The organism is Saccharopolyspora antiqui (genome assembly GCF_052246905.1).
Taxonomy (GTDB): domain Bacteria; phylum Actinomycetota; class Actinomycetes; order Mycobacteriales; family Pseudonocardiaceae; genus Saccharopolyspora.
This window is the reverse complement of record NZ_JBQQBO010000004.1, coordinates 1-54,786: the sequence shown is the minus strand read 5'-3', so window position 1 is coordinate 54,786 and position 54,786 is coordinate 1. Positions and strand designations below refer to the sequence as shown.

Genomic DNA, 54,786 nt, shown 5'->3' with positions numbered 1-54,786 from the left:
AGACGTCGATGACGCGGCAGGTGCCTAGCTTTCGGGCACGGCCATCTCGCCCAGCAGTGACCAGTCCTGCTGCGGCACCGTCGTGTTGACGATCTGAGGGGTCGCGGCCAGGTGCGGTGGCAACGTCTGCTGCGCCGCCTTGAAGTGCTCGGACCCGACGTGCGCGGCACCGGCCTCGTCATCGGCGAACGCCTCGACCAGGACGTACTCGGTCGGGTCGTCGACGCTGCGGGACCAGTCGAACCACAGGCAACCCGGCTCGGCGCGGGTCGCCTGGGTGAACTCGCGGGTGATCTCCGGCCACTGGTCGGCATCGTCGGGACGGACACGGAACTTGGCCGTGATGAAGATCATCGCGGACACTCCAATCTGAAGCGAGGACACAGTCTTTCCCAAGAACGCCCACGATCCTAAAAGCCCACCCCGGCCCCGTCCCACCGCGGCCCGAGCACCGCTCGCGTTCTCCGCCCAGCAGCGGGGTGAAGGGCACCTTTCGCCAACATACTTGGGAAAAGGTGCCCTTCACCCCCCACCCGATCGACGCACACCCCTCGCGGGGTGAGGGGCGCTGGTTACCTGGATGAGGCATGGGTGAAGGGCACCTTCGACCGACTATGCCGGTCAAAGGTGCCCTTCACTCCTTCTTCAGTCCAGGTTGAGGTGTTGGGTGTAGTGGGTACGGAGGTGTTCGGTTCGGGCTGTGGGCCAGGGGCAGCGGATGTCGTCGTGCAGTGCGGCGAACAGGAGTTCCAAGTGGGTTTGCCAGGCTGCCAGCAGGGTTGCTCGGGTGGGGGCCTGGGCTGTGGGGACGGTGTGGGTCAGGGTCAGGCGGGTGCCGATGGGGTGTTGGTCGCGGAGTTGGAAGCGCACGAGTCCGGCGGGCTGCCAGGCGTATTCCAGGACGTTCGGTGCTTCGACAGTGGTGAGCGCGCCGGTTTCGCCGTAGCCGTGGGTGGTTTGCAGCGGCGGTTGGCCGCCGGGTGCGGGGTCGGCGCCGTCGGTGAGCAGTGCCCAGACCTGCGCGGGGGGTTGGACGAGGTCGCGTTCGAAGCGGATCGTCCAGCCGTCCTCGGTGGTGTGCAGCTGGCCTTCGGCGAGGCCGAGCTGCTCGATGTAGGCCTCGGCGCGTTCGAACCAGGTCTGCATCGAGAACTCCGCGGTGGTGCCCGCCAGGCGCGCGGTCAGGCCGTCCAGGCAGCCGTCCCAGCCCGCGGCGTGGCGGGCGGTCGACGGGCGGTCGCTGTCGGGGCCGCGCAGGGTGTGGGTGAACACCAGCAGGCAGCCCTCGGGACGCGGGAGCAGTTCGCAGCGGATGACGTCCTCGCTCCAGCGGAAGGCGAAGACCTTCGGCGGGTCGATCTCCAGGATCTCGCCTTCGTCGCTGTCCTCGGTGCCTTCGAAGGTGAAGCGCATCGGTGCGCCGATGGCGGGTTGGTCGAAGTCGATGCGGGCCGGGAACCAGTGGCCCAGTTCGGCGGGGTCGGTGATGGCCCGCCACACCTTCTCCGGTGGGTGGTGCAGCAGGCGTTGCAGGCGCAGCACGGGGCGGTCGCCGATCATGGTGACGGTGGTGTTCACGGCTGTGGGTCCTCCGGGTCGGGCATGGTGTCGAGGTGGCGTTGCAGGGCGTCGAGCCGGTCCTGCCACATCCGGCGGTAGGGCGCTAGCCAGGCGTCGATCTCGGCCAGCGGCTCCGGGCGCAGCCGGTACCAACGGCGTTGGGCGTCCTGGCGGACGTCGACCAGGCCGGCTTCGCGCAGCACCTTGAGGTGTTTGGACACCGTGGGCTGGCTCAGCGGCAGCCGGTCGACGAGGTCGCCGACCGCTCGTTCCCCGGTGCGCAGCAGGTCGAGGATGTCGCGGCGATGTGGTTCGGCGAGGACTTCAAAGGTACTTGCCACACCATCAATATAGCTGGGCGGAAATATAATGCCTAGGTGGTCGCGCCCAGCACGGCCTGGGTCTGCGTGGTGTGGCCGACGCGGCGCCTGGCGCCGTCGAGCAGCTCGGTCTGCACGGCGATGCTGGTGCGGCCCACGTGCAGCGGGCGGCTGACCGCGCGCAGCGTCCCCTCGCGCACCGCGCGGAAGAAGTTCGTCTTCGACTCGATCGTGGCGGTATGCGCGCCCTCGGGCAGGTTGAGCACCGCGCAGACCGCGCCGATCGAGTCGGCCAGCGCCATCACCGCACCACCGTGCAGCACTCCCCCGGCCGTGCAGTGCCGTGGTGCCCAGTCCAGCTGCCCGCGGACCTCCTCGGCGCTGGCGGCCTCGATCCGCACACCCAGCGACACCGCGAAGGGCATCAGGGCGAGCAGCCGCTCGTGGTCGACGGCGGTCACGAGGCCGCCTCGTCGAGGATCCGCACCGCGGCGGCGACGAGCTCGGCGTTGTCGGCGGCGACCTGCCCGTCCGGCAGCAGCAGCGTGTCCTCCAGGCCGATGCGGGTGGCGAGCCCGCGGCGGGCGGCCACGGTCAGCACCGGCCACGCCCCGGCCGCCTCGCCGTGCAGCAGGATCGGCGTCGTCGCCGGGCGCAGCCGTTCCAGCAGCGCCTCAGCGGTGGTGGCCGCCCCGCGCGGAGACCGGTCGGTGACCTCGGCGAGCACCCGCAGCACCCGGTCGCGGTGCGGGGAACGCAGGAACTGGCGGTCGCCGTCGGTGCCGGAGCAGATGCCCGCCTCGACGCCGACACCGCGTTCCAGCAGCACGGCCGCGACGGCGTCGGCACCGGGTTCGTGCCAGTTCACCGAGGCGTGATCGGGCAGCACCGTCCACGCCCGGATGATCCGGGCCCGATCGGCTGGATCCGGGACGGTCCACGCGCCGGTGGTGACCCCGACCAGGACGCCGGGTGCGGCCGCCCGCACCGCGCGCAACGCCGCCGCGACCACGTGCGGATCGAGGCTGTCGGCACCATCGGGGGACTTGGGGTGCAGGTGGATGTCGGTGGCACCGGCGGCGACGCTGTCGGCGGCGGCCTTGGCCAGCTCCTCCGGACGCACGGGCAGGTGGAAGTGCTCGCGCGTGGATCGGGCGCCGTTGAGGCAGGCCTGCAGCATGTGCCGATTCTCCCCCGATTCAGCGCACCTGCGGAAGCTGGCGACCCCGTTTCGTGATCATCACCCGGGGATCAGGCGACGTCAGCGCCTGACGTATTAGCGTGATGGGGTGGCGTTGAGCAACCGGATCCTGCGCGGTGTGGCCAGCGGCGAGATCAGCCTGGCGTTCCTGCGGTGGCCCAGCCCGCAGGCCAGCGCCGGAACGCAACTGCGCACCGCGGTCGGACTGATCGGCATCGGCGAGGTCACCGCGGTCGATCCGCGGCAGATCACCGACGCCGACGCGCACCGCGCCGGATTCACCTCCGCCGCCGGGCTGCGGTCCTCCCTGGACAAACACGGCACCGGCGCGGTCTACCGGCTCGCACTGCGCTACGACGGCCCCGCCCCGATGCCGCCGCAGGAACCCGTGGTGCTGGGCAGCCGGGAGCGGGCGACGATCGACCGGCGGCTGGCGCAACTGGACGTCTCCGCCCCGCGCGGGCCGTGGACCAGGCAGGTTCTGGAGGCGCTGCGGCAGCGCCCCGGGGCGCGCGTCGCCGAGTTGGCCGCCGACCAAGGACGCCCGGTGTCGCGGTACAAATCCGACGTGTGGCGGCTGCGGGAACTCGGTCTCGTCGAGCCGCTGGACACCGGATTCCAGCTCTCCTCGCGCGGACGGTCCTATCTCGACAGTCCTGACTGAACGGAGCACGTGTGTCCATCCACGAGGTGCACCACGCCCACCTCAGCGGCCAGCAGCCCGCGGACCTCACCGCCGACGATGCCGAATCCGCGCTCTACCTCGCGATCTGGGCGCACAGCAGCGGCGACGACACCACCGCGCACCACGCGGCCCGCCAGGCCCGCGACCACGACCCGAAAAGCGAACTGGCCCGGCTGCTGACCACGATCACCAAAGGCGGCGACGCGAGCGGCGTCTACGACTCCCCCGCCGCGTTCCGGGCCTTCATCCGCGGCGGCGGCAACATCGACCTGTACGAGTCGACTTCGGCGGCGTTGCGGGAGATCTACCGGCGGCACCAGCCGCAGCGGGTGCTCGACATCGGCACCGGGGACGGATTGGCGCTGCTGCCCGCGCTCGTCGAACACCGGCCCGTGGTCGGTGTCGTCGAGCCCAGCGCGGCACTGCTGGCCGAGACCACCGCGGAGCTGACCCGTCACGGCATCGTCCACCACGCCTGGCCGCAGACCGCGCAGGACTTCACCGCCACCCACACCCAGCACTGGGACCTCATCCAGTCCAGCTTCGCCCTGCAATCCCTGCCGCCGCACGAGAAAACCCAGGTGCTGCACTGGATCGCCGCGCACACCGGCCGGTTCGCGCTGGTGGAATTCGACGTCCCCGAACTCGCCTCGGTGTGGGAGCCCGCCTGGTTCCGCGACTGCCTGGCACGGGTGGAGCGCGGGCTGCGCGAGTACGACACCGATCGCGATCTCGTCGGCGCCGGATTCATCCTGCCGGTGATCCTCGGCAAGTTCGGCACCGCCGCGCGCACCAACTACGAACTGTCCGTCGAGCATTGGGAAACGCTGCTGCGCCAGGCCGGTTTCACCGGAATCACCACCCGGCGGCTGGCCGACTACTGGTGGCGTCCGGCGCACCTGGTCGAGGCGATCACGACCTCCGGCTGACCCCGCCGCAACCGGTGGCCGGGTCAGTAGCGGGTGCCCATCGCCGAGCGCACTTCGTCGAGGGTGGTCTCGGCGAGGGCGTTGGCGCGCTCATTGCCTTCGCGCAGGATGCCGCGCAGGTAGCCGGGATCGGCGGCGAGGGCGGCGCGGCGCGTCCGCAGCGGCGCCAGGAAGTCGTTGACCGCGTCGGTGACCGTGCGTTTGAGCGCCGCGGCTCCCCCCGAACCGATGGTCTCGGCGACCTCGTGCGGATCCCGCCCGGTGCACAGCGCCGCCATCAGCACCAGGCTGGCGACTTCCGGGCGGGCCTCGGGGGCGTAGCTGATGTGCCGCTGCGAATCGGTTTTCGCGCCGCGGATCAGCCGCGCGGTCTCATCCGCGGTGGCCGACAGGCTGATCGCGTTGCCCCGGCTCTTGCTCATCTTCGATCCGTCGGTGCCCAGCAGCAGCGGCGCCGGTGACAGCAGCGCGTCGGGCTCGGGCAGCAGCGCGCCGTAGCGGTCGTTGAACCGGCGCGCGATCGTGCGGGTCAGCTCCAGGTGCGGCAGCTGGTCCTGGCCGATGGGCACCAGATTCGCCTTGCAGAACAGGATGTCGGCGGCCTGGTGGGCGGGGTAGGTGAACATCAGGCCGCTGACCGCCGCCTGCCGCGAATGCGCGATCTCGTCCTTGACCGTCGGGTTTCGGGACAGCTCCGAGACCGACACCAGACTCAGGAACGGCAGCAGCAGCTGGTTGAGCGCCGCCACCGCGCTGTGGGTGAAGATGGTGGCGCGCTGCGGGTCGATGCCGACGGCGAGGTAGTCCAGCACCAGGTCGCGCACGTGCACGTCGAGCCGGTCGGCGACATCGCGGTCGGTGAGCACCTGGTAGTCGGCGATGATCACCAGCAGCTCCACGCCGAGGCGCTGCAACCGGACTCGGTTGTGCAGGGTGCCGAAGTAGTGGCCCAGGTGCAGCGCCCCGGTCGGGCGATCACCGGTGAGCACCCGGAACCGCGCCGGGCGCAGCCGGATCAGCTCCTCCAGTTCGGCGCTGCGGCGCACGGCGGCGGAGGTTTCGATCGTGGCGGTCATGGTTCTCCTTGTCCGAGGCTGGGGGCCGACGCGGTGGCGGCCCGCCAGGACGTGCGGAGAACACGAAAAAGGGCCGTCCATCCGAACGGCCCGATGCGTGCGTGCTGGTGCGGCCGCTCCTAACCGGAGCGCCACCAGGCACGGCACGAACTCTGCGTCACAGCCCCATCCTAACCCGATCCGGCGGCGAGCCCGCCGCGATATGACCGATGCCATGCCGTCGCGTCCGCACCCGAGGCGCCCGCTGTCTTGGCGCGTTCACGACAACGCCAGGGTCATCGTGGTGTCGGTGACGGAGAACCCGAGACGTTCGTAGAGGTCTCGCGCCGGGTTGCCGACGGTGACGGCCAACCCCACCTCGGGCCAGCCCCGCGCGCTCAACCACGCCAACGCCCGCCGCAGCAGCAACCCGCCCAGCCCGGCGAATTCGGCGGCCTGGCGGCGGAAAACATCACCCACCCACGGGGTGCCGCCGCGGTCGTTGACCACCAGCCCGGCCACCACCCGGTCCTCGGCGTCGACCACCAGCGCGCTGCACGCCAGCACCGGCCCCAGCACCCGGCCGGACAGCAGCGGCTGCAGCAGTTCGGTCAGCACCTGCTGTGCATCGCCGGAGACCTGGTCGGGATGCTCCGGTGGGAACGCCTCCCGCCACGCGGGCAGCAGCTGCGCGGCAGGACGATCGCAGGCCACCACCCGCAGCGGCTCGGCCGGGACCAGCCGCGCCCACTCGCGCGGCGGCGCGTCGGAACGCAAGTCTCGCCGCATCGCGTGCGCGTGCCGCCGCAACCGCGCCCCCGCCCGCAGCAGCACCGCGCCCTCGGCTTCGGTGACCAACACGTGCCACCCCGGCAGCTCCGCGCGCAGCAGCTCCAGCGCGTCGGGCCCGTCCACGGCCAGGACCTGGGCGGTGCGCGGCACCCCCGTGACCGGTGCGTAGGACACCGTGGTGCTCTCGCGCGAGAGCACCACGACCCCGTCAGGGCGGTTGACCTGCAGCATTCGACAAGCTCTACACCCAAACCCCGTATCGGGCAACCGAATTCACGACGCCCGGGCCGGTCGGCCAGAGATCTTGCGCAGCAGCGGTACCGGGATCCTCCGATGTGCCCGGATTTCCTCGCCCCGGCGAGTACAGTGCCGGACCACACGCCAGGCCCGACTGCCGTGGCTGCTGTTCGCCCCGACCTCCGGCGCACTGGTGATCGTCGGTTTCCTCGCCACCCCGCAGACCGGGCACATCACCGGCCAAATCCGGCACGTCGTCGGCGCCCACCTCGGTCGGTGAACACTACGGACGATCTTCGGCACCCAGCCGCTCGCCCAGATCGCTGAGCAGGACCCGCAACAACCCCGCCAACTGCTCCCGCTGCTGGGCATCCAGCGAACTCAGCAACGTCTCCTCGTGCCGCAGCAGGTCGTCCACCCGCTGCTCGATCAACCGGTGCCCGGCGTCGGTGAGCTCCACCAGCACCGATCGACCGTCCGCGCCGCCCTTGCCGCGGCGCACCAGACCACGCTGCTCCGCCCGCGCCACCCGCTGCGAAATAGCGCCCGCGCTCACCAACGACTGCCGCGCGATCTCCCCGGCCGCCAACCGGTACGGCGGCCCTGAGCGCCGCAACGTGCTCAACAGGTCGCGGGTCGCCGCATCCAACCCGATGCGCGCATCGGTGCGGCGGCGCTCGTCCTCCAACAGCTTCGCGATCCGCCAGATCCGGGTGATCACCCCGATCGACGCCACCGGCGTCCCCGGGCGCTCCCGCTGCCACGCCCGCTGGATCCGGTCGACCCCGTCCTCACGCTGCGACATGACCGCACAGCCTAGCCCCGCGGCGCGGGTGAACACCGGTCGCGGAAAACGCGTTGACAGCCGCCGCGCGGCTGCCGCTAGGATCGGCGGCACTATGAAGAACTGACGTCGAGCCAGGCCCGCGCCCGAGGCTTCCGCGACCCCATTTCCCGGTCCGCGTCGAACCACGCCCGGCGGGCAACGCATCGAACCACCGGTGTGTGACGCTTCGTGTCTTTCGTTCTGCTTGCACGTGATCTCGTCAAGTCCTATGCGGACCGCGTCGTCCTCGACGGGGTGTCGTTGACCGCTTCACCGGGCCAGCGCATCGGCCTGGTCGGTGAGAACGGCGTCGGCAAATCCACTCTGCTGCGCGTGCTCGCCGGTGCCGAAGCACCCGATGTCGGCGAGCTCACCCGTCCCGACGATCTGGGATTCCTGCACCAGGAAACACCTTTCGCCCCCGACACCACCCTCGCCGACGCGCTGGAGGCCGCCTTGGCCGAGCACCGCGCCGCGGGGCGGCGGCTGACCGAACTCGCCGCCACCCTCGCCGACCACCCCGACGACGAAGACGCCCTCGCCGCCTACGGCGACGTCCTCGACTGGGCCGAGCAGCACGACACCTGGGACGCCGACCACCGCGCCGAAGTCGTCCTCGACGGACTCGGCCTGGCCGGTATCCCCGGCGCCAGACGCATCGGCACCCTCTCCGGCGGACAACGCAGCCGACTGGGCCTGGCCGCGCTGCTGCTGCGCCAGCCCCGCGCCCTGCTGCTGGACGAACCCACCAACCACCTCGACGACACCGCGCTGACCTTCCTGCAACAACACCTCGCCGCGCTGCCCGGCACCGTCGTGCTCGCCAGCCACGACCGCGTGTTCCTCGACGCGGTCTGCACCGACATCCTCGACCTCGACCCCGCCATGGACGGCCCCACCCGCTACGGCGGCACCTTCACCGACTACCTGGCGGCCAAACGCGCCGAACGCGGCCGCTGGCAGCAGCGCTACACCACCGAACAGCACGAACTCACCGCACTGCGCCACGCCGTGGACGTCACCGCCCGCCAGGTCGCCCACCACGCGCCCCGCGGCAACACCAGCAAAATGGCCTACGACTACGCAGGCGCCCGGGTCCAGAAGCAGATCTCGCGGCGGGTGCGCAACGCCCAGCAGCGCCTCGACGAACTCACCGCCACGCAGGTCCGCAAACCCCCGAGCCCGCTGCGCTTCGCCGCCACCCTCACCGACCGCGACACCACCACCGACGTGGTGCTGCAGATCCGGCGGGCCGGGGTGCGCGACCGGGTGTGGATCGACGAACTCGACCTCACCGGAACCGGCCGACTGCTGATCACCGGCGGCAACGGCGCGGGCAAATCCACCCTGCTGCACCTGGCCGCCGGGCGGCTGGCACCCGACGTCGGCAGCGTGCAGCGCCGCCGCGGCGCCCGCATCGGCCTGCTCGAACAGGACGTCACCTTCCCCGATGCCCGCAAGAGCCCTCGCCAGCTCTACGCCACTGCCACCGCGGACCGCCCGCACGTCCCGGCGCTGCAGGAACTCGGCCTGCTCGCCCCGGCCGACCTCGCCCGCCCCATCGGGGCGCTGTCGGTCGGCCAGCGCCGCCGCCTGGCCCTGGCGCTGCTGATCGCCGATCCACCACAGGTGTTGTTGCTCGACGAACCCACCAACCACCTGTCGCTGACGCTGGCCGGTGAACTCGAAGACGCCCTGCGCACCGCGCCCGGCGCCGTCGTGGTCGCCAGCCACGACCGTTGGCTGCGGCGACGCTGGAACGGGCCCACCCTGAACCTGCACAACGGTCGACGCAGCGCCTGAGGGGAGCCGCCGCCATGCCCGACACGCCCGACCCCACCAAGGTGCACCCCACCACCCGGCCCGACCTCACCAACGTGACCTTTCTGTCCACAGTGGTCAGATCCCCGCTGATCGAGATCGGCGACTACACCTACTACGACGCCCCCGACGGCGCCGCCGAATTCGAAACCCGCAACGTCCTCTACAACTACGGGCCCGCCAAACTGCGCATCGGCCGGTTCTGCGCCCTGGCCACCGGAGCGCGATTCATCATGCCCGCCGCCAACCACCCCATGATCGGCTGCGCCACCTTCCCCTTCACCATCTTCGGCGGCGACTGGACCAACGCCACCGCCGACATCGCCGCCGCCCTGCCCGCCAAAGGCGACACCGTCATCGGCAACGACGTGTGGGTCGGCCGCGACGCCACGATCATGCCCGGCGTGCACATCGGCGACGGCGCGATCATCGCCACCGCCGCGGTGGTCACCAGCGACATCCCCGCCTACGGCATCGCCGGCGGCAACCCCGCGCGAGTGATCCGCCGCCGCTTCTACGACGCCGACGTCGAACTGCTGCAACGCGTCGCCTGGTGGAACTGGCCCATCCAAGCCATCACCGACCACGTCCGCACCATCATGGCCGGACAACCCAAAGACCTCGCCGCGCTGGCCCGCCGGGAAGGACTGCTGGATGCCTGACCGCCACATCACCACCCCCGACGGACTCCTGCTGTGGTCGCAGTCCCACGGCGACCCCACCGACCCGACAGTGCTGCTGATCATGGGCGCCAACACCAACGCGATGGGCTGGCCCGACAAATTCGTCAACGCCCTCACCGCGCACCGGCTGCACGTCCTGCGCTACGACCACCGCGACACCGGCCGCTCCACCCACCTCGACCTCACCGGCTACTCGCTGGCCGACATGGCCCGCGACGCCATCGCCGTCCTCGACGGACACGGCATCGCCACCGCCCACGTCGTCGGCCTGTCCATGGGCGGCACCCTCGGCCAACTGCTCGCCCTCGACCACCGCGACCGGCTGCGCACCCTCACCCTGATGTGCACCGCGGCACTCGACGTCGACTTCGCCGAAGCGATCCGCCGCGGCATCGAAGGCGAACCCACCGACCTGCCCACCCCCACCCCGCAGATCATCACCGCGATGGCCCACCGCACCGACCCCGCACCCGACCGCGACACCGCCCTGCGGCACCGGATCGCCGAATGGCGACTGCTCGTCGGCAGCGAAATCCCCTTCGACGAAACCGAATACCGCCGCTGGGAGAACGCCGCCATCGACCACGCGGGCAGCTACCAGCAACCCGGTGCGCACGCCTTCGCCACCCCGGTGCCCACCGAACGCGGCGCCGAACTGCGCCACGTCAGCACCCCCACCCTGGTCGTCCAGGGCCCGCTGGACCCCATCAACCCGCCCCCGCACGGCCAGCACCTCGCCGACCTCATCCCCGGCGCCCGCTGCGTGTCCATCCCCGGCCTCGGCCACGCCCTGCCCGCCGCCCTGCACTCGCGGATCATCGCCACCATCACCGACCACATCGGACGATTCGAGAGGACCACCACGTGATCGACCCCCGCCTGCACGACCGCGTCGCCGTGATCACCGGCGCCAACAGCCCCCTGGGCATCGGCGCGGGCATCGCCCGCGCCCTGGCCCGCCAAGGCGCCAGGGTCGTGCTCGCCTCCCCGCCCGAAACACCTCCGGGCAGCGCGGTCACCGGGGCCGACCGCACCTACGGCACCGCCAAGGCGACCGACACCGACCACGTGCGCGAAGCCCTGCGCGCCGACGGCGCCGACGCCGAATCCCTGGCCGTCGACCTCGCCGACATCGGCAGTGCCCCAGCCATCTTCGACCACGCCGAGAAGCACTTCGGGCCGGTGGAGATCCTGGTCAACAACGCCGCCCACTGCGTCCTCGACACCTTCCAACCCGACCCGCCACGCGGCAACCGCACCCTCGACGCGGCGAGCCTGGACGCCCACCACGCCGTCAACACCCGCGCACCCGCGCTGCTGATGGCCGAATTCCACCGCCGCCACCTGCGCCGCAAGGCCAACTGGGGCCGCATCATCAACATCTCCACCGACGCCGCCCCCGGCGCGGCCGACCAGATCTCCTACTGGGCCACCAAGAACGCCCTGGAATCGCTGAGCCGATCCGCGGCGATCGAACTCGGCCCAGCGGGCATCACGGTCAACATCATCTCGCCCGGTCCAGTGCAGACCGGCTGGATCAGCGACGACATGTCCACCCGCTTCGCCGAACTCAGCCCGCTGGGCCGCGTCGGCCGCCCCGACGACATCGCCGACCTCGCGGTCTTCCTGGCCTCCCACCAAGCCCGCTGGATCACCGGCCAAACCATCTACGCCGGAGGCGGCAAACGCATGGTCTAACCCGTACGCGGCTCGCGGGTGATCGTCCTGGTGAGAACCGGGATCGCCACTCACGAGCCCGCAGGTGGCCGCGCTCCACTGTGGTCGGAGCTCGACCGCGCCGGTGCTAGCGTCCCGGCCATGCCAGGTCTCGTCGGTCTTGCCGCCTACCGCCGGTTCTGGACGGCATCGACCGTGTCGATCTTCGGCACCTACATCACCGGCCTGGCCCTGCAAATCCTCGCCGCCGTCACCCTGCACGCCACCGCCACCGAACTCGGCGTGCTGGGCGCCGCCCGCTGGGTGCCCTACCTGCTGCTCGGCCTGCTCGCCGGGGTCATCGTCGACCGCTACCGCTGCAAACCCCTGCTCGTCGGAGCCGACCTCGCACGAGCGCTGCTGCTGTGCGCGATCCCCGTGCTGCACGCGTTCGACCTGCTCAGCCTGCCGAGCCTGGTGCTGTTCGTAGCGGCGATGGGACTGCTGTCGCTGTTCTTCGACGCAGCCGACCAAGCCTTCCTGCCACGCCTGGTGCCAACGCGACTGCTCACCTCCGCCAACGCCAGACTGGAGCAGTCCGACGCGGTCGCCCAAACCACCGGGCCGCTGCTGGCCGCAGCACTGATCAAGATCATCGGCGCGCCGCTGACGATCCTCATCGACGCGATCTCCTACCTGATCTCCGGACTGCTGCTGGCCACCATCCGGATCCAGGAACCAGCGGCACCACGGGCGGCCCGCCGCCACCTGCTCGCCGAACTGCGCGAAGGCCTGTCCTGGGTGTACCGGCACCGCATGCTCGCGCCGATCGCCCTCAGCGGACACCTCTGGTTCCTGTCCCACAGCGCGCTCACCACCGTCTTCGTCCTCTACGTGCTCCGCGCCCCGGCCACCGGCGGACTCGGGCTCGACGAACTCCAACTCGGCGTCTGCTACGCCTGCGCCGGGGTGGGCGCGGTCCTGGGTGGGGCGTTGGCCAACCGCTGCGCGCAGCGCTTCGGCGCCGGACGCAGCATGGTCGCGACCCGCTCCCTCATGGCGCTGCCGTGGCTGCTGGTGCCCCTGGCCGCACCCGGCCCGGCGGCCATCGCGATGCTCGCGGCGGCGCAGTTCTGCTTCTGGATCCTGATGGGCGTCGAAGGACCCAACGAAATGGCCTACCGCCAGGCCAGCACGCCGGATCGCCTGCAGGGCAGGATGAACACCACCATCCGTTCCCTCAACCGCGGCGCGATCGTGCTCGGCGCCCCACTCGGCGGACTGGTCGCCGACGCCGCGAGCTATCGAACGGCACTGTGGATCGGCATCACCGGCCTGGCCATCTCGGCCACCACACTGGCCTTCTCACCGCTGCGCCACGCCACCCACCCCGCACCAGCGCAACCCACCGGGTGACCACCCGGGGCTTTCCCTTCTCCCCTGGCAAAGCGGGAGTACCGGCGACGGCGCCGAACGGGGAAGGCGCGGCTGGGCCGCGTGCGGCACTCGGCGTCAGGCCGGACGAGCCCGGTCGACCAGCAGGTGCACCGCCAGCCCAGCAAGCACCGTCCCCATGAAATAGCGCTGCACCCGCAACCAACCCGGGCGCCGACCCAGCAGACCCGCCACCGAACCGGCGGTCACCACGATCAACGCGTTGATCGACACCGCCACCACGATCTGCACCACGCTCAACGTCAGGCTCTGCACCGCCACACCACCCCGGCTCGGGTCGATGAACTGCGGCAGCAGCGACACGTAGAGGACCGCGATCTTCGGGTTGAGCAGGTTGGTCACCAGCCCCATCGTGAACAACCTGCCCGGCCCGTGCGCGGGGGTGGACACCGGCGCGAACACCGACACCCCACCCGGACGCACCGCCTGCCACGCCAACCACAGCAAATACCCCGCGCCCGCGATCTGCACCGCCGTGTACAGCGCGGGCACCAGCGAGAACACCGTGGCGATCCCCGCGGTGGCCGCCGCCGCGTACACCACGAACCCCACCGCCACCCCCAGCAGCGACACCAACCCGGCCCGCCGCCCCTGCGTCAACGACCGCGACACCAGGTAGAACATGTTCGGCCCCGGCGTGAGCACCAAGCCCAACGCCACCACCGCGATGCCCGCCACTGCCGGAAACCCGACCACCACGTAACCTCCTGCCGCACGCCACCTGTCGTAGCCGAACGCTAAGCAGCGACCGCACCAGCACAAACAGCCAATCCGGCGGTACTGGCCCGCTCCACCGCCGCATCGGCATTTCCCGGCGCACCTACCGGCGCCGCGTCGCCGAACTCACGACGCAGCTGGAAGCCCAGTCCCGCTTCCAAGCAGGCGCCCGAACCGGAGAACTCGGCCGCACCCGCTGACCCACCCGACGCGGGTGCGGCGTCTGGAACGCCAGGTGCGGGCTGGCACCCGAGAATCTGCCCGCACCTGGCGAATCCAGTGGCGGCCAGCGCATCAGTCGTCGCACTCGTCGTGGTAGCGGACCTGCGGGCTGCCCGCCGGAGCGCCCAGACCGGTGGCGCGGCCTTCCGGCTTCTCCCAGTCCTCCTGGCGGCCCAGCGCCGTCAGGTCCAGGAAGCTCGTCGTGCTGCCCAGTACGTCCAGTCCCCGCCCGTAGGTGGAGTAGGTGTGGAATACCTTGTCGTCGACGCGCAGGAAGCAACTCAAGCCGGGCAGCTCGAAGGGCTGCTCGCCGGAGACGTAGTAGTCGGTTCCGGCCCGCCGGTGCTCCTCGGCGCTGCGGTAGTTGTATTCCACCGGGCACACCGACTCGTCCAGCGTCACGTGGAAGTCGTAGTTGAAGTCGCTGCCGAATGAGGACAACCACGGCACCGTCCAGCCCATCCGGGCCCGGAACCTCTCGATCTTGGTCAGCCGCGCGCGGGAGACCAGCACCAGCGACGTGCCGCGGGCGCGCAGGTGCGCCAAGTGCCCGATCTGGTCGATGAACGCCGAACAGCTCCGGCAGGCGGCCTCCCAGCTCGGATCGAACATGGCGTGGTAGATCACCAGCTGCGCCCGTCCGTCGAACAGGCCCGGCAGGTCCACCGGACCCTGCGGGCCTTCGAACCGGTAGTCCTTGTCGATCTCGACCATCGGCAACCGCCGCCGGTCGGCGTTGAGCTCGTCGCGGGCGCGGGTGAACTCCTTCTCCCGTGCCAACAGCTCACGACGGGCCACCAGCCACTCCTGGTGCGAAACGATCTCGGGAAGGCTCATCACAGCTCCGTCCACCTCGTTGTTTCGTCCTGCACCAGAGGTAGACCGGCCGCCGCGGCGAGACTCATCGCGCCAACCGCTGGCGGGCCCGTTGCAAGAAGTCGCGTTCGGCCGCGTTGTCGGTGCCCGCGATCGCCGCGTCATAGGCATGCGCGGCCTCCTCGACGCGGCCCAGCCGCCGCAACAGGTCCGCGCGGACGGCGTGCAGCACGTGGTAGCCACCGAGATCGAGCTCGTCAACCAGGGCGAGTCCCGCTGCCGGGCCCTCGACCTCGGCCACCGCGACCGCGCGGTGCAGCGCCACCACCGGGCTCGGCGAGACCGCCAGCAACTGGTCGTAGAGCATGCGGATCTGCCGCCAATCCGTCGCGGCCGCAGTTGGTGCGTCGCTGTGCACGGCGTTGATCGCCGCCTGGATCTGGTACGGACCGGGCCGGTCGCGGCGCAGGCAGCGCCGCACGAGGGCCTGCCCCTCGGCGATGAGATCGCGATCCCAGCGGTCGCGGTCCTGATCGGCCAGCAGCACCAAAGCACCCTCGCCGGTGGTGCGGGCGGGCCGCCGCGACTCGATCAGCAGCATCAGCGCCAAAAGCCCCATGACCTCCGGTTCGTCCGGCATGAGTTCGGCCAGCAGCCGCCCCAGCCGGACGGCCTCTCCGCACAGGTCCGCCCGCACCAGCTGCGCACCCGAACTGGCCGTGTAGCCCTCGTTGAAGATCAAGTAGACCACCGCCAGCACCGCGCGCAGCCGCTCCGGCAGGTCGGCGTCACCGGGCACCCGGTACGGGATCCCGGCGTGGCGGATCTTGCCCTTGGCGCGCACCAGCCGCTGGGCCATCGTCGGCTCGGCCACCAGGAACGCGCGCGCGATCTCCGCGGTGGTCAGACCGCCCAGCAGCCGCAGCGTCAAAGCGACCCGCGCGCCGGTGGCCAGCGCCGGGTGGCAGCAGGTGAAGATCAGCCGCAACCGGTCGTCGTGCACGGGAGACTCCTCGTCCGGCTCGTCACGGGCGTGCAGCAGGGCGGCCTGGGCGTGCCGGTCCTCGCGGGATGCCTCCCGGCGCAGCCGGTCGATCGCCCGGTTGCGGGCTGTGGTGATGATCCAGCCCGCCGGGCTCGGCGGCAGCCCGTCCGACGGCCACCGCCGCAGCGCCTCGGCGAAGGCGTCCTGGACCGCTTCCTCGGCGATGTCGATGTCGCCGAAGACGCGGACCAGGATGGCGACGGCGCGGCCGTACTCCGCGCGGAAGACCTCCTCGACCTCCGCTACTGCGATGGCTGGCACGTCATCTCGGCGTCCTCGCCCTGCAACGGCCGCACCTCGATCGGCAGGGTGGTCGCCCGCGCGAGCTTGCGGCTCCATTCCAGGGCGGCGTCCAGATCCGGTGCCTGGATCACCGTGAACCCGCCGAGGTGCTCCTTGCCCTCGGTGAACGGCCCATCGGTGACGAGCACCTCCTCGCCCTGCGCCCGCAGCACGGTCGCCGTGCTCGGCGGGTGCAGACCGCCAGCGAACACCCACGCCCCAGCGGCCTGCATTTCCGCATTGAGTGCCTGCAGGTCGCGGACGATCGGCTCCAGCACCTCCGGCGGCGGCACCGGCCCGTCGGGCTGGTAGATGCTGAGCAAGTACTGCCTCATCACGATCTCCTCGCATTCGCGGCAACCGGCGTTCACCCGGTTCTCACCCACCACACGAACCACCACGGCCCGGATCGACACCACCCGGCGAGGAATTTTTCCGCGCCACCGACCGCCCCACCCGCCGAGGTGAACGTGGCGATGATTACGCACCGCCCAGCGGCCTGGCCGCCCGCCGCTGGGCGGCTGAATCGGTCCGGCCCGCCGTCCACTGTGATCCGTGGCGGGCCCGCAACGGCAGCGCCGCGCTGGGGATAGCATCCGGGCAGGCAATCACCCGGCGAGCAGGAGAACGAACCTCATGACCCAAGCTCCCGTCACCGTGACCGTCACCGGTGCGGCCGGTCAGATCGGCTACGCGTTGCTGTTCCGGATCGCCTCCGGTCAGCTCATCGGGCCCGACACCCCGATCAAGCTCCGCTTGCTGGAGATCCCGCAGGCGGTCAAGGCGGCCGAGGGCACCGCGATGGAGCTCGACGACTGCGCCTTCCCGCTGCTGCAGAGCATCGACATCACCGATGACGCCCGCACTGCCTTCGACGGCACCAACATCGCGCTGCTCGTCGGTGCGCGCCCGCGGACCAAGGGCATGGAGCGCGGCGACCTGCTGCAGGCCAACGGCGGCATCTTCAAGCCGCAGGGCGAGGCCATCAACGCCGGTGCCGCCGACGACGTGCGCGTGCTGGTGGTCGGCAACCCCGCCAACACCAACGCGCTCATCGCCCAGGCCCACGCCCCGGACGTGCCCGCCGACCGGTTCACCGCGATGACCCGCCTGGACCACAACCGCGCGCTGACCCAGCTGGCGCAGAAGCTGGGCGTGTCGGTCACCGACATCAAGAAGCTGACCATCTGGGGCAACCACTCCGCCACCCAGTACCCCGACCTCTTCCACGCCGAGGTCGGCGGCAAGATCGCCGCCGAGCAGGTCGAGCAGGCCTGGCTGGTCGACGAGTTCATCCCCACCGTCGCCAAGCGCGGCGCGGCCATCATCGAGGCCCGCGGCGCCTCCTCGGCAGCCTCGGCCGCCAACGCCGCCGTCGACCACGTCAACACCTGGATCAACGGCACCCCCGAAGGCGACTGGACCTCGGCGGCCGTGGTCTCCGACGGCTCCTACGGCGTGCCGACGGGCCTGATCTCGTCGTTCCCGGTCACCGCCCGCGACGGCAAGTTCGAGATCGTGCCGGGCCTGGAGATCGACGAGTTCTCCCGCGAGCGCATCGACACCTCGGTCAACGAGCTCGTCGAGGAGCGCGACGCGGTCGCAGGCCTCGGCCTGCTCTGACACACCCAGCGAGAGAAGGGGCCGTCCCGGCGATGGGGCGGCCCTCTCGCGTCCGAATCCGCTTGCGGCGGCGGAAAAGTGGTTGCCGGAACCGACTCCGGGGCAGCACCATCAGCACATGGCCCATCCCGCGGAAGTGATCAAGCTCGACTCGGCGGTGCTGCGTCGCTGGCGCGACGAGGACCTCGCCGAAATGCACCGGGTGGTCATCGAAGCACTGCCGCACCTGCGGCCGTGGATGCCGTGGGCCGCCAGCGGCTACCCGCTGGACGCCGCGGCCGAATTCCTCGACCTGTGCGCCCGCAACTGGCGCAGCGGCGACGCCTACACCTACGCGATCATCGCCGACGGCGCGATCGCGGGCTGCATCTCCCTGGAACGGCGCATCGGGCCCGGCGGTTTGGAGCTCGGGTACTGGCTGCATCCCGACTTCACCGGCCACGGCCTGGTCACCACCAGCGCCGCGGCGCTGGTGGACGAAGCGTTCGTGCTGCCGGGCATCGACCACGTGCAGATCCGGCACGACGCGGCCAACACCGCCAGCCAGGCCGTGCCGCAGCGCCTCGGCTTCACCTGCATCGACCGCCGCAGCACCGCCCGCGAACCGAACACCCCCGGGGACACCGGTGTCGACGTCGTCTGGGAACTGACCCGATCCGAGCGTGCAGCCCAGCGGTGAACCCACGGATTCGTCCACAATGGATCGTCCAGGAGCTGTTGGCCGAACCCGGCGAAGAGCCATGGTCTTTCGGGTGTCGGTTTGACAGGCGATCGAACTGCAACTAGCTTTGTTGCAGTTCGAATGGTCTTGCGGCGGTTGCGAAGGGGGCACGGTGGGTCTCAGCAGCAGGAGCGCGGTCGCGATTCACGCGCTCACGATGTTGGCGCGCTGGGGCGACCGATCGCTGACCTCCGCGGAGATCGCGGAGAGCCTGGCCAGCAATCCGGTTCTGGTCCGGCGCGTCCTCGGTGGCCTGCGGGACGCCGACCTGGTGTGGTCCACGGAGGGACGTGGTGGCGGCTGGTCCCTCGCACGTCCTCCGCGCGAGATCACGCTCTACGACGCCTACACCGCCGTCGAGACGGGGCCGATCCTGTCGCGGCACGCTCATCCGCCGAGCGCCGAGTGCGAGGTCGGACGTCACATCCAGGCCCTGCTTGAGGTGGAGTTCCAGGACGCGGAACGTGCCATGGAAGAACGGCTCGGTCGAACGACCATCGCCCACCTGCTTCGGCAGGTGTTGGCCGCCGAGCGTGAATTCGCGGTGCGCAATCACTAGCTGAGCAATGGCGGAGGTGGACCCTCCGCCTTTCGCTTGCCCTAACTGTAACTACAACGGTGGCAGTAAATGCCATGTGGAGGACTGCGCAGCAATGACACCCACCTCGACCACGACCGAACCACGGGACTCGGGGCTGGCCCTGTTGGCAGTGCTCATGCCAGCCCTGCTCGCCACGGTCATCGCCAGCGACATGGTCAATCTGATGCTGCCCTCGATCGGAGCGCAGTTCGCAGCTTCCGAGGCGGAACTCGCGTGGGTCGTCACCGGCTTCCTGCTGATGTTCTCCGTCGGTATCCCCTTCTACGGCCGCATCTCCGACCGGGTGAGCCTGCGGCGCCTGTTCGGTTTCGCCCTGCTGACCTACGCCGCCGGGAGCCTGATCTGCGCGCTCGCCCCAGACCTCCTCGTGCTCGTGCTCGGGCGGATCGTGATGGGGGGAGGCGCGGCCGCGATACCCGTGCTCGCCATCATCGCCGTCACCAGGTTGATGCCGGTGGACAAGCGGGGGATGGGCATCGGCGTCGTCTCCGCGGCAGCGGGAATCGGTACGGCCGCCGGACCGGCCATGGGCGGCGGGATCGGCCAGCTCCTCGGCTGGCCCGCGCTGTTCTGGCTCATGTTCGTGGTCGCGTTGGTACTGCTGCCCGCCGCGTCGCGCGTGCTACCGGGCGAGCCCCCGGCCGGTGCGGGCCGGTTCGACCTGCCCGGCGGCATCCTGCTGGGCCTGGGCGCCGGGCTTGTTCTCTTCGGCATCACCCAGGCACAGGTCGCTGGCTTCACCGCGCCCTCGTCCTGGGGCAGCCTCGTGGTGGCGGTCCTGGCGATCGCGCTGTTCGGATGGCGCACCGTCCGCGTCGCGCAGCCGTTCGTCCCGCCCGCGCTGTTCACCAACCGGGTCTACCGGTCCGCGGTCGTCGTCGCGTTCCTGGCCATGGCCGTCAACCTCGGCGGCCTGGTGTTCGTTCCACTGCTGGTGGTCGACGTGGGCGGTCTCGCCCCTGGCCAAGGGGCCCTGGTCATGATTCCGGCCGGGGCCGCCGTCGCCGTCCTCTCCCCGTTGATCGGCCGCCTCGCCGACCGCATCGGCACCCGCCCCCTGGTGCTGACCGGCCTCGTAGCCATCGCAGTGTTCGCCCTGTTCCTCTCCACCTTCACCGCAGGCGCATCGGTGATCCCCGCAGGCGTCGGCATTCTCGGACTCAGCGCTGGCTTCATCTTCGTGATGACCCCGATCATCAGCGCAGCCGCCAGCGCGCTACCAGCCGACCAGATCGGCGTCGGCCTCGGAATCCTCCAAGGAGCCCAGTTCCTCGGCGCCGGGACCGGCCCGGCCCTGTTCGGTGTGCTCGTGGCCGCACGGCAGCAAAGCGGCGGCGGCGCCATCAATCCCCTGTACCCCGGACACGAAGGCGCCGCCTACTCCGACGTTTTCCTGGTCATGGCCCTGATCGTCGTCCTCGCCTTGATCGCCGCGTTCCGGATGCGCCCCGCGGCAGCTCCCGCGGCCATGCCATCCCACGACGCGGACAAGGTCCACTAGCGCACCGGTCGCAGAACCACCGAGACGACCGGGGACGGCCAGGACCCGGACGTCGCTCAAGTTTCCGAGTCGGCGTGGCGGAATGTCCTAGCACCGACCGCATTTCCGAGGAGGATCGCGTTGAGGACGATTGTTGTGTCGGGAGGCACCTCGGGTATCGGGGAGGCACTCGCACACACCTACCTCGACCGGGGCGACAAAGTGACCGTCATCGGTCCCGATCCGGCGAAGGGGAAGCGGTTTCTCGACGCGGCGGAGCGGGCAGGTGCGGGCGGCCGAGCCTTCTTCATGCGGGCGGACCTCAGCCTCATCAGCGAAAACCGGCGCGTCATCGGGGAAATCAAAGCGCGGTTCGCGGCAGTGGACGTTCTCGTGCTGTGCGCGCGGTACTTCCGTTCCTATCGCACGGTGACCTCCGAGGGGTTCGAGCACAATTTCGCGCTGTACTACCTGAGTCGGTTCCTGCTCGGATACGGCCTGGTCGACCAGCTGGAGAAGGCCGACGATCCGGTCATCATGAACATCGCGGGCCCCGGGGTGAGCCCGGGGAGCATCCAGTGGGACGACCTCGGGATGGAACACGGCTACGACGGCTGGCTGGCCATGTTCCAGGGCGGGAAGCTCAACGACCTCCTCGGGGCATCGTTCGCGGCCGAACATCGCGGATACCGCACTCGCTACGTGCTGCTGTTCCCCGGCGGAACACGGACCGGTTTCGCGGGCGAGAGGTGGTCGGGCTCTTGGTCGCGAGGCGACCCGCTGGTGCGCGGGTTCGCGTCGCGACCAAGAGCCTTCTTCCACTGCTAGCCGAGGGTGAACTCGACCTCGGGGGTCGCGGTGGGAACGGATCGCCGGGATCATCGTGATGGTGCATCTGTCCGACTCCCTGGACGCGGTCATCGACGACACCCACCAAGGCGTCGTCATGGTCTTCGACGCCGAAACCGGGACACCGCGCAAAATCCTCGATGCCGGATCACTCGCGGCACCGGATGCCGCGACGCTCGCCACAAGCTGGAACTGGCCGACGTCAAGACCGGAGTGCATGTCAACGCCGTCGGCGTCTGTATCCCCGCGCCCCGCGAACTCGCCACCGACCTGATGGCGAAGGCCAGGCTGGTCGACACTGGGGTTTCGGCACTGGGGTTTCGGCCTTCGCGGAGTCTGGCGATCTGCTGATCCTCATTCAGGAAGGGGCGCTCGCCACACCGGATTCGCTCGCCGGACTCGGCCAGGTCCTCCGGGGTTAGGTGATCGGACGTCGTGACGCGATGAGATCACCGTCTGCAAATCGTTCGGTGTGGCGGCGCAGGGCGTGGCTTCCGCGCTGCACGTCACCGCACGGGTGGACGAACAGGACAGCGGGCTCGTCGTCAAGGTGTCATGACTCGTTGTCGGGATCCAGCGGCGTCACCACGGTGCGGCGGAAGTGGTTGAAGATGACCGAGGTCCGGACGTCGACGATCTCCTTGCGCTGGGTCAGCCGGTCAAGGATGAAACCGCTCAGGTGGTCGTTGTCGGCGACCGCGATGTGCAGCAGGAAATCGTCGCTGCCGGACATCACGAACACCGACAGCACCTCGGGAAGGCTCGTCACGAACGCGTGGAACGATTCGATCACCGCGCGGTCGGGCGGGCGCAGCCGCACCGCGACGATCGCCTGCACCGGCCTGCCGATCTTCTTCAGGTCGACGTCGACGTGGTGGCCGCGCACGATCCCGCGCCTGCTCAGTTCCCGCACTCGGTCGAGGCAGGTCGACTGGGCGATGTGCAGGCGACGGGCGAGCTCCTTGTTGGTCTGCTTGGCGTCCTCCTGGAGCATGGCCAGCAGGGCCGTATCAAGTTCGTCCATCGAGGCCTCGCTCTCCTTGGCGGCGAGCAGAATTCGGCGTTCTGCTCGTACTGCCGAATTTAGCACGGCCTTACTCGGGTTCTTTCCGCTCGCTGTTACGGTGAAGCCATGACAATGCGCGTTCGTGCGCGCAGCCAGGGGGAGCACACGTTGTTCATCACGGAGTCCACCGAACTCGCCACGAAGGCACCGGAAACCGGCGCCGCCCGGCGCGGCCTCGGCCTTTCCGTGGCCGCCATCCTGGCCGCCGCGCTGATCTGGAGCAGTTCGTTCGCGGTCACCAAGGTGGCGCTGGCGGAAATCCCGCCGATGACCATCGGCGCTATGCGGTTCGTCCTCGCCGCGGTCATCCTCGGCGTGGTCGTGCACACTGGCCGAGACCGGCGGCGGCTGCCGTCCCCCAGGCAACGGCTGTTCATCGGTTTCGCCGGTCTGCTCGGGATCACGGCGTACTTCGCGCTGGAGAACGTCGGTGTCGACTTGGCCACCGCTTCCGACGCGACGCTGATCGTCGCCTCCTACCCGATCATCACCCTGGTGCTGGAGATTCTGTTCGGCCGCGCCACGTTCTCCCCCGTCCGGCTGATCGGCATGCTGGTGGCCGTCGCCGGTGTCTGGCTGGTCGTGCAGGGGCAGACCGGTGGCGGGGGCGAGCACCATCTGTGGGGCGACCTGATCCTCATCGCGGGCGGCGTCGTCTGGGCGGTCTACAACCTGGTCGCGCAGCGGGACGACTCCGGCGCCTCGCCGATCGTGGTCACCTACTACCAGACACTGGCGGGCGCGGGCGGTTTCGTTCTGCTGTCGCTGACCGAGGTGGACCGCTGGAGCGTCCCAGCCGGGGGAAACCTGCTGCGGATCGGCTTCCTCGCGGCACTCTGCTCGGTCGCGGCTTTCCTGCTGTACAACTACGGCCTCCGCCGCCTCGAACCGAGCGTCGCGGTCAACCTGCTCAACATCGTCCCAGCGGCCGGTCTCGGCTGGGCCGTGCTGCTGGCCGGCGAGACCCTCAATCTCCTGCAGGTGCTCGGCGGCACCATCGTCATCGTCGGCGTCACCCTTGGCATCTACCGAAAATCGAACACCACGAAGAAAACTGCCCTCGCGGCGAAGGACGGGTAATGCCGGAACAAGTCAAGAACAAATGCGCGATCGTGGTCAGCGAGGAGCTGCCCGCGGGCCTCGCGGCCAACGCCGCCAGCGTCCTCTCGGTGACCCTCGGCCACCGAGTCGACGGCCTCGTCGGCGCCGACGTCAAGGACGCCGACGGCGTCGCGCATCCCGGGATCATCTACCTGCCGCTCCCGATCCTGAAGGCCCCGCGCGAAAAAGTCGCCGCCACCGTCCAGGCCGCCGCCGATGACGACGAGATCTTCTTCGTCTCCTTCAGCGCGCTCGCCCAGAGCTGTAAGACCTACGAGGAATACATCGACAAAATGGCGGCCACGGTCACCGCGGACCTCGACAGCGTCGGCGTCGGCCTGCACGGCCCGCAAAAACGAGTCAACCGGCTCATCGGTTCACTCCCCTTGCTGCGCTGACTCGTGAAAGAACGGGCCGTTGAGGCGAACGGCGTGGACGATCGCTTCGAAGCCGGGGGGCGCCTGAGGAACGCGTCACCAGGTCCGGCGGCGTGGGCGCGCGGTGTAACTCGTCGGAGTCAGGGTGCGGAGGTGTTTCGCCAGCGGGCGGTCCGGGTGACGGTGCCCTCGGCGTCGAGTCCCGGTCGCCTCAGGGCTCACCGGTGCGGGCCGCTGCTCGGCGGGCGCGGTGGTTCGCGACGTTGACGCGGTTGCCGCACAGGCCTGGCATGCAGTAGCGGCGCCGTCCGGGGCGGGTGGTGTCGATGAACGCACCGCGGCAGGTCGGGGCTCCGCACGGCCGGAACCGCTGCTCCCCGAGCGTGTGGACCACGCCGAGGACGCCGACGCCGCAAATGACAGCAAGAGCGTCGGTGATGGTGGCGCTGGGCCGCACAGTGATCGCCCAGTGGGTGCGCTCCTGGGCGGCGGGTTCGGCGAGCAACGTGGCTCCGGCGGCGGAAGCGGTGAGCGCGCTCGCGCCAGCGACGAGACGGTCCCGCTCGGGATGATCGATCAGGTCGCGCACGACGACGCGCAGGGCGTGGACGTCCTCAAGGTCCGTCTGTCGAGCTCGGGCCGCGAGCCCGACCAGGGTGTCCCCGGTGTCGTGCTGGTCGCCGAGCGCGTGCGCGGCGGGACTGGGGTGCTCGTTGACGAAGGCGGTCAAGGCGGCGAGGTCAGGCAGGTGCTCGTCGCCTCGCCAGACCTCGGCGGTGGTGTTCACCAGCTCCGTCGCGACACCGGCCGCCCAGACGTAATCGTCAAGAACAACTTGCATACCTTACGACCCCTGACCTAAGTTCTCGGTTAAGTCAGACTTTACCCCTTACCTGGGGTTGTCGGGGCCCATCCTGGGACCCGACAGCGCTGGCCCTTCTGGTCCGTTGATGAGGAGAACCGCTGCCATGCCGCTGCCTGTGATCGAGGCCGTCGTCGTCGACGTCCTGGGAACCCTCGTGGACGAGCCCGCGGGGCTTCGCGCGGGCATCCGCACCATCGCCCCGTCCGTCGACGAGACCGGGCTCGAAGAGCTGTTGGGCCTGTGGCAGCGGCACATCGAGCAGGAGCAGCAGCGGATTCTGCGTGGTGACCGGGCGTTCGCCTCAAGCGAAGTCCTCGACCGCGAAGCTGCCGAGCTCGTCGCGGTCCGCGCCGGGGTCAGCGACCCCGCGGTGCTCTCGGAGCTCGCCGCCGCCGGGCAACGCCTCGCGCCCTGGCCGGACGCGGTGCGCGGTCTGGCCCGCCTGGCCGAGCGCTTCCCGCTGATCGGGCTGTCCAACGCCAGCCGGTCCGCGTTGCTGCGGCTGGGCGCGCACGCCGGGCTGCGCTGGCATCAGGCCCTGTCGGCCGAATCCGCCGGGGCCTACAAGCCTGCCGCCGAGGTCTATCGCCTCGCCGTCGAGCTCACCGCTCGGCCGCCCGAACGCCTGCTCATGGTCGCCGCGCACGCATGGGACCTGCGTGGAGCCCGCGAGATCGGGATGCGCACCGCCTATGTCGCTCGCCCCGTCGGTGATCCTCCGGCCCCTGGCGAACGCTTCGACCTCCACGCCGATGGCCTCGACGACCTCGCCGACCAACTTGCCGCCGTCTGAACGTTCCGCGCGTTCCCGCCATGATCGACCACGACCACCTCAAGCCCTGGATCGAACAGCCCTGACTACGCCAAGCGCGGAGTGCTCGTCGATCGTTGCTGGCCGCGAAAGCGTTGCGCAGCAACGCCGGAGAAGGCCAGCGCTAGGCTGGTGATCATGTCGAAACCGGTCCGCCTGATCCGCAGCGGCAGCCTGTCCGATGTGGCCGAATACGCCTACGGCGCGGTGGTGCGCCCGGACGCTCACCTGGTGTTCGCCGCCGGTGCCTGCCCCCTCGACGACACCGGCGCGACCGTGGCGATCGGCGACTACGCCGCCCAAGCACACCAGATGATGCGCAACCTCGACACCGCACTCCGCGAAGCCGGGGCACGACTGTCCGATGTGGTCAAAACGACCGTCTACGTCGCCACCACGCGGCAGGCCGACCTGGTGACGACCTGGGAGGCGGTGCGCGACCGCTTCGGCGATCACGACCCGCCCAGCACCCTGCTGGGCGTCACCGTCCTCGGCTACGCCGGCCAGCTCGTCGAGATCGACGCGCTGGCCGCGCTGCACCCCTGATCAGACGACGACCTCGGTCGTGACGCCCGGCGGGAAGATCTCGGCGGGACTGGCCAGCCGATGCGCGATGCCCTGCTGGGCGGAGTAGGTCAGCAACTGCTCCCAGGTCGCCATGTTCTCCTTGACGCCGTAGGGGAACGGATCGCCGTCGAAGAAGTCCCGCATCTCCCGCGCGTAGTTCGCCAGCCACGGCAGCGGATAACGCGACACCGCCGGGTCCAGCAGCCGTTCGACGCTGCGGCGCTTGGATTCCTGGAAGGCGTTGTAGAGGTTGCGGGCCACCCACGGATGCGCATCGAGCACCCGCCGCTGCACGGCGATGATGTGCATGATCGGCCACACCCCGCACCGCCGGTAGTACTCCCGCTCCATGTCCACGAAGTCCGGGAACAGCCGAACCACATCGGGATGGCCGTCGAGGAAGCACGTCGGCGGCCGGGCGATGATCGCGCAGTCGATGTCACCGGCGGCGAGCAGATCCGACAGCGACCGGTCGGCCACCCGGGTCAGCCGCACCCCTTCGGGCAGCGTGAGCTCGACCTTCTCCACCCGACCCGGCGCGTTGGCACCGGCCTGGTACCACTCGATCTCGTCGAGCTTCACGCCCTTCTCGTTGTGCAGCCAGCCGCGCATGTACACCGCCGCCGAGTGCGCCCACTCCGGCGAGCCGACCTTCTTGCCCCGCAGGTCCTCCACCGTGCGGATGCCGCTGTTGCGGTTGACGTAGAAGGAACCGAAGCGGAACAGCCGGGAGCAGATCACCGGCAACCCGATGATGTCCGGGTTCTCCCGGGTGACCTGGGCGCTGAACTTCGCGAACGACAGCTCGCTGACGTCCCACTCCCGGTTCGCGGTGAACCGGGCGAAGATCTCGTGGTGGCTGAGCACCGACCAGGTGTGCTCGATGCCCTGCGCCTTGACCTGCCCGGTGCGGAAATCCCGGAAGTGGTCGTAGTCCGTGGTCGCGATGCTGAGATGGATATCGCTCACGCGCTACTCCTCGCCGACAGAAATGGTCTGACAGTTAGTCCTATCGGCAGCGTACTCGGCTACCCGGTTGCGCGGAAACGGCGGCGATTCACCGGCGACAGACGACGTCCCCGAATGTCGCCCGACGCGGCGGGTATCGCCGCCGTGGACTCTTGTTCACCAACCCCCATATGGTGATATGGTTAGTCCATTGAACGGAGGCGTGGATGCTCAACGTCGATCTGCTCATCGTGGGCGCGGGGCCAGTCGGGCTCTACGCCGCCTACTACGCCGGATTTCGCGGACTGGAAGTGGCCGTCGTCGACTCCCTTCCCGATCCCGGCGGGCAAATCACGGCCCTGTACCCGGAGAAGTCGATCTACGATGTCGCGGGACTGCCCGCGGTTCGCGGACGCGACCTGGTCGAAGGACTGCTCACCCAGGCGGACCAGTTCAAACCGCACTACCGGCTCGGGCGGGGCGCGACCGAACTCGCCCGCGAGCCCGATGGCTGGACCGTGACCACCGATGGCGGCGAACAGATCCGCACCAAGGCGATCGTCATCGCGGGCGGCATCGGAACCTTCACCCCCCGACCGCTGCCCGCGGGCGAGGACTACCTCGACCGCGGCCTGACCTACTTCGTGCCCAACCCCGCCGAATACACCGATCGCGAGGTCGTGGTCGTCGGCGGCGGCGACAGCGCCGTGGACTGGGCCAACCTGCTGGTACCGATCGCGCGCAAAGTGGTGCTGGTGCACCGCCGCGACGCCTTCCGCGCGCACGCCGCGTCCGTCACCGCGCTGCGCGCCTCAACCGTCGAACTGCGCACCCCCTGCGTCGTCGACGAACTCTTCGGCAACGGCAGCGTGGAAGGCGTGCGCCTGCGCGAACTCACCAGCAAGACCACGAGCGAGCTGCGCTGCGACGCCGTGATCGCGGCCTTGGGCTTCACCGCGGACCTCGGTCCGCTGGAATCATGGGGCATCCACATCGAAGACCGCCACGTGCTCGTCGACTCCCGGATGGCCACGAACCTCCCCGGCATCTTCGCCGCCGGTGACATCACCGAATACGACGGCAAAGTCCGGCTGATCGCGGTCGGCTTCGGCGAGGCGGCGACCGCCGTCAACAACGCCGCCGTGCTCATCGACCCCTCCACCACACTGTTTCCCGGTCACTCCACCGACTCCGCGGCGTGACCCGCCCGACGATCGAGGTCCTCGATGCCCTACTTCATCACCTCAGCCTGCCTGGACGTCAAAGACATGTCGTGCGTGGAGGAATGTCCGGTCGACTGCATCTACGAGGGTGACCGCAAGCTCTACATCAACCCGAAGGAATGCATCGACTGCGGTGCCTGCCAACCCGTCTGCCCGGTGTCGGCCATCCAGCTGGACAGATCCGCCGACGCGGAACTCGACGACTGGAAGACCGACAACGCCCGCTTCTTCACCGAAGCACTCCCCGGCAAGGACGCCCCGCTGGGCAACCCGGGTGGGGCGCGCAAAGTGGGACGCATCGGCGTCGACACCGAACTCGCCGTCGCCACCACCGCGGCAGGCTGACCCGCACGTTCCGAACCCGTCAGTGGACAAATCCGATGCAGGAGGACCCATGGGAAAGAAAGGACGCGTCTTCGTACGCGGCTTGACCTCGGAAACCTACGGCCTGGGCCAATTCCGCCAAGAGCAGCTGGCCGTCGAGCGAGTCCGTGACGACACCGTCGTCGTCGACGACGCGAAAGTCGCGCACTCCGGGGACAGCAGCCAGTCCCGCACCTGGTGGCGGATCGGGCCCGGCGACGAGGACTTCCTGACCCAGACCATCCAGGTGCACTTCGTCGAACTGCCCGCGCAGTCGAGCAACCACGGGCACGGCCACCAGAACGAGGCCGCCTTCTACATCCTCGAAGGCCGCGGCTACGAGATCCACGACGACCAGCGCTACGACTGGGCCAAGGACGACCTGGTGTTCGTGCACACCGACTCGGTGCACCGGCACTTCAACCCCTACGACGAAAAAGCGCTCGCCCTGGTGGTCAAGGCCAAGTGCACCTGGATGTTCATGGGCCTGATCCAGCAGGGCCGCTCCGGCCCGGTCGAGCGGGAGCCCGAATTCGGCCCGCGCGAGGACTGGTCGCGGATCTGGACCCCAGGCGTGCTCGACCGCAAGAAGGTCATCAGCCCCAGCGACACGACCTGGGAGAACACCCCACTGGGCAACGTCCGGGTGCTCTCCTCGCCGCAGCGGACCGACGCGCGCATCTTCAGCATCGACGCCTTCGAACTCGACATCCCCGCCGGCACCCACTCCGGCAAGTACTGGAAGATGGCCGACGAGGTGCTCTACGTCATCGACGGCGGCGGCTACGCGCTGCAATGGGAAGTCGAGGCGGAGATCGCGGAGAAGTACTACGCCCGCATCGCCCGCGAGCCCAAGCGCTACGAGATCAAGAAGGGCGACACCCTCTACGTGCCGCAGAACCACGTGTGCCAGATCTTCGCCCACGACGGCACACCGCTGCGGCTGCTCTCGGCGCAGAACCGCGTGTTCAAGCACCTCGGCTACGACACCGTGCACTACTTCGAGCCCGCTTCGACGTTCGCGGGCGAGACGGAGATCGCCGCGGTCTCCGCACGCTGATCCACCCGCATCTCGGCCGGATGCGGAAAACCTCCGCATCCGGCTGAGATGGGCGCAAACCCGCCCCGTCCTGACTGCTCCGACTCGTTTGGGGAACGCATGTCCACGCGTACCAAAACCGAGGTTTCGCACTACCACGTCCAAAAACGCCGCCGAGCCCAGTTCATCGAGGACTGGCGCAAGAACCACCTGACCGTCGTGCACGGCACCGACGTCGTGCTGCACCAGACCGCCCGCGGCCTGCGCACCGGCGTGTTCACCGGCGCCGACGGCGACCGGCCGACCCGCTCGATGGACGCGCTGGTGCACGAGATCGACCCCGGCGTCACCACCACGGTGCACCGCCACTCCTGGGACGCCATGATCTTCTGCGTCGCGGGCCACGGCTGGTTCGAGATCGACGGGCAACGCATCGACTGGGGCCCCGGCGACTCCGTGCACCTCCCGGCCTGGGCGTGGCACCGCAGCGGCAACGACGGCACCACCACCGCGCGCTACCTGAGCTTCTCCAGCCAGCCCATGCTGGAGACGATGGGCATGGCCGTCCTCGAAGACGCCGGAGACACCCCCGTCGCCGAACTGCCCGGACGCCCGCCCTACTCGCCCGGCATCGACGGCGACGACCCCTACGCACGCCGCCTGCGCCGCCTCGCGCACGATCAGCAGGCGCGCCGCTCCGGGCGCCTGCACACCAGCTGGGACGACCTCGAACTGGTCAACACCCCGCGCGGAACCCGCACGACCTTCCTGCTCGACCGCGCCATCGGCTACCAGGCCTCGGGCATCACCATGGCGATGTTCGAGATCGCACCGGGTCGCGGCCAGTCGATGCACCGCCACCCCGGCGAGGCGTGGCTGTACGTCGTCGAAGGCCAGGGGCACAGCTACCTCGGCGCCGAGCCCGAAGGCGGCGAGAACCACCCCTGGCGCAAGGGCGACATCATCGTCGTCGACCACTACCTGTGGCACCAGCACATCAACGACGATCCCGAGAACACCGCCAAGGTGGTGCGCATCCACATGTTCGACTCCCTCCTGGAGACGATGCGCGCGCTGTGCGACCCGCTGGTGCTCTTCGAAGAACCGCCCGAGCACATCCGCGACGCCCAGGCCGGGGATCCGACCACAGTGGACTGGCCCGAGTTGCGCCGACCCACCTGGCCCTGACCATGACGCCACGACTGCCCCAGGGAGTCCTCGGCCTGCACGCCCTGCCAGCCGACCACCACGAGGGCCCCTGGGACTCCATCTTCGTGCCCGGCGACCTGAAGGACCGGCTGCTGCGGCACTGCGTGCTCGTCCTGCGCCACGGTCGCCGACTGGCCCAGCTGGCGGGGCCACCGCACGGGCTGGTGCTGCTCGCCGGACCGCCCGGCACCGGCAAGTCGACGCTCGCGCAGGGCCTTGCCCAACGAGCCGCCCTCGCCGTATCCGACCTCGGTGCGACCACGTTCGTCGAGATCGACCCGCACGCCTTCCCCAGCGACATGCTCGGCGAGAGCCAACGCGCGGTCAGCAGGCTCTTCCACGAGACGCTGCCGGAACTCGCCGCCCGCCGCCCGCACCTGATCGTCCTGGTGGACGAGGTGGAGGCCCTCGCGGTCAAGCGCAGCACCGCCTCGTTCGAGACCAACCCCGTCGACGTGCACCGCGCCACCGACGCCGTGCTGGCCGGAGTCGACGCCCTGCGCAGCTCCTGCCCGCGCACCATCGTGGTGACCACCACGAACTTCCCGGCCGCCGTCGACGACGCGCTGCTGTCCCGGACCGACTTCGTGGCCCACCTCGATCTGCCCGACGACCGCACGGTCCGCCGCATCATCGAGCACTCGCTGGCCGAGATCACCGCCGTGTGGCCCGCTGCCTCGGCCGCGCGCACCGACATCGCCGCCATCGACGAAGCCGCTGGCCTGCTGCGCGGCTTCGACGGGCGGCAGATCCGCAAAGCGGTGCTGGCCGCGCTGATCGCCAGGGACGAAGTCGCCGTCGACCCCGGCCAGTTGACCGGACAGGACATCGTCACCGCCGCCCGAACCGTAGCCACCCGAAACAGCCCGAACAACACAGCCGCCACCGGCCTGCCAGACCACGCCACCGTCTAACCGCAGCAAGCGGCAGGGCAAGATCACGTGATCATCAGTGGTCTCTAGGGCCGGTTCCCGGAGAGGAGGGAGTGGGCGACGGCGCGGCCTGACGCGCCGCTCACGCCCGGACCCGGCCAGGTCGCCGCCCCAATCAGATAGAGCCCCGGTACGGCGGTGGCGTATCCGCCGCGATGCGCCGCTATCGGGCGCTGGGTGAAGCCCTGCGACAGGGCGTTGTGGCCAGCGTTGCTGTCGCCCGGGCCAGCGTTGGGGTTGTCCGCCGCGATGTCCGCGGGGCTGAGCAGATGGCGGGCCAGGATCATGTCCTCCAGCCCGGCTACATGCTGGGCCGCTTCCGCGATCACACGGTCGGCGAATCGCTCGGTTACCTCGTGCGTCCAGCTTCCCCCGGCGACGACGCCGCCGACCGGCGTCCCCCACGGGGTGCAACGGCACGTCGAAGATCTGGAGGCGGACGACGGCCGAGCCAGCCGGCGCCCGTCCGGGGTCGACCGCGCTGGGCTGGTGCCAGGAGATGGTGGGGTGGGCGGGCAGCAGACCGTCATCGGCCTCGCGGATGGACGCGACCAGTTCCGCGATGCCACGGGTGATGTTGATCAAGCCGGTGTCGAGGCGGGGATCGTAGAAGTGCGGCTTGCCGGACAAGGCCAGATTGATCTGGAAGCAGCCACGCCGGTAGCGGTAACGCGCCGCCTGGCTGCGCACGCCTGCCGGAATGCCGGGGGCGTCGCGCAGCAGCCAGCCGTACAGCTGGCCAGGAGCGGTCGTGGCGACGACCGCCTGGGCAGCGGTGTACACCGCGCCGTCCGTGGTACGCACTCCGGTGGCACGTCCTTCGCCGACCAGGATCTCGTCCACCTCGACTTCGGTCACCACCACCCCGCCATGCCGTTCGACGAGCGCGGTGAGCGCGGCGGACAGGCGGCCGCTACCGCCCTCGGGCGCTGGACTGCCCGAGGGCAGCATGGCGACGAACACCGAGGCCCACAGCGCGCCTGCGGCGTCGTGCGGCCCCACCCCTGCATGCGAAGCCCACGGAAGCAACGCCGAGCGCAGCTCCTCGGCGTGGAACCGGTCGGTGATCAGGTCGAACGCGTTGCCTGTGACGAGCCCCTGGAAGGGCAACGCGCTCGTGGTGTCCGTGCGCAACTCAGCCAGCAACGCGGTCGCCTCGGGTGTGGTCAGGTCCATGCCCAGCAGGGGGAAGAGCGAACCGAGATGAGGAGCGAGATCGGCAAGCAGCCCGTTCCATGCCTCGTGTTCGCCCAAGCGCTCCAGTTCCTCAGCCAGTTCGTCGGGATCGGTGGAGATGGCAACGCCGCGGCCCCCAGGCAGTGACGTCCCGGTGGACACCGCGCCTTGCACGTAGCGCAGGCCCAGTCGATGCGCCAGTAGCCGTTTCACGTCGGATCGGGTACCCGCGGCAACGGCATGATCGCCGGGGTACACATCGCCGCAGGCCAGATGGCAAAACATTGTCTGCTGCGCCATTGCTACCGGGACGCCTTGTCAGAGGCCGTGGCTATCCTCCCGGCATGTTTGACCACATCGGTGTTCCCGTGACCGACGTCAAGGCGTCGCTTGACTTCTACCTGCATACCTTCGCCCCGATCGGCATCCACGAGGCGGTGCGGTTCCCGCACGGCGACAGCCTGGTCGTCGGCCTGTCCGGCGCTGACGGCACGCCGAGCTTCTGGCTCAGTCCCGCCACCGGCACCGAAACCCGGGAACTGCATCTGGCTTTCCGCGCCGCCGACCGCCAGGCCGTTGACGCGGTCCACCAGGCCGCCGTGCGGGCGGGTGTCGAGGTGCTGCACGCTCCGCGCGAGTGGCCGGAGTACCACCCGGGCTACTACGGGGTGTTCCTGCGCGATCTCGACGGTCACAACGTCGAGGCCGTGCACCACGGGTGACCAGCCTGAAACGTCGACGGCGAAGTCAACATCTGTTGCAGCGGAACCCGCTCAGACCTTCGTCGTGTCCGATTGGACGACGCTGTAGCCGCGCACCACCGGTCTGGTCGATGCGGCCACCGCGGCCAGCACGGGCACCAGACCACCGGCGGTGAGCGCACCCACCGGGCCGAGCACACCGGCGGCGGCGCCGATCACGGTGTCACCGAGCGCGGGCCCACCGCGCGAGGCCATCTGGTAGATCGCCGACACCCGGCCGCGCAGCCCGTCAGGCGTCTCGACCTGGACCGCGGCGTGGCGGATGGTCGTCGCGAGCGCGTCGGCCACCCCCAGCAGTCCGGCCAGCACCAGCGCCACCCCGAACGCGGTGGCCTGCGCGAGGCCCACCACGATCAATCCGTAGGCGGCCGTGGAGATCAGCACGATCACCCCGGAGCGCTGCGAGCGCACCAGCCGGAACACCAGCACCGAACCGATCAGCGCACCCGCCGACGGAGCCGCGGACAGCAGCCCGTAGCCGGTGGGACCGGCGTGCAGGACGTCGAGGGCGAAGGCGGGCAGCAGCACCCGGTAGGCCCCGAAAACCGTTGCCGCGAGGTCCAATCCCATCAACTGCCAGATCAACGGGCGCCCGCGGACGTAGGCCGCGCCCTCCCGGAGGCTGGCCAGGATCGGCGCGTGCGGCTTGTCCGGGATCAGCGGCGGGATCTTGATCATCGCGAGCATGACCACCATCGCCGCGTAGGTGACCGCGTCGAAGACGTACACCGCGCCCGGCCCCCAGACGGCGATGAGGACACCGGCCAGCGCGGGGCCGACCAGCACCGCCAACTCCCGCGACGGGTTGAGCAGCGCGAAGGCGTCGACGAGCCGGTCGCGCGGCACCAGCGCCGGGATCAGGGCCTGCCGAGCGGGCTGGTCGAAGGTCGCCGCCGCGGTCGCCAGCAGTGCCGAGGTCGCGACCATCCAGGTCGTCGCGACCCCGGCGAAGGTGACCGCCGCCAGCGCCGCCGAGACCACCAGCGCGATGCCTTGCGTCCACTGCAGCAGGCGGCGGCGGTCCAACCGGTCGGCGAGCACGCCGCCCAGCGGGGAGAGCACCAGCAGCGCCACCGCCTGCGCGAGACCGACCATCCCGACCTGCACCGTGGAACGGGTGAGCTCGTAGACCTGGTAGAGGTTGGCCGCGACAGCCCCGCGGGTGCCGATCTGGCTGAGCACGACACCACCCCAGTAGAGGTTGAAGTCGCGGTTGCGCAGCACGACGGGAAACCCCACCGAACCTCCTCTTGATGCCTGTCCTCGGACGAGAAAAGGGACAGGTGCTCAGCTCAGCGGCACCAGGATGACCTTGGCGGGGTCCACCCACAGGTGCACCCGGCTGCCCGGCTCGATCGACTGCGTCGGGTTGGAGCGGGTGCGGATCTCCAACTTGCCGACGCCGACGACGTGGTCCACCGCATCGCCCATGAACGCGCGGGTGAGCACCTGACCGGACCAGGCGTTCACCGTGGACTCGGCGGGGGTCAGCGAGACGTCGATGCTCTCCGGCCGCAGCGACAGCAGCGCGTCCTCCCCCACCGCGGGCGGTGGGGTCTCGCCGCGCTTGCTCACCAACTGGCCTTCGACGGTGTCGACGACCACCTCATCGGCGTCGACCGAGGCGACCACGCCCTGGACGAAGTTGGAGGTGCCGATGAACTCGGCGACGAACTTCGACGCCGGGTTGGTGTACACCGCGCGCGGTTTGCCGATCTGCTCGATGTTGCCGCCGCTCATCACCGCGATCCGGCTGGACATCACCAGCGCCTCGGACTGGTCGTGGGTGACGTAGATGGCGGTGAGCCCCAGCTCGCGCTGCAGGCGCTTGAGCTCGAAGCGCATGTTCTCCCGCAGCTTGGCGTCCAAATTGGACAGCGGCTCGTCGAGCAGCATCAGGTCGGGCTGGATCACCAGGGCGCGCGCCAGCGCCAGGCGCTGCTGCTGGCCGCCGGAGAGCTTCGTGGCTGGGCGGGCGGCGTACTCCGACAGCTCGGTGACCTCCAGGACCCGTTCGACGCGTTCGCTGATCTCCTGCCGCTTGGGGCGGCGGCTGCGCGGCAGCACGTCCAGCGGGAAGGACACGTTCTTGAACACGCTCATGTGCGGCCAGATCGCGTAGGACTGGAACACCATGCCCAGCTCGCGGCGGTTGGCCGCCACGTTGACGCCCGCGCCCGCGTCGAAGAGCACCCGGTCGGCCAGCGTGATCCGCCCGCTGTCGGGGCGTTCGAGTCCGGCGATGGAGCGCAACGTGGTCGTCTTGCCGCACCCTGACGGTCCCAGCAGGGTGAACAGTTCGCCTTCCTGCACGTCGAAGCTCGCACCGCCCACGGCGTAGACGCGTTTGCGCGCGGTGGCGCGCTTGCGCGCGGTGCCGGTGTTGCCGTAACTCTTCACGAGGTTGTCCACGATCAACATATCTGTTCCTCCGGATGGCTAGCGGTCGTCGTCCGACTGCAGCCCGACACGAGCACCGAGGCGGTGGGCGACGAAGACCAGCACGAGCAGAATCGCCACCATGCACACGCCGATCGCGGCGAGCGTGGTGAACTGGCCGTTCTCGTACTGCTCCCAGATGAGCACCGAGAGCACTTCATTTCCCGGGCTGTACAACAGGATCGTGCTGGAGAGCTCCCGGAAGGACACCACGAGGATGTAGACCCAGCCGGCGATGATGCCGCTGCTGGCCAACGGCACGAGCACCCGGCGGAAGGTCTGCGTCCACGACGCGCCGAAGACCTGCGCGGACTCCTCCAACTCCTGCGACATCTGCGTCATCGCCGCGGACGAGTAGCGCATGCCGTAGGGCAGGTAGCGGGTGCAGTAGGAGATCAGCAGGATCAGCAGCGTGCCGTAGATCGGCAGCGGCACCCGCAGGTACACGAACGACAGCGCGAGCCCGAGGACCAGTCCGGGGATGACGATCGGGGTGAACGCCAGCACGTCCAGGACCCGGCGGCCGGGCAGCTTGGTGCGCACCACCACCCACGACACGATCGCCGACAGCAGCATCACCACGGTCGCCGCCCCGATGCCCAGCACCAGCGAATTCCGCAGCGCGGTACCCGCCAGCGGCATGTTGAACACCGCTGCGTAGTTGTCCAGCGTCATCGTCCGCAGCGCCTGCATCGACGGGCCCGCGTAGAACTTCAGCAGCGAGGCGTACACCAGCACCGCCACCGGCAGCACCGCCGTGATCAGGAAGTACAGCAGCACGCCCGTACCCACCCAGGGCCGAGCCCGCCCGAGGTGCACCGGCTGCGGGCGAAAAGCCTTGCCGGTGACGGTCTGGAAGCCGCGCGCATGGCGTTGCAGCCACCCGGCGAAGAGCACCCCGGCCGCCGCGATCGCCAGCAGACCCACCGCGTAGGCCCCGGCGGCGCCGTAGTCGATCGGATAGGCGCGCAGCACGAAGTAGATCCGGCTGGTGAACACGTAGATGCCGTTTTGCAGGCCGAGCAGGCCAGGCACCTCGAAGCTCTCCAGCGACTGCACGAACATCAGCAGCGCCGAGGAGATCAGCGCGGGCCGCAGCAGCGGAACGGTGATCCGCCGCAGGATCGTCAGCCGAGAGGCCCCCGACATCGCCGCGGATTCCTCAAGCGACGGGTCCATCGCCCGGAAAGCCGCCACCATCAGCAGGAACGCCACCGGCGCCAGGTGCAGGCCCTGGACCCAGATCATGCCCCACACGCTGAAGACGTTGACCGGGCTGCTGCCGAACAGCGGCTGGAAGAACAGCGTGTTGACCAATCCGATGGCGGGGTCGCCCAAGAAGATCCACGCCGCCGCGTACAGGATCCCCGGCACGATCAGCGGAATCAGCGAGGCGGCGAACAGCAGGCCCTTGAACGGCACGTCGGTGCGGACCTGCACGTAGGCCAGCACGGTACCGGCCACCAGTGCCAGCAGCGCCGAACCCAGCGCGAACCCCAGCGAGTTCAGCAGCATCTGCCCGGACTGGGAGTTGCCGCCGTAGGCGCGGGCGAAAGCGCTGAACGTCAGACCCGAGTTGCCGGTGAACGTGTCGTGCAGCAGGTAGGCCAGCGGGACGACCGCGAGGAAGGCGACGACCACCATCGCGCCGCCGACGATGAGCACTTGCGGGGTCATGAACCGGCGTAACCGGGAAGACGAATCGGCCACACCGGAACGGCTCGTGACCGGTGTCGGGGGACTCGTTGCGGTCATGCGTCACCTCATCTGGGAGCGGTTGGCGGGAAATGGGGCTGTCGCGTCAGTTCGGCACCTGCTCGACTCCGCGCAACTGCTCGTCGTACCTCTTGTCCCAATCGGCGCCCTCCTTGGTCAGGCCCGCGACGTCGAAGGGAACGAGGTTGATGCCCTTGAAGCTGTCGTCGCCGGGCACGTCGGTCGACGGCGTCAGGTGCAGGTCCACCAACACCTGCTGGCCCTCGCTGAGCATCCAGTCGTAGAACAACCAGGCCGCCGCGGGATGCTGGGCGCCGCGCAACATGCCGACCCCGTTGGGCCGCGCGAAAGCGGGGATCGGGTTCGTGCCATCGGCGAGGCGGTAGGCGACCGGTGCCCCGTTCACCCTGGCCCGCTCGGTGATGTAGGTGTAGTTCATCGCGTCCATCGGGGTCTGGCCCGCGCCGAGGAGCTCCATCATCGTGGTGTGCCCCTTGGCGGCCTTGGCGTTGCTGACGATGCCGCGCCAGAGGGTGTCGACCTCCTGCTGGGACTTGCCGTGATCGAGCCAGTACTTGGTGACGTTCTCGTACCAGTCGCTGTCGGAGACCTCCAGCGTGAGCTTGCCGCGGTACTTCGGATCGGCGAGCTCTTCCCAGCTGCGCGGTTCCTCGCCGGGGCGAATCAGGTTGGTGTTCCAGGCGGGCAGGAAGACGTTGAACCGGCTGGCGGTCCAGTGGTCGAACTTGCCGGTGTCCTTGACCCTGTCGAGGGCGGGCCCGGTGTAGTCGGCCAGCATGCCTTCCTGCGAGAGCACGGCCATCTCGGCGAAGTTCGTCTCGACCGCGTCGGCGCCGAGCCGGTTCGCGCCGCCTTCCTGCAGGATTCGCTGCAGGACCGTTTCGGAGTTGCCGCGGAACACCGTGACCTGGATGCCGAACTGCTGCTGGAACTTCTCGCGCACCACGTCCGCGACGTCCTGGGTCATCGAGGAGTAGATCGCCAGGGAACCTTCAGCCTTGGCCAGTTCCTCCGCCTTGGCCCGCTGCTGGTCCCGCGGCAGGGCGGCGATCTCCGCGTAGACCTTCTCCGCTTCCGAGTTGCCGCTGCCCGCCCCGGCGATCTGCCCGGAGTCGGCGACACCCCCACCGCAAGCTGCTACTAACAGCGCCATGACGCCGGTGACGGCGATCATGCCGAACGATCGAGTCCGCATTGACTGGTTCCCTTCGGTCTTGGAGTCGGTCTTCGCCCTGCCGGGATCGCGACCGGACCGGGCGGGTCGCGACGGTCCGCGGGCGGAAACTTGGCGGTGCGGCGGGAGTTTCACCGAGCCTGCGGCGCACCGCGCAGCAGGTCGTCGTAGGCCTTGTTCCACATGTCGGCCTTCTGCAGCGCCGAGTCGGGCATCTCGTACACCGGGGTGCCTTCGGGGATCGGGTTGTCGAAGCCCGCGACGTTCTCGGCGGCCGGGATCCGGTGGGATTCGGCGATCACCTTCTGACCCTCGCTGAGCACCCAGTCCGCCCACAACAGGGCCGCCGCCGGGTGTCGGGGCTGCGCCATGAGCGCCAGCCCGTCCGGGCGCAGGATCACCGGATCGGAGACGGGATGCCACGCCACCGGCGCGCCGTTGGCGGCCGCTTTGTCGACGGTGTGGGTGTAGATCGACGCCGCCACCGCGAACTGGCCCGCGCTGAGCAGCTCGCCCTGGACGGTGTGGCCCTTGGTGACCTTCGAGTTCGCGACGACCTGCCGGAACAGCTGGTCGACGGCCTCCGGGCGCATGCCCTTCTGGTCGGTGAGGTAGGTGTGCATCGTGGCGTACCAGTCCCAGTCACCGACTTCCAGCGCCACCTTGCCCCGCCACTTCGGGTCGGCGAGGTCGGTGAAGCTCTTCGGGGACTGGCCTTCCGGCACGAGGGAGGTGTTCCAGCCGACGACGAACCCGTTGAACCGCTCGGCCTGCCAGTCGCCGAAGATCGCATCGGGACGCAGGTTCTGCTTGGCCGGGCCGTCGTAGGGCGCGAGCGCGCCTTCCTTGCTCAACACCCGCAGTTCGAACTCGTTGGTGTCCACGACGTCGTTGGCGACCTTGCGGGCGCCGGATTCCTGCAGGATGCGCTGCAACACGGTTTCGGAGTTGGCCCGGAAGGCGTTCACCTTGATGTCCGGGTAGGTCCGCTGGAAACCGTCGATGAGGTCCTGGATGTCGGTGTTGGAGGTGTAGACGTCGACCTCGCCGCCTTCGGCCTTCGCGGCCTCCAGCAGTTTGGCCGTGCGGTCCGGGCCGGTCAGGTTCGCATAGGTCGCGTACGCGTTGGTGCCGTTGGTCGATCCGGCGGTGGCGGGCGGGCCGTCCGCGGCTCCGGAGGAGCAGCCGGTCACCGCGAGGCCGACGGTCAGCAGCAGGGCGAGCAGCGGGGAAGGGTAGCGCATCGGTGAGCTCCCTTGGGTGTGGTGGGAGAAAACCGGGCGGGGCCGAGCCTTTTGACGCGGGAGACCAGTGGTGTCACGCGCGTGTGGTGGGCTCGGCCGCCCGGCGGGCATCGTCGGTGTGCGTCAGGACTTTCCGGGGTCGTTCACGGGTTCGACGATCGTGTTGGCGTCATCGCCGCGCATGCCGCCGTGCACCGTTCCGTTTTCGATCGCGGCTTCCAGCAGCGGGCGCGCCTCGTCCGGGGAGAGCTGGACGCCGTGGCGCTCGATGTTGTGCAGCCGCATGGTGCGCAGCAGCCCGGTGTCCTGGATGGCGAGGTAGCGCGAGGTGTCGGACTCGTCGAGGTTGAAGTGCTGGTGCCAGGCCCAGCGGGGCGGCGCGAAGAGGGTGCCCTCGGACCATTCGACGACCTCGATCGGCTCGTCGTCGTAGTTGATCAACGAGTAGCCGTGCCCCTTCACGACGTAGAGGTAGGCCTCGGTGGTGTGGCGGTGGCGCACGGACTGGCTGCCCGGCTTGAGTTCGGCGAGGTGCGCGTTGAGGACCTCGTAGTCGGAGAGGTCGAACCAGTGCCCGCGATTGTTGCGCCAGGGCCGCTCGGGCAGCTCCATCTTCCGCAGGTCGTGCGGAACCACCAGACCTTTGGTCGGCGGGTGCTTGCGGTTGAACTCGTCGCGCGCGGCGATCTCGGAGGTGCTCCGGTTTCGCTTCTCGCTGGACAGAACGCCTTTCTGGTAGTCGTCTCGCACGTTGCGTTCCCTTCGACAGTGGTGCGGTGAACCCGCACCCAGACTACGGTCTTACGGTATGACCTTTAACCCTCGTTACCTGACCGAAACAACGAGGCGGATGGCGTGCCAACTGAGACGAGGAGCTCGGCCAGGGCCTCGACGGTGATGCCGGACATTCGGTCCCGGCACATCTCGGCGACCGGTGTCGGGCGGCCGACCTCGCGCGCGAGGCGGTCGACGGTGTCGAGATCCTTCGCCCACCAGGTCAACCGCATCCGTTCCAGCTCCCGCAGCGTCCGGCTGTCGGTCGGCCCGTCCATCAGCGCCGCCCGCACGGCCGGAACCGAAAGGCCGTGGCGCCGAGCGAGATCCAGCGCTTCCTCGATGGCGCAGATCTGCGCCCAGTGCACGAGGTTGTTCGCGCTCTTCGCGATCTGCCCCGCGCCCAGCGCGCCGAGGTGATGCACGCTGGCGCACCAGGGTGCGAGCACCGGCCGGGCCCGTTCGAGCGTCTCGGCCCGCCCGCCGACGAGCAGGTTGACCGCCGCTTGCTCGGCCGCCCGCACGCCTCCGGTCAGCGCGGCGTCCAGCACGCCGCCCCGACCGTCCACAGTGGTCAGCGCGGCGTCGATCTCGCGCACGGTCGCGGGATGCACGGAGCTGCACACCACGATCACGCCGCCAGCGGCGCGGTCGACGACACCGCCAGTGCCGAGGCACACCTCCCGGACGTCGGCGTCGGAGGGCACCAGGACCAGCGTCACCGCGCTCGCCGCGGCCACCGCGCCCGCGTCATCGGCCACCGCGCAGCCGACGGCCGTGGCCGCCGTGACTCGGGCCGGATCCAGATCGTGGACGGTCACGGCGATCCCGGCTCCCGCCAGGTGCCCGGCGATGGGCAGGCCCATCGCTCCCAGGCCGATCACCCCGACCGCGGGGAAGTTGCCGGAATGGTCGCCATCGTCATCGTTTTCCACCGGGATCGCTCCCCTCTCGTCCGCGCGATCGCGAGACGGGCTTCGCCCCAGAGAACAGTCCGGAGCGATCACTAGCGCAAGACATGGTATTACCATTAGTCCTCAAACGGAAGGGGTTTGGCGCATGGCGCGATCGTTGGCCCACCGACGACGTCCGCGGTTCGTGGCGAGAACGGTGCGCTCCCTGCGGCATCGCGACTACCGGCGATTCCTGTTCGGCCACGCCGTTTCCGTCATCGGCACCTGGATGCAGCGGGTCGCCCAGGACTGGCTGGTCGTCCAGCTCACCGACAACGGCCTCGCACTCGGCATCACCTCGGCACTGCAGTTCGTGCCGACCCTGCTGTTCGGGCTGTGGGGCGGCGCCCTGGTGGACCGGCTGGACCGGCGGCGACTGCTCATCGGCACCCAGACCGCCAGCGCGCTGCTCGCCGCGACGCTCGCGGCGCTGAGCCTGACCGGACTGGTGCGGCTGTGGATGGTCTACGTGCTCGCACTCGGCCTCGGACTCGTGACGGTGCTGGACACACCCGCCCGCCAGGCACTGGTCACCGACAAGGTCCCAAAGCAGGACTACGCCAACGCCCAAGCCCTGAACTCCACAGTGCACAACGCCGGTCGACTCATCGGCCCGGCACTGGCCGGGGTGGTCATCGCCATCGCAGGAGTGGGCACCGCCTTCGCGATCAACGCCGTGTCGTTCGTCGCGGTGTTGATCGGGCTGCTGCGGATGGCCCCGGACACCCCCGCCGCCGCCCACGAGCGGCGAACGACCCCCAAGGGCGCCCTGGAAGGGCTGCGCTACGTGCTGGCCCGACCCGAGATGACCGCGACGCTCGTGCTGGTCGCGGTGATCGGGCTGTTCGGCCAGAACTTCCGGGTCGTGCTGCCGCTGCTGGCCCGCGACGACCTGCACAGCGGCGTCTCCGGGTACGGCGCGCTCACCAGCGCCCTCGGCCTGGGCGCCGCCCTCGGCGCGCTCGTGGCGGCCAGTCGCGAAGAAGTCGGTCTGCGCGGGATCGCCTGGTGGACCGCGGCTTTCGCCGCGACCAACGCCGCCGCCGCGCTCGCGCCGGGACTGTCGCTGACGCTCGTCGCGGTCACCGCGATGGGCATCGCCAACATCAGCTTCAACACCCTGACCCGCACCCTGCTGCAACTGCGCGCCGACAAAGGGCTGCAGGGCCGCGTCATCAGCCTGCACAGCCTGGTGTTCCTCGGCACGACCCCGCTGGGCGGGCCGCTGCTGGGCTGGTGGTGCGAACGGTTCGGGGCCCGCGCCGGACTGTGGCTCGCGGCCGCGACGGCGCTGCTGGCGGCGGTGGCGGTGCTGCCGGTCCTGCGCCGCGTCAGGGCAACCGGGTCAACAGATGACGCCACATCATCGACACGTTGAACCCGCCACCGAGATCGGGCAGCTCCGCCAGATCCTCTTCTGCGATGGGCTCCAACCGCGACCCGGCCGACGCCGCCGCCAGCATCATCCGCGCCAGCGAGTCGACCGCGACCGCCTGGACCACCGCCGCCGCGATCGCGGTCATCGGATCACCCTCGGCCACGCTCAGCAAACCGTGCCCGCGCAACACGCACACCGGCCGCCGACCCATGTGATCGAGCAGCTGGTGGGCCAGATCCGCACGCCGCACCAGCACCGAACGCGGCCACTCCGGAATGCCCTCGGCCGCCATCCGCGCCGCCGGAATGTCGTAGGCGCCCACCACGGGCCGCCACGGCAATCGGGCGACGGTCGCCGCCACCACGGCCGGTGGATGGGCGTGCACGACGGCGGTGACCTCCGGTCGGCGGCGCATCGGTTCGACGTGCAGCGGCAGTTCGTTGGGCGGCGCCCAGTCCCCCTCGGGCGCCGCCTGGTCGAAGTCGACCTCGTGAACATCGTCCACTGTGGTCAGTGCGAGCCCGCGTTCGTTCGGGCCGCGACCACGCACCAGCAGGCTGTGCTGCGACGTCCGCACGCTGACGTGGCCGAGCACGTTCTCCACCAGACCGGCGGCGGCCAACACCCGGCAGGCCAGCGCGACCTGCTCGCGCAACTCATGCAGCGGTGGTTGAGCGGTCATGATCACGGCACCACGCTGACGTGGATCGCGCCCCGCTCGCCGCCCCGCGCGGCCACGTGCATGGCCTCCGGGGCTTGTTCGAGCGGGAACCGGTGGGTGCACAGCCGTTCCAGCGGAAAGCGGTGCGAGCGGATGATGTCGATGGCGGGCTCCACCGACCGGTGATCGTGGCCCCGCACCCCGCGCACCACCAGTTCCTTGCGGACCACCAGGTCGTTGGAGAAACCCGCCACGGCGCGGCCGTGCTTGCTCGCGGCCAGCAACACCCGAGCGCGCTTGCCCGCCATCGCCAACGCGTCCTCGACGGTCCCGGTCGCACCCGGCGCCAGGTCCACCACCACGTCCGCACCCCGACCCGACGTCGCGTCCAACACCGACTCGACCGGGCTGGTGCCGTCGGCGGCGACGACCACCTCATCGGCGCCCAACGCCTTCGCGACCTCCAACCGGTCCCCGTCGCGCGCGGTCCCGACCACGATCACCCGGCCCGCACCCGCGACGCGCGCCGCGACCACGCAGCCCAGACCGTGCTGACCGGGGCCGATCACCACCGCCGTCTCGCCGACCTGCAAACCGCCTTCCTGCACCACCCACCGAACCCCGTTGCCCACCGGCACGTACAGCGCGGCGAGCTCAGGACCGATGTCCTCGCCGACGGGGTAGACGATCGAGCGCGGATGCAGGTACAGGTAGTCGGCCTGCCCGCCGTAGAGCGCGGGCGCCACCGCCAGCGGGGTGGCGCCGTAGCGCAGGAACGGTTTGCCGCCCCGCGAGTCGGTCGCCTCGCAGATCCGGTAGTTGCCGCCGCGGCACAGGCGGCAGGTGCCGCACGGCAGGAACTCCTCGACGGCGATCCGGTCACCGACCGCGACACCCCAACGCTGCGCCGCCCGGTCGCCGACGGCGACGACACGACCGACGTTCTCGTGCCCCAGGATGAGCGGGCCGAGTCCGGCGCCGCGCGACTGGCGGCCCCAGATCTCCCAATCGGTACCGCAGATCGCGGTGACCTCCACCCGCAGCAGCCCGTCGTCGGGGCCGATCCGCGGGATCGGGATGTCGCGGGATTCCATTGTGTACGCGTCAGTGGCCACCATCGCCCGAGCGCGCTCCGGCACGTCCATTGCTCAGACCCTGTTCTCGTTCTCGCAGCGGCGCCAGCCGCTTGGCCCACCCACGGCACTGGCACCGCCGCGGGTTCTCAGACCTCGTCGGGGTCGGGTTCGGGGGTGGACACCAGGTCGCTGGGGTCGACCAGCGGTGCGAAATCCTTGTGCCTGACCCTGGTCAACGCCTCCAGTTCGAGGGGGTCGAGGAAGACCGAAGCGCCGGAGGCCAGGTCGCGGATGCACAAACGCGCGCCGCTTTCGGTCTCGTAGCGACTCACCTCCACCATCGCGAACTCGTTCTGGTAGATCTCCGGCGGTCCCGACCGGCGGGGCCACCCGGATTCCTCGTCCTGCTCCGATGCCGGGCCTGCGGCGAAACGGTCGCTCACGATCCCCTCACAGAATGAATGCCAGGTTGAACAGCGGCTGCTCGGATTCGATCAGCACCAACTTCTTCAGGGTGATCCGCCACTGGCCGGACTCGCGGCGCACCCGGTACTCGCAACGCCCGGCCAGCATCCGCGTCCGGTTCAGGCCCACCTGGCGCTCCCCGCCCGGCCGCAACTCGGCGATCAGCTGGGCGCAGTTGATCCGCGGCCCGTCCTCGTCCTCGACCACCTCGATGTTGCTGGCGAAGTGCACCGTACGGGAACGCGGATTCTGGTCCAGCACCGGAGTGTGCAGGGTGCGGAACACCCGCTCGGCCCGGCGCTCGGCGTCGTCGTAGACGATGGACACCTTCGTGCGGGCGTCGGCCAATTCGCCGTCGTGGACGGGAATCCAGTACACGCCGTCGGAGGTGAACAGCTCCAGCCACTCCTCGTAGCGCACCTCGTCGAGCAGTCGGCACTCTCGGAACACCAGGGTCTCGGCCTCCGCGACGGTCAGCGTCGCCTGCTGCGACGCCCCGTTGCTCGCGACCTGCGCGTCCGTGGTGGTAGTCATTGCATGCACCTCTTCCACTGCCGGTACAGCGATCTCACTGGCGTTTCGTCGGTGCTGTGCCCCACGACCTCGCCCTCGTCGTTGGTGGTCTCGCGGTGCAGCCCCCGCGACATCAGCGCCCACTCGACGCCGCGTGCGCGGACCCCGCTCTGGTTGGACACGAAGATCTCCACGTCATCGGGAGCGCCGAAGCCCGACGGGCCGTAGAAGCGCTCGTGGGCGCGGTAACGGCCCTCGTTGAGCTCGGCGGGCACCCCGTCGAGCGCGTAGACGTAGAGGTAGACCTCGGTGGAGTCCACCGCGAGCGGATTGATCACCCGCAACTGGGTGTCGAACAGGTAGAGGTTGGGGAAGATGAAGATGTTGCGGCGGGCCGAGACGAACTCGATGTGGTCGTCGTCGAACTTCTCCCGCAACGCCCGCTCGTATTCGGGGAACTTGACCATCATGCGGCCGGTCCAGCTGGCGGCCGGGTTCAGACCACCGGGACGCTCCAGCAAACCGTGGCCGCCGACGAATCCGCGGGTGCAGCCGTCGGCGCGGTATTTCCGGATGTCGCGCACCGGCGCCTCACCGGCGCGGTCGAGCACCCGCTGCCACGACTCGTGCACGTAATTGCCGTGGTAACCGTCATGCCCGTTCTCGGCCTGCCACTTCCAGTTCCCCGGATACGGGTACTTGTGCGCGGTGGGGATGACCGAGATCGAACCCAGCGGCGACCGGTCGAACCACGCGTCGATGTACGGGCGCACCGGGGCCAGGTGTTCTTCCAGGCTCGGGCCGTCCTCGGCGAGGTCGGCGAAGATCAGCCCGCGGTAGATCCCGACCCGGGCCACCCGCTTGAGGCCCCAGGCCGACTTGTCGAAGTCTTCCTTCCAGCCGTGTGCCATCGCCATTCCGACGAGCGTGCCGTCGTTGGCGTATCCCCAGTTGTGGTACGGACACCGGAAATAGTTGGAGTGACCGACTTCGGCCCGGCAGACGACCGTGCCCCGGTGGCGGCACCGGTTGAGCAGCACGTAGATCTGGCCGTCCTCGTGTCGGCTCACGACAACTGGCTGAGTGCCTATCGAGGTGGTCTTGTAGTCCCCGGGTTCGGGCACCTGGGACTCGTGCGCGACGAACACCCAACCGCGTTCGAAAATATTGCGCATCTCCGATTCGAAGACCGCGGGGTTGGTGTAGACGTCCGTGTTGACCTCGAAGGTGTCCTGGGTTTCCTTGACGAGATCCCCCAGGGAGAGGTCCGGCATGGCGACCATGGGACTCCACTTCTACTTTGGACTATTGGTAAGACCATAAAGTGTGGTTCGGTGGTTGTCAAATGGTTTGACCGATGAGATGGGAGGATGGGTGCATGGCTTCGCGCGACCAAACCCAACCGACGGAAATACCCACGGGACAGGAGGGAGACATGTTCCAGGCCGTCAGCCTCAGCCGCGTCTCCCAGGCCATTGTGGAGCAGGTGAAAGTGCTCATCCGGCAAGGCCGGCTGACGCCGGGTGACCGGCTGCCCAGCGAACGCGCCCTGTGCGAACGCTTCGGCGTCAGCCGGGTCACCGTGCGAGAAGCGCTGCGCGTGCTCGAAGCCAGCGGCCTGATCACGATCCGCGTCGGCGCCCGCGGCGGCGCCTTCGTCACCTCACCGACCTCGGAGCAGGTCGGCGAAGGCCTCGCCGACCTGCTCAACCTCTCGCCGCTGACCGCGTCCAACGTGACCGAAGCGCGGATGGTCTTCGAACTCGGCATCGTGCCGCTGGTCGTCGAGCGCGCCAGCGAGGAGGACATCGCCGCCCTGCGCGAGATGGTGACCGCCCACCAGGCCGCGCTCGGCGCGAACCAGTACACGGTGTCGATGTCCGCCGACTTCCACACCCGCGCCGCGGCCTGCACGCACAACCCGGCCATCGAGATGCTGGTGCAGTCCTTCCACGGCCCGCTGCTGATGTCCTTGCGGGAAGCCAAGGAGGCCGCCCCGCTCATGGGCCCCCGCGGCGTGGAGGAGCACAGCGCGCTCATCGACGCCATCGACGCCCGCGACACCAAGAAGGCGATGGCGATCATGCGCGAACACCTCCAGCGCACCGCCGACCGCGTCAACGCTCCCACGCAGGGCGAAACGCCGTCTGACAGCTGATCGGGTCTGGGCGGCCGATCCGCCCAGACCCGTGGCACTCATCGGCGCCGGACGTTGTCGTCCTCGGGCACCGGCGCCGCAGCGGTGTTGTCGGTGGCGAGATGGGCGAGCAGCGTCAGCGACTGCGCTGCCGCACTGCCAGGCACCGCGTGGAAGAGGACCAGGACCAACCCGTCGGTGCCGGTGATCGCGAGCTTCTCGTAGTTCAGCTCCATCGCCCCGACCTGCGGGGTGGACCACGGTGGAACCGCCGGTGCGCGGGGCGACCTCGTGGCGCACCCGCAGCTGGCGGAACTCCTCGCTGCGCACCGACAGCTCACCCACCAGGAGGGCGCGGCGATGACGCCCGAGATCCAGGCGATCTTCGACAACTACCCCTGGCGCACCCCCCAGCAGGGCGCGGCCACCTCGGTGCTGCTGGCGGCTTCCCCGCTGGTGGACGGCATCGGCGGACGCTACTTCGCGAACTGCGTCGAGGCCCTGCCCCACGATCCGGCCACCGATGGCCAGTCCGCCGAGGCCACCGGTGTCGCCGCACACGCCCTGGACCCCGAAGCCGCCGCCCGCCTGTGGGAGGTTTCGACCCGAATGCTCGCCGACTGACCCAGCCGCTGCCGTCGGTGCCGTTAGGCGGGTTCCGACGGCGGCAGCGGCGTCGCACGCAGTATCCGCAGCTCCTCGGCCGCCGCGTCCAGCTGCCGTTCCGCGCGCTCGGCGCGGGCCAACGACTGGGCCCGCGCATCCTGCACGGCCGCCACCCGCTGCGCGGCGGCGTCGCGCTCGGCCCGCAGCCGCTCCTCAGCCTCCGCCCGCACCCGCCGCAGCTCCGCGGCCTGCTGTTCGCGCAGCGCCGCGAGCTCTTCGCGCTGGCGCTGGGTCTCCGCGCGCGCTTGCTCCGCGGCCCTCTTCAGCTCGGCCAATTGGCTCTGGGCCGTCTCCGCGGCCTGCTCCGCGCGTGCCGCGCGCTCCACGGCCGCCGCCTGCTGCTGCCCGGCCTCGGCCATCTGCTGCCGGGCTCGTTCTTGCGCCGCTTGGACCTCCGCCGCCGCGTCCGCCTTGGCCTGCTCGATGGTCTGGCGCGCGTCGGCGACCTGCTGGTCGGCGTCCCGGCGGGCGGCGGCCATGGCGACCTCCGCTTCGTTGCGCGCCGCCTCCACGTCCTGCGCCGCCCGGTGTGCGACCTGGCGTGCCTGCTGCACGGCATCATCCCGTTCCTTGCGGGCGCTTTCGGCGTCGTGCCCGGCGGTTTCCGCGGCAGCGGCGGCGTCCTCGGCCGCGTCTTCGGCGGCGCTGCGGGCCTGTTCGGCGTCGCGACGCTGCTGCTGCGCGGTGGCCAAGGCCTGCTCGGCCTGCGCGATGCGGTGTGCGGCTTCGGCCTGGGCGGTCTGGATCTGAGCTTCGGCCGCGCTGGGATCAGCGATGGTAGCGAGTTCGGTGATGCCGGCGCGCAGATTCCGGGTCAATTGCTCCGACAGGAGTCGGTACTGCCGCAACAACTCCTCGGCCCGCAGCCGCGCCCCGTCGTATTCGGCGACCGCCACCGCCGACAGCGGCACCTGCTCCTGCACCGCCTGCAGCCGCTGCCGCTCCTTCCACGCCCGCCACCGGGTGTGCTCGGGAAGATCGCAGTACTCCGAAGGCCGTCCCGGCCCGCCGGTGCGCACCACTTCCCGCGAACAGCCGGGAAACCGGCAGCTGCCCTCGGCCTGCTCGTCGGAAGCTGCATCTTCCACCGGCTGCTCACCCATGCCGAGACGTTATCAACCGGCCACCGACCAACCGGAGCAACGCCGCAGGCGCGGCGGCCCCGACTCCGATCCGCGAATCCCGGATCGCCGCAGCCGGTACCAGCGGTGGGTCCGCGCTGGCCATCGGCGAGAATGGGTTCGTCCCACACCACGCCGCAGGAGATCACGCACGTTGTCCCACCAGCACGACGTCCCGTCCGCCGACAGCCTGCGAGCCGACTGCACGCGCTGCTTCGGACTGTGCTGCGTGGCACTGCCCTTCGCCGCCTCAGCCGATTTCGCCGTCGACAAGGCCGCCGGGCAGCCGTGCACCAACCTGCGAACCGACTTCCGCTGCGGCATCCACGCAAACCTGCGGGACCGGGGTTTCCGCGGCTGCACCGCCTTCGACTGCTTCGGCGCCGGGCAGAAGGTCTCCCAACTCACCTTCGGCGGACAGGACTGGCGAGCCGCCGCGCACACCGCAGAGCAGATGTTCGCGGTCTTCCCCGTGATGCGGCAACTGCACGAACTGCTGTGGTACCTCACCGAAGCACTGGCCCGGCCAGCCGCCCGACCGGTCCACGACGACCTGCGCCGCGCGCTGGAGCGCACCGACCGGCTCACCCGTGGCAGCGCCGAAACGCTCGCGCCAATCGATGTCGCCGCGCTGCGCGAGGACGTCAACGCGCTGCTGCTGCGCACCAGCGAACTGGTGCGGGCCACCGTCGCGGGCCGCAAGAAGAACCACCGGGGCGCCGACCTCATCGGCGCCAAGCTCCGCGGCGCGAACCTGCGGGGCGCCAGCCTGCGCGGCGCCTACCTCATCGCCGCCGACCTGCGGGGCGCCGATCTGCGCACAGCCGACGTGATCGGCGCGGACTTCCGGGACACCGATCTGCGCGACGCCGACCTCACCGACAGCATCTTCCTCACCCAACCCCAGCTCAACGCGGCCAAGGGCAACGCGGCCACCAAGCTGCCCACCACCCTCACCCGCCCCACCCACTGGTGAGCCGCGCGGGGCCAAGGCCAGCACCAGCAGCGGCAGGGCGAGCACGGCCAGTCCAGCCCACTCCCGGACCCCGGCCCGATCCGCTCGATCCGACTCGGCAGTTCTGTCGTCCATGACGAGATTTTCGGATCTCCAGCGTGCTGGAAGTCAACGCCCCCGACCTGCCGCGCCATCGCGTCAACTGGTCCGAACGAAACTGCCTAGCCCCCGGGCTGGGGCGCGGTGGTCCTTTGGCAAGATCGCCGGGTGCGCTTTTACGCCGATCTGCACATCCACTCGAAGTATTCCCGCGCGTGCAGCAAGGACTGCGACATCGAGCACCTGACCTGGTGGGCGCGCCGCAAAGGCATTTCGCTGGTCGGCACCGGCGATTTCACCCACCCGGCCTGGTTCGCGCACCTGCGCGAGGTCCTCGAACCCGCCGAGCCGGGCGTGTTCCGGCTGCGCGAGGACCTGGACCGCGATCTCACCCGCAGCCTGCCGCCCACCTGCGGCGGGCAGGTCCGGTTCATGCTGTCGGTGGAGATCTCGACGATCTACAAGCATGGCGAGCGCACCCGCAAGGTCCACCACCTGTGCTACATGCCGGATTTCGCCGCCGCCGAGGAGTTCAACCGGCGGCTGGGCCGCATCGGCAACCTCGGCTCCGACGGGCGCCCGATCCTGGGCCTGGACTCGCGCGATCTGCTGGAGATCACCCTCGAATCCGGCGACGGCGCCTACCTGGTGCCCGCGCACATCTGGACCCCGTGGTTCGCGGTGCTGGGCTCCAAGGCCGGGTTCGATGCGATCGAGGACTGCTACCGGGATCTGGCCGGGCACATCTTCGCGCTGGAGACGGGGCTGTCCAGCGACCCGGAGATGAACTGGCGGATCTCCGCGCTCGACAAGTACACGCTGGTCAGCCACTCCGACGCGCACTCGCCGCCGATGCTGGGCCGGGAGGCCAGCGTCTTCGACACCGAGCTGGACTACTTCGCGGTCAAACGCGCGCTGGAGACCGGCGACGGATTCGCGGGCACCGTCGAGTTCTTCCCCGAAGAAGGCAAGTACCACCTCGACGGGCACCGCAAATGCCAGGTGCGCTTCGAACCGGGCGACACCCGCGCCCACAGTGGACTGTGCCCGGGCTGCGGCAAACCGCTGACCGTCGGCGTGCTGCACCGCGTCGACACACTCGCCGACCGGCCCGAGGGCATCCGGCCGCCCGGCGCGGCGGGCTTCCGCAACCTCATCCCGCTGCCGGAGATCGTGGGCGAAGTCCTCGGGGTGGGACCCAAGAGCAAGAAGGTCTTCGGTGAGATCAGCGAGCTGACCGCCACCCACGGCCCGGAGCTGGCGATCCTGGAAGACGTTCCGGTCGACGAACTGCGCGCCAGCAATGCCGAGGTGGCCGAGGCGATCGAGCGGCTGCGGCTCGGCAAGGTGCTGCGCGATCCCGGCTACGACGGCGAATACGGCACGATCCGGGTCTTCGAACCCGCCGAACTCGCCCGGCTGCGCACCGGCAACGCACCCGCGCTGTTCGACGATGCGCTGTTCACCCCGCAACCGGAACCTGAACCCACCGCCGCGGCACCGATCCCCCAGCCGCCCGCCGAACCCGCACCGCGACCGGTCGCCGCCGCAGTGGCCACCGGCTCGGGAGTGCTGGCCGGATTGGATCCCGACCAGCGTGCCGCGGCCGAGGTCGCCGCCGGGCCGCTGCTGATCGTGGCCGGACCCGGCACCGGCAAGACCCGCACCGTCACCCACCGGCTGGCGCACCTGGTCTTGGAGCGCGGCGTCCCGGCCGCCACCTGCCTGGCGATCACCTTCACCCGCCGCGCCGCCGAGGAGATGACCGAACGCCTGCAGGCGCTCATCGGCCCGGCCGCGCGGCAGATGACCGTGGCGACCTTCCACTCGTTCGGACTGCAGATCCTGCGCGAACACCACGAACTCCTCGGCCTGGACGCCGATTTCGGCCTAGCCGACACCGCCCGCCAGCACGAGATCCTCACCGCGATCACCGGCGACGAGCGCGGCGCGCGACGGGGGCGGGCGCAGCTGTCCCCGGCCCGCCGCGGCGGGGATGCCGACCCGGAAACCGAGGCGGTGCTGCGGGAATACCTCACCGCGCTGCGCGCGGCGAACCTAGTCGACTTCGACGACCTCGTCGTGCTGGCCGTGCAGTTGCTCACCGAACATCCCGACATCGCCGAGCAGTACCGGCAGCGCTACCAGTGGATCACCGTCGACGAGTACCAGGACGTCGACGACCTCCAGTACCGGCTGCTGCGCCTGCTCGCCCCGGCCGAGGCCAACCTGACCGCCATCGGCGACCCGGACCAGGCGATCTACTCGTTCCGCGGCGCGGACGTCGCCTTCTTCCTGCGTTTCGAACAGGATTACGCGGGCGCCCCGGTGCTGGCCCTGACCCGCAACTACCGCAGTGGCGCGCACATCCTGGGCGGGGCGATCCGCGCCATCGCACCGTCCACATTGGTCGCCGACCGCCAGCTGCACCCGGCCTCGGGCCGCGAGCCGCACCGCATCGTGCGCCACCAGGCCAGCGACGAACGCGCCGAGGCGGCGTTCGTGGCGCGCACCATCGACCAGTTGCTCGGCGGCGCCTCGTTCCACTCCCTCGACAGCGGCCGGGTCCTCGGCGACGGCCCGGGCGGCATCGGCTTCAACGACATCGCCGTGCTGTACCGCACCGACGCCCAGTCGCGCGCGGTCCTCGACGAGTTGATCCGCTGCGGCCTGCCGGTGCAGAAACGCTCCCACGACCGGCTTTCCGCCCGCCCCGGCGTGGATCTGCTGGTCCGGGAACTGCTGCACGTCGCCGACGGGCGCAGCGGCCCGGTGTCCGACCGGCTGCGCATGGCCGCGAAAACGGTCGCCGACACCGTCGCCGAAGACACCCGCCCCGACATCCACACCGCGGTGGAACTGCTGGCACCACTGGCGCAGCGCTGCGGTGACGATGTGCAGCAGTTCTGCCGGGAAGTGCTGCTGGGCGCCGAAGTCGACACGCTCGACCCGCGCGCCGAGGCGATCTCGCTGCTGACGCTGCACGCCGCCAAGGGCCTGGAGTTCCCGGTGGTCTTCCTCATCGGCTGCGAAGACGGACTGCTCCCGCTGCGCTGGCCCGGCACCGAACCCACCGACGCCGAGGTGGCCGAGGAACGCCGCCTGTTCTTCGTCGGCATGACCCGAGCCCAAGACCACCTCTACCTCACCCACGCGGCCCGCCGGACGATCCGGGGCAGCACCCAGGACCGCACCCGCTCCCCGTTCCTGACCGGACTCGGCGACACGGTCACCGAAGCCGAAACCGTGACCCGCCGTCCCCGCCCAGCCCAACTCACCCTGATGTAAGTGCCTGTCTTTGAACTCGTGCCGCGTGCCCGGTGCGGACCCTGGCGATTTGGCGCGTAATAGCCACCCACAACCCCCGGGAGCCGCCGAGT

60 protein-coding genes and 2 pseudogenes are annotated in these 54,786 nt (G+C 69.8%); 32 read left to right on the top strand and 30 right to left on the bottom strand.

Going from position 1 to position 54,786, the window contains the following annotated elements:
* Positions 1-24: 24 nt before the first annotated feature.
* From ACTWQN_RS09125 to ACTWQN_RS09105, 5 genes are all read right to left on the bottom strand, one after another.
* Complete coding sequence (locus ACTWQN_RS09125) at positions 25-354, bottom strand: putative quinol monooxygenase (protein WP_443202927.1); 330 nt, start codon at positions 352-354, stop codon at positions 25-27.
* 291 nt (positions 355-645) lie between these two features.
* Positions 646-1,578 carry an SRPBCC family protein gene (locus tag ACTWQN_RS09120; RefSeq protein WP_443202926.1) on the bottom strand — a complete coding sequence of 311 codons (933 nt, stop codon included), beginning with the start codon at positions 1,576-1,578 and terminating at the stop codon, positions 646-648.
* Positions 1,575-1,901 carry an ArsR/SmtB family transcription factor gene (locus tag ACTWQN_RS09115; RefSeq protein WP_443202925.1) on the bottom strand — a complete coding sequence of 109 codons (327 nt, stop codon included), beginning with the start codon at positions 1,899-1,901 and terminating at the stop codon, positions 1,575-1,577. The genes ACTWQN_RS09120 and ACTWQN_RS09115 overlap by 4 nt, the downstream gene beginning before the upstream one ends.
* A 32-nt stretch (positions 1,902-1,933) precedes the next feature.
* Complete coding sequence (locus ACTWQN_RS09110) at positions 1,934-2,305, bottom strand: PaaI family thioesterase (RefSeq protein ID WP_443203164.1); 372 nt, start codon at positions 2,303-2,305, stop codon at positions 1,934-1,936.
* 32 nt (positions 2,306-2,337) lie between these two features.
* Positions 2,338-3,060 carry a 3-keto-5-aminohexanoate cleavage protein gene (locus ACTWQN_RS09105; RefSeq protein ID WP_443202924.1) on the bottom strand — a complete coding sequence of 241 codons (723 nt, stop codon included), beginning with the start codon at positions 3,058-3,060 and terminating at the stop codon, positions 2,338-2,340.
* 109 nt (positions 3,061-3,169) lie between these two features.
* Between ACTWQN_RS09105 and ACTWQN_RS09100 the strand changes: the two genes are divergently transcribed.
* Positions 3,170-3,745, top strand: coding sequence for a hypothetical protein (locus ACTWQN_RS09100; protein ID WP_443202923.1), 576 nt, complete (start codon positions 3,170-3,172; stop codon positions 3,743-3,745).
* A gap of 11 nt (positions 3,746-3,756) precedes the next feature.
* Positions 3,757-4,695: a class I SAM-dependent methyltransferase gene (locus tag ACTWQN_RS09095; protein ID WP_443202922.1), complete on the top strand. Its 939-nt coding sequence runs from the start codon at positions 3,757-3,759 to the stop codon at positions 4,693-4,695.
* A 23-nt stretch (positions 4,696-4,718) separates the two neighbouring features.
* Here the strand turns inward: ACTWQN_RS09095 and trpS are convergent, their stop codons facing one another.
* Together trpS and ACTWQN_RS09085 are read right to left on the bottom strand one after the other, a co-directional pair.
* The gene (trpS, locus tag ACTWQN_RS09090; protein ID WP_443202921.1) at positions 4,719-5,771 is read right to left on the bottom strand and encodes a tryptophan--tRNA ligase; all 1,053 of its coding nucleotides are present in this window, start codon (positions 5,769-5,771) and stop codon (positions 4,719-4,721) included.
* Positions 5,772-6,029: 258 nt separating this feature from the next.
* Positions 6,030-6,773 (bottom strand): GNAT family N-acetyltransferase, encoded by a 744-nt coding sequence (locus tag ACTWQN_RS09085; RefSeq protein WP_443202920.1) that lies wholly within the window; start codon positions 6,771-6,773, stop codon positions 6,030-6,032.
* A gap of 73 nt (positions 6,774-6,846) precedes the next feature.
* Here ACTWQN_RS09085 and ACTWQN_RS09080 point away from each other — a divergent pair, with 73 nt between their 5' ends.
* Entirely contained in the window at positions 6,847-7,059 is a 213-nt protein-coding gene (locus ACTWQN_RS09080; RefSeq protein ID WP_443202919.1) for a hypothetical protein, read from the top strand.
* A gap of 3 nt (positions 7,060-7,062) precedes the next feature.
* Here ACTWQN_RS09080 and ACTWQN_RS09075 read toward each other — a convergent pair whose 3' ends face one another.
* Positions 7,063-7,584: a MarR family winged helix-turn-helix transcriptional regulator gene (locus tag ACTWQN_RS09075; RefSeq protein ID WP_443202918.1), complete on the bottom strand. Its 522-nt coding sequence runs from the start codon at positions 7,582-7,584 to the stop codon at positions 7,063-7,065.
* Positions 7,585-7,794: 210 nt separating this feature from the next.
* Here ACTWQN_RS09075 and ACTWQN_RS09070 point away from each other — a divergent pair, with 210 nt between their 5' ends.
* The 5 genes from ACTWQN_RS09070 (at position 7,795) to ACTWQN_RS09050 (ending at position 13,181) form a co-directional block, all read left to right on the top strand.
* Positions 7,795-9,408, top strand: coding sequence for an ABC-F family ATP-binding cassette domain-containing protein (locus ACTWQN_RS09070; RefSeq protein ID WP_443202917.1), 1,614 nt, complete (start codon positions 7,795-7,797; stop codon positions 9,406-9,408).
* 14 nt (positions 9,409-9,422) lie between these two features.
* A complete protein-coding gene (locus ACTWQN_RS09065; RefSeq protein WP_443202916.1) occupies positions 9,423-10,088 on the top strand; it encodes a CatB-related O-acetyltransferase in 666 nt (221 codons plus the stop codon).
* Positions 10,081-10,977, top strand: a complete 897-nt coding sequence (locus ACTWQN_RS09060) for an alpha/beta fold hydrolase (protein ID WP_443202915.1) — start codon at positions 10,081-10,083, stop codon at positions 10,975-10,977. The genes ACTWQN_RS09065 and ACTWQN_RS09060 overlap by 8 nt, the downstream gene beginning before the upstream one ends.
* Positions 10,974-11,807, top strand: a complete 834-nt coding sequence (locus tag ACTWQN_RS09055) for an SDR family NAD(P)-dependent oxidoreductase (RefSeq protein WP_443202914.1) — start codon at positions 10,974-10,976, stop codon at positions 11,805-11,807. Before ACTWQN_RS09060 ends, ACTWQN_RS09055 begins: the two co-directional genes overlap by 4 nt.
* Before the next feature lie 120 nt (positions 11,808-11,927).
* Positions 11,928-13,181: an MFS transporter gene (locus tag ACTWQN_RS09050; RefSeq protein ID WP_443202913.1), complete on the top strand. Its 1,254-nt coding sequence runs from the start codon at positions 11,928-11,930 to the stop codon at positions 13,179-13,181.
* Between the two features lie 96 nt (positions 13,182-13,277).
* Here the strand turns inward: ACTWQN_RS09050 and ACTWQN_RS09045 are convergent, their stop codons facing one another.
* The gene (locus tag ACTWQN_RS09045) at positions 13,278-13,916 is read right to left on the bottom strand and encodes a LysE family translocator (protein ID WP_443202912.1); all 639 of its coding nucleotides are present in this window, start codon (positions 13,914-13,916) and stop codon (positions 13,278-13,280) included.
* 98 nt (positions 13,917-14,014) lie between these two features.
* Here ACTWQN_RS09045 and ACTWQN_RS09040 point away from each other — a divergent pair.
* Positions 14,015-14,137: pseudogene (locus ACTWQN_RS09040) on the top strand (DNA-binding response regulator); the annotation flags it as partial.
* 94 nt (positions 14,138-14,231) lie between these two features.
* Here ACTWQN_RS09040 and ACTWQN_RS09035 read toward each other — a convergent pair.
* From ACTWQN_RS09035 to ACTWQN_RS09025, 3 genes are all read right to left on the bottom strand, one after another.
* Positions 14,232-14,996, bottom strand: a complete 765-nt coding sequence (locus tag ACTWQN_RS09035; RefSeq protein WP_443202911.1) for a DUF899 domain-containing protein — start codon at positions 14,994-14,996, stop codon at positions 14,232-14,234.
* Between the two features lie 64 nt (positions 14,997-15,060).
* Positions 15,061-16,281 carry an RNA polymerase sigma factor gene (locus ACTWQN_RS09030; protein ID WP_443202910.1) on the bottom strand — a complete coding sequence of 407 codons (1,221 nt, stop codon included), beginning with the start codon at positions 16,279-16,281 and terminating at the stop codon, positions 15,061-15,063.
* Positions 16,263-16,637, bottom strand: coding sequence for a YciI family protein (locus ACTWQN_RS09025; protein ID WP_443202909.1), 375 nt, complete (start codon positions 16,635-16,637; stop codon positions 16,263-16,265). The genes ACTWQN_RS09030 and ACTWQN_RS09025 overlap by 19 nt, the downstream gene beginning before the upstream one ends.
* Before the next feature lie 301 nt (positions 16,638-16,938).
* Here ACTWQN_RS09025 and ACTWQN_RS09020 point away from each other — a divergent pair, with 301 nt between their 5' ends.
* From ACTWQN_RS09020 to ACTWQN_RS08995, 6 genes are all read left to right on the top strand, one after another.
* Complete coding sequence (locus ACTWQN_RS09020; protein WP_443202908.1) at positions 16,939-17,925, top strand: malate dehydrogenase; 987 nt, start codon at positions 16,939-16,941, stop codon at positions 17,923-17,925.
* A 118-nt stretch (positions 17,926-18,043) separates the two neighbouring features.
* Positions 18,044-18,604, top strand: coding sequence for a GNAT family N-acetyltransferase (locus ACTWQN_RS09015; RefSeq protein WP_443202907.1), 561 nt, complete (start codon positions 18,044-18,046; stop codon positions 18,602-18,604).
* 154 nt (positions 18,605-18,758) lie between these two features.
* Positions 18,759-19,205 carry an Rrf2 family transcriptional regulator gene (locus tag ACTWQN_RS09010; RefSeq protein ID WP_443202906.1) on the top strand — a complete coding sequence of 149 codons (447 nt, stop codon included), beginning with the start codon at positions 18,759-18,761 and terminating at the stop codon, positions 19,203-19,205.
* A 94-nt stretch (positions 19,206-19,299) separates the two neighbouring features.
* The gene (locus ACTWQN_RS09005) at positions 19,300-20,748 is read left to right on the top strand and encodes an MFS transporter (protein ID WP_443202905.1); all 1,449 of its coding nucleotides are present in this window, start codon (positions 19,300-19,302) and stop codon (positions 20,746-20,748) included.
* A gap of 120 nt (positions 20,749-20,868) precedes the next feature.
* Positions 20,869-21,555: an SDR family NAD(P)-dependent oxidoreductase gene (locus ACTWQN_RS09000; protein WP_443202904.1), complete on the top strand. Its 687-nt coding sequence runs from the start codon at positions 20,869-20,871 to the stop codon at positions 21,553-21,555.
* 58 nt (positions 21,556-21,613) lie between these two features.
* Complete coding sequence (locus tag ACTWQN_RS08995; protein ID WP_443202903.1) at positions 21,614-21,850, top strand: hypothetical protein; 237 nt, start codon at positions 21,614-21,616, stop codon at positions 21,848-21,850.
* Between the two features lie 279 nt (positions 21,851-22,129).
* Here ACTWQN_RS08995 and ACTWQN_RS08990 read toward each other — a convergent pair whose 3' ends face one another.
* The gene (locus ACTWQN_RS08990) at positions 22,130-22,600 is read right to left on the bottom strand and encodes an Lrp/AsnC family transcriptional regulator (protein WP_443202902.1); all 471 of its coding nucleotides are present in this window, start codon (positions 22,598-22,600) and stop codon (positions 22,130-22,132) included.
* Positions 22,601-22,708: 108 nt separating this feature from the next.
* On the opposite strand from ACTWQN_RS08990, the gene ACTWQN_RS08985 reads away from it, so the two are divergent.
* Both ACTWQN_RS08985 and ACTWQN_RS08980 read left to right on the top strand, forming a co-directional pair.
* A complete protein-coding gene (locus ACTWQN_RS08985) occupies positions 22,709-23,722 on the top strand; it encodes a DMT family transporter (protein WP_443202901.1) in 1,014 nt (337 codons plus the stop codon).
* The gene (locus ACTWQN_RS08980; protein WP_443202900.1) at positions 23,722-24,141 is read left to right on the top strand and encodes a DUF2000 domain-containing protein; all 420 of its coding nucleotides are present in this window, start codon (positions 23,722-23,724) and stop codon (positions 24,139-24,141) included. Before ACTWQN_RS08985 ends, ACTWQN_RS08980 begins: the two co-directional genes overlap by 1 nt.
* 190 nt (positions 24,142-24,331) lie before the next feature.
* On the opposite strand, the gene ACTWQN_RS08975 is transcribed toward ACTWQN_RS08980, so the two are convergent.
* Positions 24,332-24,961: a CGNR zinc finger domain-containing protein gene (locus ACTWQN_RS08975; RefSeq protein ID WP_443202899.1), complete on the bottom strand. Its 630-nt coding sequence runs from the start codon at positions 24,959-24,961 to the stop codon at positions 24,332-24,334.
* A 127-nt stretch (positions 24,962-25,088) separates the two neighbouring features.
* On the opposite strand from ACTWQN_RS08975, the gene ACTWQN_RS08970 reads away from it, so the two are divergent.
* Positions 25,089-25,778 (top strand): haloacid dehalogenase type II, encoded by a 690-nt coding sequence (locus tag ACTWQN_RS08970; RefSeq protein WP_443202898.1) that lies wholly within the window; start codon positions 25,089-25,091, stop codon positions 25,776-25,778.
* Positions 25,779-25,934: 156 nt separating this feature from the next.
* Positions 25,935-26,342: a RidA family protein gene (locus tag ACTWQN_RS08965; RefSeq protein ID WP_443202897.1), complete on the top strand. Its 408-nt coding sequence runs from the start codon at positions 25,935-25,937 to the stop codon at positions 26,340-26,342.
* On the opposite strand, the gene ACTWQN_RS08960 is transcribed toward ACTWQN_RS08965, so the two are convergent.
* Positions 26,343-27,332, bottom strand: a complete 990-nt coding sequence (locus ACTWQN_RS08960; protein ID WP_443202896.1) for a substrate-binding domain-containing protein — start codon at positions 27,330-27,332, stop codon at positions 26,343-26,345. It abuts the gene before it with no gap.
* A 206-nt stretch (positions 27,333-27,538) separates the two neighbouring features.
* On the opposite strand from ACTWQN_RS08960, the gene ACTWQN_RS08955 reads away from it, so the two are divergent.
* The 5 genes from ACTWQN_RS08955 (at position 27,539) to ACTWQN_RS08935 (ending at position 32,059) form a co-directional block, all read left to right on the top strand.
* Positions 27,539-28,513: an NAD(P)/FAD-dependent oxidoreductase gene (locus ACTWQN_RS08955; RefSeq protein ID WP_443202895.1), complete on the top strand. Its 975-nt coding sequence runs from the start codon at positions 27,539-27,541 to the stop codon at positions 28,511-28,513.
* Positions 28,514-28,537: 24 nt separating this feature from the next.
* On the top strand, positions 28,538-28,879 hold the full coding sequence (fdxA, locus tag ACTWQN_RS08950; protein ID WP_443202894.1) for a ferredoxin: 342 nt from the start codon (positions 28,538-28,540) through the stop codon (positions 28,877-28,879).
* 49 nt (positions 28,880-28,928) lie between these two features.
* Positions 28,929-29,957, top strand: coding sequence for a cupin domain-containing protein (locus ACTWQN_RS08945; RefSeq protein WP_443202893.1), 1,029 nt, complete (start codon positions 28,929-28,931; stop codon positions 29,955-29,957).
* A 99-nt stretch (positions 29,958-30,056) separates the two neighbouring features.
* Complete coding sequence (locus ACTWQN_RS08940; RefSeq protein WP_443202892.1) at positions 30,057-31,124, top strand: cupin domain-containing protein; 1,068 nt, start codon at positions 30,057-30,059, stop codon at positions 31,122-31,124.
* Positions 31,125-31,126: 2 nt separating this feature from the next.
* Complete coding sequence (locus ACTWQN_RS08935) at positions 31,127-32,059, top strand: ATP-binding protein (RefSeq protein ID WP_443202891.1); 933 nt, start codon at positions 31,127-31,129, stop codon at positions 32,057-32,059.
* A 44-nt stretch (positions 32,060-32,103) separates the two neighbouring features.
* On the opposite strand, the gene ACTWQN_RS08930 is transcribed toward ACTWQN_RS08935, so the two are convergent.
* Positions 32,104-32,406: a hypothetical protein gene (locus tag ACTWQN_RS08930; protein WP_443202890.1), complete on the bottom strand. Its 303-nt coding sequence runs from the start codon at positions 32,404-32,406 to the stop codon at positions 32,104-32,106.
* A 178-nt stretch (positions 32,407-32,584) separates the two neighbouring features.
* Here ACTWQN_RS08930 and ACTWQN_RS08925 point away from each other — a divergent pair, with 178 nt between their 5' ends.
* Entirely contained in the window at positions 32,585-33,400 is an 816-nt protein-coding gene (locus ACTWQN_RS08925; RefSeq protein WP_443202889.1) for a hypothetical protein, read from the top strand.
* Positions 33,401-33,597: 197 nt separating this feature from the next.
* On the top strand, positions 33,598-33,975 hold the full coding sequence (locus ACTWQN_RS08920) for a VOC family protein (RefSeq protein ID WP_443202888.1): 378 nt from the start codon (positions 33,598-33,600) through the stop codon (positions 33,973-33,975).
* Between the two features lie 51 nt (positions 33,976-34,026).
* Here ACTWQN_RS08920 and ACTWQN_RS08915 read toward each other — a convergent pair whose 3' ends face one another.
* The 7 genes from ACTWQN_RS08915 to ACTWQN_RS08885 all read right to left on the bottom strand — a co-directional run bounded on the left by ACTWQN_RS08915 (position 34,027) and on the right by ACTWQN_RS08885 (position 42,317).
* On the bottom strand, positions 34,027-35,253 hold the full coding sequence (locus tag ACTWQN_RS08915) for an MFS transporter (RefSeq protein ID WP_443202887.1): 1,227 nt from the start codon (positions 35,251-35,253) through the stop codon (positions 34,027-34,029).
* 48 nt (positions 35,254-35,301) lie between these two features.
* Positions 35,302-36,435, bottom strand: a complete 1,134-nt coding sequence (locus tag ACTWQN_RS08910) for an ABC transporter ATP-binding protein (protein WP_443202886.1) — start codon at positions 36,433-36,435, stop codon at positions 35,302-35,304.
* Between the two features lie 18 nt (positions 36,436-36,453).
* Entirely contained in the window at positions 36,454-38,208 is a 1,755-nt protein-coding gene (locus ACTWQN_RS08905; RefSeq protein ID WP_443202885.1) for an ABC transporter permease, read from the bottom strand.
* A gap of 46 nt (positions 38,209-38,254) precedes the next feature.
* Entirely contained in the window at positions 38,255-39,385 is a 1,131-nt protein-coding gene (locus tag ACTWQN_RS08900; RefSeq protein WP_443202884.1) for an ABC transporter substrate-binding protein, read from the bottom strand.
* Between the two features lie 110 nt (positions 39,386-39,495).
* A complete protein-coding gene (locus ACTWQN_RS08895; protein ID WP_443202883.1) occupies positions 39,496-40,608 on the bottom strand; it encodes an ABC transporter substrate-binding protein in 1,113 nt (370 codons plus the stop codon).
* A gap of 123 nt (positions 40,609-40,731) precedes the next feature.
* Positions 40,732-41,358 carry a cupin domain-containing protein gene (locus tag ACTWQN_RS08890; RefSeq protein ID WP_443202882.1) on the bottom strand — a complete coding sequence of 209 codons (627 nt, stop codon included), beginning with the start codon at positions 41,356-41,358 and terminating at the stop codon, positions 40,732-40,734.
* A gap of 65 nt (positions 41,359-41,423) precedes the next feature.
* Positions 41,424-42,317: an NAD(P)-dependent oxidoreductase gene (locus ACTWQN_RS08885; protein ID WP_443202881.1), complete on the bottom strand. Its 894-nt coding sequence runs from the start codon at positions 42,315-42,317 to the stop codon at positions 41,424-41,426.
* Between the two features lie 124 nt (positions 42,318-42,441).
* Between ACTWQN_RS08885 and ACTWQN_RS08880 the strand changes: the two genes are divergently transcribed.
* On the top strand, positions 42,442-43,713 hold the full coding sequence (locus ACTWQN_RS08880; protein WP_443202880.1) for an MFS transporter: 1,272 nt from the start codon (positions 42,442-42,444) through the stop codon (positions 43,711-43,713).
* Here ACTWQN_RS08880 and phtC read toward each other — a convergent pair.
* The 5 genes from phtC to ACTWQN_RS08855 form a co-directional block, all read right to left on the bottom strand.
* Positions 43,667-44,395 (bottom strand): 3,4-dihydroxyphthalate decarboxylase, encoded by a 729-nt coding sequence (gene phtC / locus ACTWQN_RS08875; RefSeq protein ID WP_443202879.1) that lies wholly within the window; start codon positions 44,393-44,395, stop codon positions 43,667-43,669. The two genes, ACTWQN_RS08880 and phtC, sit on opposite strands and share 47 nt — an antisense overlap.
* Positions 44,396-44,397: 2 nt before the next feature.
* Entirely contained in the window at positions 44,398-45,519 is a 1,122-nt protein-coding gene (locus ACTWQN_RS08870) for a zinc-dependent alcohol dehydrogenase (RefSeq protein ID WP_443202878.1), read from the bottom strand.
* A gap of 77 nt (positions 45,520-45,596) precedes the next feature.
* On the bottom strand, positions 45,597-45,893 hold the full coding sequence (locus ACTWQN_RS08865; protein ID WP_443202877.1) for a hypothetical protein: 297 nt from the start codon (positions 45,891-45,893) through the stop codon (positions 45,597-45,599).
* Between the two features lie 7 nt (positions 45,894-45,900).
* Positions 45,901-46,449, bottom strand: a complete 549-nt coding sequence (locus ACTWQN_RS08860; RefSeq protein ID WP_443202876.1) for an aromatic-ring-hydroxylating dioxygenase subunit beta — start codon at positions 46,447-46,449, stop codon at positions 45,901-45,903.
* Entirely contained in the window at positions 46,446-47,702 is a 1,257-nt protein-coding gene (locus tag ACTWQN_RS08855; RefSeq protein WP_443202875.1) for an aromatic ring-hydroxylating oxygenase subunit alpha, read from the bottom strand. The genes ACTWQN_RS08860 and ACTWQN_RS08855 overlap by 4 nt, the downstream gene beginning before the upstream one ends.
* Positions 47,703-47,863: 161 nt before the next feature.
* On the opposite strand from ACTWQN_RS08855, the gene ACTWQN_RS08850 reads away from it, so the two are divergent.
* Positions 47,864-48,586 carry a FadR/GntR family transcriptional regulator gene (locus ACTWQN_RS08850; protein ID WP_443202874.1) on the top strand — a complete coding sequence of 241 codons (723 nt, stop codon included), beginning with the start codon at positions 47,864-47,866 and terminating at the stop codon, positions 48,584-48,586.
* Positions 48,587-48,624: 38 nt separating this feature from the next.
* On the opposite strand, the gene ACTWQN_RS08845 is transcribed toward ACTWQN_RS08850, so the two are convergent.
* Positions 48,625-48,906: an MmyB family transcriptional regulator gene (locus ACTWQN_RS08845; protein ID WP_443202873.1), complete on the bottom strand. Its 282-nt coding sequence runs from the start codon at positions 48,904-48,906 to the stop codon at positions 48,625-48,627.
* Here ACTWQN_RS08845 and ACTWQN_RS08840 point away from each other — a divergent pair.
* On the top strand, positions 48,857-49,189 hold the full coding sequence (locus tag ACTWQN_RS08840; protein ID WP_443203182.1) for an SDR family NAD(P)-dependent oxidoreductase: 333 nt from the start codon (positions 48,857-48,859) through the stop codon (positions 49,187-49,189). The genes ACTWQN_RS08845 and ACTWQN_RS08840 overlap by 50 nt on opposite strands.
* 23 nt (positions 49,190-49,212) lie before the next feature.
* Here ACTWQN_RS08840 and ACTWQN_RS08835 read toward each other — a convergent pair whose 3' ends face one another.
* A complete protein-coding gene (locus tag ACTWQN_RS08835) occupies positions 49,213-50,334 on the bottom strand; it encodes a coiled-coil domain-containing protein (protein WP_443202872.1) in 1,122 nt (373 codons plus the stop codon).
* A 172-nt stretch (positions 50,335-50,506) separates the two neighbouring features.
* Between ACTWQN_RS08835 and ACTWQN_RS08830 the strand changes: the two genes are divergently transcribed.
* The 3 genes and pseudogenes from ACTWQN_RS08830 (at position 50,507) to ACTWQN_RS08825 (ending at position 54,694) form a co-directional block, all read left to right on the top strand.
* Positions 50,507-51,328, top strand: a complete 822-nt coding sequence (locus ACTWQN_RS08830) for a pentapeptide repeat-containing protein (protein ID WP_443202871.1) — start codon at positions 50,507-50,509, stop codon at positions 51,326-51,328.
* A gap of 510 nt (positions 51,329-51,838) precedes the next feature.
* Positions 51,839-52,741, top strand: a pseudogene (locus ACTWQN_RS38060) (endonuclease Q family protein); the annotation flags it as partial.
* Between the two features lie 216 nt (positions 52,742-52,957).
* Positions 52,958-54,694, top strand: a complete 1,737-nt coding sequence (locus tag ACTWQN_RS08825; RefSeq protein WP_443203163.1) for an ATP-dependent helicase — start codon at positions 52,958-52,960, stop codon at positions 54,692-54,694.
* Positions 54,695-54,786: the final 92 nt, after the last annotated feature.

Bases quoted from the DNA above. Each gene is read 5' to 3' on its own strand.
- ACTWQN_RS08900 (WP_443202884.1), bottom strand. From the start codon at position 39,385: ATGCGGACTCGATCGTTCGGCATGATCGCCGTCACCGGCGTCATGGCG.
- ACTWQN_RS08990 (WP_443202902.1), bottom strand. From the start codon at position 22,600: ATGGACGAACTTGATACGGCCCTGCTGGCCATGCTCCAGGAGGACGCC.
- ACTWQN_RS09060 (WP_443202915.1), top strand. From the start codon at position 10,081: ATGCCTGACCGCCACATCACCACCCCCGACGGACTCCTGCTGTGGTCG.
- ACTWQN_RS09015 (WP_443202907.1), top strand. From the start codon at position 18,044: ATGGCCCATCCCGCGGAAGTGATCAAGCTCGACTCGGCGGTGCTGCGT.
- ACTWQN_RS08850 (WP_443202874.1), top strand. From the start codon at position 47,864: ATGTTCCAGGCCGTCAGCCTCAGCCGCGTCTCCCAGGCCATTGTGGAG.
- ACTWQN_RS08920 (WP_443202888.1), top strand. From the start codon at position 33,598: ATGTTTGACCACATCGGTGTTCCCGTGACCGACGTCAAGGCGTCGCTT.
- ACTWQN_RS08905 (WP_443202885.1), bottom strand. From the start codon at position 38,208: ATGACCGCAACGAGTCCCCCGACACCGGTCACGAGCCGTTCCGGTGTG.
- ACTWQN_RS08940 (WP_443202892.1), top strand. From the start codon at position 30,057: ATGTCCACGCGTACCAAAACCGAGGTTTCGCACTACCACGTCCAAAAA.
- ACTWQN_RS08985 (WP_443202901.1), top strand. From the start codon at position 22,709: ATGACAATGCGCGTTCGTGCGCGCAGCCAGGGGGAGCACACGTTGTTC.
- ACTWQN_RS09110 (WP_443203164.1), bottom strand. From the start codon at position 2,305: ATGCCCTTCGCGGTGTCGCTGGGTGTGCGGATCGAGGCCGCCAGCGCC.
- ACTWQN_RS08935 (WP_443202891.1), top strand. From the start codon at position 31,127: ATGACGCCACGACTGCCCCAGGGAGTCCTCGGCCTGCACGCCCTGCCA.
- ACTWQN_RS08910 (WP_443202886.1), bottom strand. From the start codon at position 36,435: ATGTTGATCGTGGACAACCTCGTGAAGAGTTACGGCAACACCGGCACC.
- ACTWQN_RS09065 (WP_443202916.1), top strand. From the start codon at position 9,423: ATGCCCGACACGCCCGACCCCACCAAGGTGCACCCCACCACCCGGCCC.
- ACTWQN_RS08945 (WP_443202893.1), top strand. From the start codon at position 28,929: ATGGGAAAGAAAGGACGCGTCTTCGTACGCGGCTTGACCTCGGAAACC.
- ACTWQN_RS08855 (WP_443202875.1), bottom strand. From the start codon at position 47,702: ATGCCGGACCTCTCCCTGGGGGATCTCGTCAAGGAAACCCAGGACACC.
- ACTWQN_RS09075 (WP_443202918.1), bottom strand. From the start codon at position 7,584: ATGTCGCAGCGTGAGGACGGGGTCGACCGGATCCAGCGGGCGTGGCAG.
- ACTWQN_RS08970 (WP_443202898.1), top strand. From the start codon at position 25,089: ATGCCGCTGCCTGTGATCGAGGCCGTCGTCGTCGACGTCCTGGGAACC.
- trpS (WP_443202921.1), bottom strand. From the start codon at position 5,771: ATGACCGCCACGATCGAAACCTCCGCCGCCGTGCGCCGCAGCGCCGAA.
- ACTWQN_RS09085 (WP_443202920.1), bottom strand. From the start codon at position 6,773: ATGCTGCAGGTCAACCGCCCTGACGGGGTCGTGGTGCTCTCGCGCGAG.
- ACTWQN_RS08895 (WP_443202883.1), bottom strand. From the start codon at position 40,608: ATGCGCTACCCTTCCCCGCTGCTCGCCCTGCTGCTGACCGTCGGCCTC.
- ACTWQN_RS09125 (WP_443202927.1), bottom strand. From the start codon at position 354: ATGATCTTCATCACGGCCAAGTTCCGTGTCCGTCCCGACGATGCCGAC.
- ACTWQN_RS08955 (WP_443202895.1), top strand. From the start codon at position 27,539: ATGCTCAACGTCGATCTGCTCATCGTGGGCGCGGGGCCAGTCGGGCTC.
- ACTWQN_RS09035 (WP_443202911.1), bottom strand. From the start codon at position 14,996: ATGAGCCTTCCCGAGATCGTTTCGCACCAGGAGTGGCTGGTGGCCCGT.
- ACTWQN_RS09050 (WP_443202913.1), top strand. From the start codon at position 11,928: ATGCCAGGTCTCGTCGGTCTTGCCGCCTACCGCCGGTTCTGGACGGCA.
- ACTWQN_RS08995 (WP_443202903.1), top strand. From the start codon at position 21,614: ATGGTGCATCTGTCCGACTCCCTGGACGCGGTCATCGACGACACCCAC.
- ACTWQN_RS09025 (WP_443202909.1), bottom strand. From the start codon at position 16,637: ATGAGGCAGTACTTGCTCAGCATCTACCAGCCCGACGGGCCGGTGCCG.
- ACTWQN_RS09105 (WP_443202924.1), bottom strand. From the start codon at position 3,060: ATGCTGCAGGCCTGCCTCAACGGCGCCCGATCCACGCGCGAGCACTTC.
- ACTWQN_RS08835 (WP_443202872.1), bottom strand. From the start codon at position 50,334: ATGGGTGAGCAGCCGGTGGAAGATGCAGCTTCCGACGAGCAGGCCGAG.
- ACTWQN_RS08965 (WP_443202897.1), top strand. From the start codon at position 25,935: ATGTCGAAACCGGTCCGCCTGATCCGCAGCGGCAGCCTGTCCGATGTG.
- ACTWQN_RS08880 (WP_443202880.1), top strand. From the start codon at position 42,442: ATGGCGCGATCGTTGGCCCACCGACGACGTCCGCGGTTCGTGGCGAGA.
- ACTWQN_RS08980 (WP_443202900.1), top strand. From the start codon at position 23,722: ATGCCGGAACAAGTCAAGAACAAATGCGCGATCGTGGTCAGCGAGGAG.
- phtC (WP_443202879.1), bottom strand. From the start codon at position 44,395: ATGACCGCTCAACCACCGCTGCATGAGTTGCGCGAGCAGGTCGCGCTG.
- fdxA (WP_443202894.1), top strand. From the start codon at position 28,538: ATGCCCTACTTCATCACCTCAGCCTGCCTGGACGTCAAAGACATGTCG.
- ACTWQN_RS08860 (WP_443202876.1), bottom strand. From the start codon at position 46,449: ATGACTACCACCACGGACGCGCAGGTCGCGAGCAACGGGGCGTCGCAG.
- ACTWQN_RS08975 (WP_443202899.1), bottom strand. From the start codon at position 24,961: ATGCAAGTTGTTCTTGACGATTACGTCTGGGCGGCCGGTGTCGCGACG.
- ACTWQN_RS09005 (WP_443202905.1), top strand. From the start codon at position 19,300: ATGACACCCACCTCGACCACGACCGAACCACGGGACTCGGGGCTGGCC.
- ACTWQN_RS09020 (WP_443202908.1), top strand. From the start codon at position 16,939: ATGACCCAAGCTCCCGTCACCGTGACCGTCACCGGTGCGGCCGGTCAG.
- ACTWQN_RS08870 (WP_443202878.1), bottom strand. From the start codon at position 45,519: ATGGACGTGCCGGAGCGCGCTCGGGCGATGGTGGCCACTGACGCGTAC.